Origin of the sequence: Kocuria gwangalliensis, assembly GCF_039544365.1 — a bacterium.
GTDB lineage: Bacteria > Actinomycetota > Actinomycetes > Actinomycetales > Micrococcaceae > Kocuria > Kocuria gwangalliensis.
Genome location: NZ_BAABLN010000032.1, coordinates 1 through 41,199 on the forward strand (window position 1 = coordinate 1; position 41,199 = coordinate 41,199).

At 69.4% G+C, this 41,199-nt stretch carries 40 protein-coding genes and 1 riboswitch; of the genes, 23 read left to right on the top strand and 17 right to left on the bottom strand.

Translation table 11 applies throughout. The features are described from left to right. The first annotated feature begins 85 nt into the window (after positions 1-85). The 4 genes from ABEA06_RS10120 (at position 86) to ABEA06_RS10135 (ending at position 3,287) form a co-directional block, all read left to right on the top strand. The gene (locus ABEA06_RS10120) at positions 86-418 is read left to right on the top strand and encodes a tyrosine-type recombinase/integrase (protein ID WP_345311423.1); all 333 of its coding nucleotides are present in this window, start codon (positions 86-88) and stop codon (positions 416-418) included. After that, complete coding sequence (locus ABEA06_RS10125; RefSeq protein WP_035962946.1) at positions 415-771, top strand: helix-turn-helix domain-containing protein; 357 nt, start codon at positions 415-417, stop codon at positions 769-771. The genes ABEA06_RS10120 and ABEA06_RS10125 overlap by 4 nt, the downstream gene beginning before the upstream one ends. Next, positions 764-1,393 carry a hypothetical protein gene (locus tag ABEA06_RS10130; RefSeq protein WP_098055586.1) on the top strand — a complete coding sequence of 210 codons (630 nt, stop codon included), beginning with the start codon at positions 764-766 and terminating at the stop codon, positions 1,391-1,393. The genes ABEA06_RS10125 and ABEA06_RS10130 overlap by 8 nt, the downstream gene beginning before the upstream one ends. A 535-nt stretch (positions 1,394-1,928) precedes the next feature. Continuing rightward, entirely contained in the window at positions 1,929-3,287 is a 1,359-nt protein-coding gene (locus tag ABEA06_RS10135; protein ID WP_144997621.1) for a hypothetical protein, read from the top strand. A 147-nt stretch (positions 3,288-3,434) separates the two neighbouring features. On the opposite strand, the gene ABEA06_RS10140 is transcribed toward ABEA06_RS10135, so the two are convergent. The 3 genes from ABEA06_RS10140 to ABEA06_RS10150 all read right to left on the bottom strand — a co-directional run bounded on the left by ABEA06_RS10140 (position 3,435) and on the right by ABEA06_RS10150 (position 7,132). Continuing rightward, positions 3,435-4,673, bottom strand: coding sequence for a heparan-alpha-glucosaminide N-acetyltransferase domain-containing protein (locus ABEA06_RS10140; RefSeq protein WP_239321857.1), 1,239 nt, complete (start codon positions 4,671-4,673; stop codon positions 3,435-3,437). A gap of 84 nt (positions 4,674-4,757) precedes the next feature. After that, positions 4,758-5,609: a F510_1955 family glycosylhydrolase gene (locus ABEA06_RS10145; RefSeq protein WP_345311424.1), complete on the bottom strand. Its 852-nt coding sequence runs from the start codon at positions 5,607-5,609 to the stop codon at positions 4,758-4,760. Continuing rightward, positions 5,606-7,132: a multicopper oxidase family protein gene (locus tag ABEA06_RS10150; RefSeq protein ID WP_345311425.1), complete on the bottom strand. Its 1,527-nt coding sequence runs from the start codon at positions 7,130-7,132 to the stop codon at positions 5,606-5,608. The genes ABEA06_RS10145 and ABEA06_RS10150 overlap by 4 nt, the downstream gene beginning before the upstream one ends. A 158-nt stretch (positions 7,133-7,290) precedes the next feature. On the opposite strand from ABEA06_RS10150, the gene ABEA06_RS10155 reads away from it, so the two are divergent. The 8 genes from ABEA06_RS10155 to ABEA06_RS10190 all read left to right on the top strand — a co-directional run bounded on the left by ABEA06_RS10155 (position 7,291) and on the right by ABEA06_RS10190 (position 14,525). After that, positions 7,291-8,001: a response regulator transcription factor gene (locus ABEA06_RS10155; protein WP_144829076.1), complete on the top strand. Its 711-nt coding sequence runs from the start codon at positions 7,291-7,293 to the stop codon at positions 7,999-8,001. Continuing rightward, positions 7,998-9,137 carry a sensor histidine kinase gene (locus ABEA06_RS10160; RefSeq protein ID WP_035962932.1) on the top strand — a complete coding sequence of 380 codons (1,140 nt, stop codon included), beginning with the start codon at positions 7,998-8,000 and terminating at the stop codon, positions 9,135-9,137. Before ABEA06_RS10155 ends, ABEA06_RS10160 begins: the two co-directional genes overlap by 4 nt. Before the next feature lie 85 nt (positions 9,138-9,222). Further along, positions 9,223-9,561 carry a heavy-metal-associated domain-containing protein gene (locus ABEA06_RS10165; protein ID WP_035962930.1) on the top strand — a complete coding sequence of 113 codons (339 nt, stop codon included), beginning with the start codon at positions 9,223-9,225 and terminating at the stop codon, positions 9,559-9,561. A 100-nt stretch (positions 9,562-9,661) separates the two neighbouring features. Continuing rightward, positions 9,662-10,327: a DUF305 domain-containing protein gene (locus tag ABEA06_RS10170; RefSeq protein WP_098055597.1), complete on the top strand. Its 666-nt coding sequence runs from the start codon at positions 9,662-9,664 to the stop codon at positions 10,325-10,327. A 79-nt stretch (positions 10,328-10,406) separates the two neighbouring features. Further along, positions 10,407-10,682, top strand: a complete 276-nt coding sequence (locus ABEA06_RS10175) for an SHOCT domain-containing protein (RefSeq protein ID WP_019310374.1) — start codon at positions 10,407-10,409, stop codon at positions 10,680-10,682. Beyond that, a complete protein-coding gene (locus tag ABEA06_RS10180; protein ID WP_270260431.1) occupies positions 10,679-12,166 on the top strand; it encodes a multicopper oxidase family protein in 1,488 nt (495 codons plus the stop codon). The genes ABEA06_RS10175 and ABEA06_RS10180 overlap by 4 nt, the downstream gene beginning before the upstream one ends. 87 nt (positions 12,167-12,253) lie before the next feature. Beyond that, positions 12,254-13,585, top strand: coding sequence for an APC family permease (locus tag ABEA06_RS10185; RefSeq protein WP_098056165.1), 1,332 nt, complete (start codon positions 12,254-12,256; stop codon positions 13,583-13,585). A 64-nt stretch (positions 13,586-13,649) separates the two neighbouring features. Continuing rightward, positions 13,650-14,525 (top strand): potassium channel family protein, encoded by an 876-nt coding sequence (locus tag ABEA06_RS10190; RefSeq protein WP_035962920.1) that lies wholly within the window; start codon positions 13,650-13,652, stop codon positions 14,523-14,525. 55 nt (positions 14,526-14,580) lie between these two features. On the opposite strand, the gene ABEA06_RS10195 is transcribed toward ABEA06_RS10190, so the two are convergent. From ABEA06_RS10195 to ABEA06_RS10245, 11 genes are all read right to left on the bottom strand, one after another. Next, positions 14,581-16,002: an NADH-quinone oxidoreductase subunit N gene (locus ABEA06_RS10195; protein WP_345311426.1), complete on the bottom strand. Its 1,422-nt coding sequence runs from the start codon at positions 16,000-16,002 to the stop codon at positions 14,581-14,583. Positions 16,003-16,017: 15 nt separating this feature from the next. Continuing rightward, on the bottom strand, positions 16,018-17,508 hold the full coding sequence (locus ABEA06_RS10200) for a complex I subunit 4 family protein (RefSeq protein WP_345311427.1): 1,491 nt from the start codon (positions 17,506-17,508) through the stop codon (positions 16,018-16,020). Between the two features lie 2 nt (positions 17,509-17,510). Continuing rightward, positions 17,511-19,421: a proton-conducting transporter transmembrane domain-containing protein gene (locus ABEA06_RS10205; RefSeq protein ID WP_345311428.1), complete on the bottom strand. Its 1,911-nt coding sequence runs from the start codon at positions 19,419-19,421 to the stop codon at positions 17,511-17,513. Next, on the bottom strand, positions 19,418-19,720 hold the full coding sequence (locus ABEA06_RS10210) for an NADH-quinone oxidoreductase subunit NuoK (RefSeq protein ID WP_019310381.1): 303 nt from the start codon (positions 19,718-19,720) through the stop codon (positions 19,418-19,420). Before ABEA06_RS10210 ends, ABEA06_RS10205 begins: the two co-directional genes overlap by 4 nt. Then, positions 19,717-20,280, bottom strand: coding sequence for an NADH-quinone oxidoreductase subunit J (locus ABEA06_RS10215; protein ID WP_098055712.1), 564 nt, complete (start codon positions 20,278-20,280; stop codon positions 19,717-19,719). The genes ABEA06_RS10210 and ABEA06_RS10215 overlap by 4 nt, the downstream gene beginning before the upstream one ends. Before the next feature lie 3 nt (positions 20,281-20,283). Beyond that, complete coding sequence (locus ABEA06_RS10220) at positions 20,284-21,219, bottom strand: complex I subunit 1 family protein (protein ID WP_029603322.1); 936 nt, start codon at positions 21,217-21,219, stop codon at positions 20,284-20,286. Then, a complete protein-coding gene (locus tag ABEA06_RS10225) occupies positions 21,212-22,378 on the bottom strand; it encodes a hypothetical protein (RefSeq protein ID WP_345311429.1) in 1,167 nt (388 codons plus the stop codon). The genes ABEA06_RS10220 and ABEA06_RS10225 overlap by 8 nt, the downstream gene beginning before the upstream one ends. Beyond that, a complete protein-coding gene (locus tag ABEA06_RS10230) occupies positions 22,369-22,713 on the bottom strand; it encodes an NADH-quinone oxidoreductase subunit A (protein ID WP_019310385.1) in 345 nt (114 codons plus the stop codon). Before ABEA06_RS10230 ends, ABEA06_RS10225 begins: the two co-directional genes overlap by 10 nt. A 105-nt stretch (positions 22,714-22,818) precedes the next feature. Next, entirely contained in the window at positions 22,819-23,511 is a 693-nt protein-coding gene (locus ABEA06_RS10235) for a DUF305 domain-containing protein (protein WP_345311430.1), read from the bottom strand. A 279-nt stretch (positions 23,512-23,790) separates the two neighbouring features. Then, the gene (locus ABEA06_RS10240) at positions 23,791-24,300 is read right to left on the bottom strand and encodes a DUF305 domain-containing protein (RefSeq protein WP_345311431.1); all 510 of its coding nucleotides are present in this window, start codon (positions 24,298-24,300) and stop codon (positions 23,791-23,793) included. A gap of 179 nt (positions 24,301-24,479) precedes the next feature. After that, positions 24,480-24,890, bottom strand: coding sequence for a four-helix bundle copper-binding protein (locus ABEA06_RS10245; protein WP_129702182.1), 411 nt, complete (start codon positions 24,888-24,890; stop codon positions 24,480-24,482). A gap of 597 nt (positions 24,891-25,487) precedes the next feature. Further along, a riboswitch (cyclic di-AMP (ydaO/yuaA leader) is annotated at positions 25,488-25,680 on the top strand. 5 nt (positions 25,681-25,685) lie between these two features. Between ABEA06_RS10245 and ABEA06_RS10250 the strand changes: the two genes are divergently transcribed. From ABEA06_RS10250 to ABEA06_RS10265, 4 genes are all read left to right on the top strand, one after another. Next, positions 25,686-26,348 carry a C40 family peptidase gene (locus tag ABEA06_RS10250; protein ID WP_129702180.1) on the top strand — a complete coding sequence of 221 codons (663 nt, stop codon included), beginning with the start codon at positions 25,686-25,688 and terminating at the stop codon, positions 26,346-26,348. A gap of 274 nt (positions 26,349-26,622) precedes the next feature. Further along, positions 26,623-27,507 carry a C40 family peptidase gene (locus ABEA06_RS10255; RefSeq protein ID WP_129702178.1) on the top strand — a complete coding sequence of 295 codons (885 nt, stop codon included), beginning with the start codon at positions 26,623-26,625 and terminating at the stop codon, positions 27,505-27,507. A 1,155-nt stretch (positions 27,508-28,662) separates the two neighbouring features. Further along, the gene (locus tag ABEA06_RS10260) at positions 28,663-29,385 is read left to right on the top strand and encodes a response regulator transcription factor (protein WP_129702176.1); all 723 of its coding nucleotides are present in this window, start codon (positions 28,663-28,665) and stop codon (positions 29,383-29,385) included. After that, positions 29,382-30,524: a sensor histidine kinase gene (locus tag ABEA06_RS10265; protein ID WP_345311432.1), complete on the top strand. Its 1,143-nt coding sequence runs from the start codon at positions 29,382-29,384 to the stop codon at positions 30,522-30,524. Before ABEA06_RS10260 ends, ABEA06_RS10265 begins: the two co-directional genes overlap by 4 nt. 77 nt (positions 30,525-30,601) lie before the next feature. Here the strand turns inward: ABEA06_RS10265 and ABEA06_RS10270 are convergent, their stop codons facing one another. Next, positions 30,602-31,813, bottom strand: a complete 1,212-nt coding sequence (locus tag ABEA06_RS10270) for a heparan-alpha-glucosaminide N-acetyltransferase domain-containing protein (protein ID WP_345311433.1) — start codon at positions 31,811-31,813, stop codon at positions 30,602-30,604. A gap of 744 nt (positions 31,814-32,557) precedes the next feature. Here ABEA06_RS10270 and ABEA06_RS10275 point away from each other — a divergent pair. The 7 genes from ABEA06_RS10275 (at position 32,558) to ABEA06_RS10305 (ending at position 38,519) form a co-directional block, all read left to right on the top strand. Next, positions 32,558-32,770, top strand: a complete 213-nt coding sequence (locus tag ABEA06_RS10275) for a heavy-metal-associated domain-containing protein (protein WP_345311434.1) — start codon at positions 32,558-32,560, stop codon at positions 32,768-32,770. 131 nt (positions 32,771-32,901) lie between these two features. Then, positions 32,902-33,735 (top strand): heavy-metal-associated domain-containing protein, encoded by an 834-nt coding sequence (locus ABEA06_RS10280; protein ID WP_345311435.1) that lies wholly within the window; start codon positions 32,902-32,904, stop codon positions 33,733-33,735. Between the two features lie 73 nt (positions 33,736-33,808). Then, positions 33,809-36,139, top strand: a complete 2,331-nt coding sequence (locus ABEA06_RS10285; protein WP_345311436.1) for a heavy metal translocating P-type ATPase — start codon at positions 33,809-33,811, stop codon at positions 36,137-36,139. Between the two features lie 31 nt (positions 36,140-36,170). Then, a complete protein-coding gene (locus ABEA06_RS10290) occupies positions 36,171-36,404 on the top strand; it encodes a YHS domain-containing protein (RefSeq protein ID WP_129702166.1) in 234 nt (77 codons plus the stop codon). A gap of 101 nt (positions 36,405-36,505) precedes the next feature. Further along, the gene (locus ABEA06_RS10295) at positions 36,506-36,835 is read left to right on the top strand and encodes a metal-sensitive transcriptional regulator (RefSeq protein ID WP_129702164.1); all 330 of its coding nucleotides are present in this window, start codon (positions 36,506-36,508) and stop codon (positions 36,833-36,835) included. A gap of 403 nt (positions 36,836-37,238) precedes the next feature. Continuing rightward, entirely contained in the window at positions 37,239-38,177 is a 939-nt protein-coding gene (gnd, locus tag ABEA06_RS10300; RefSeq protein WP_345311437.1) for a phosphogluconate dehydrogenase (NAD(+)-dependent, decarboxylating), read from the top strand. Positions 38,178-38,219: 42 nt separating this feature from the next. Next, a complete protein-coding gene (locus ABEA06_RS10305; RefSeq protein ID WP_338032830.1) occupies positions 38,220-38,519 on the top strand; it encodes a glycine betaine ABC transporter substrate-binding protein in 300 nt (99 codons plus the stop codon). A gap of 389 nt (positions 38,520-38,908) precedes the next feature. On the opposite strand, the gene ABEA06_RS10310 is transcribed toward ABEA06_RS10305, so the two are convergent. Together ABEA06_RS10310 and ABEA06_RS10315 are read right to left on the bottom strand one after the other, a co-directional pair. Then, entirely contained in the window at positions 38,909-39,652 is a 744-nt protein-coding gene (locus ABEA06_RS10310) for an SDR family oxidoreductase (protein WP_345311438.1), read from the bottom strand. A 133-nt stretch (positions 39,653-39,785) separates the two neighbouring features. Continuing rightward, positions 39,786-40,856 (bottom strand): IS110 family RNA-guided transposase, encoded by a 1,071-nt coding sequence (locus tag ABEA06_RS10315; RefSeq protein WP_101650415.1) that lies wholly within the window; start codon positions 40,854-40,856, stop codon positions 39,786-39,788. Positions 40,857-41,199: the final 343 nt, after the last annotated feature.

Here is a 41,199-nt window from a genome sequence, read left to right on the forward strand (position 1 = left end):
TCCGGTAACCCACGAATATCTGTGAGCGAGGCCCCGGCCCGCAACCCCCCAAGGCACCCGGGCGGTCACTACATACTGTCTAGTCGTGAAGAGCGCTTCCAGTGCGGCCTCGAATGCGCTGTGGCTGACCGAGCGCGGGACCCGGCTGCAGGCCCGTGACGTCGCTGACCGGTTCGGGTTCTACCGCGATGAGCTCGGCTTGGATCCGGCGTTGAGCCCGCACTGTCTGCGCCACAGCTACGTGACCCATCTGATCGAGGACGGGGTGGACCCCCGCTTCGTCCAGGAACAGGCCGGCCACGTCTACCAGTCCACCACCGGGCTCTACACGGCCGTGAGTGGGGACTTCAAGAACAAGATGCTCCATGACGCGATCCGGGCCGTGCTGCCCACGAACCCGGGAGGGCAGAGACAGTGAAGGTCATCGGCTATGAGTGGAAGCTGCGGCAGGTAATGGCGGCCGCGGGCATGTTCAGCACCACCAAGCTCATCCCGGAACTGGAAGCGAGGGGTATCCATCTGTCGGCCAGCCAGGTCTACCGGCTGGCCGCGGAGAAACCGGAACGGCTGAGTTTGCACGTGCTAGCGGCCCTGATGGACATCTTCGGCTGCACGGCCAATGACCTCATCACCCGTGTCGATCTCGGCGCGGCCACCGCTCGCACCGGCACCGGCACCGATGCGGGGTCGCCCGAGGCTTCGGCGGATGCGCTGCGTGCCTCCGGGGCTCGGCCCAAGCGGGCCCGGATCGTGCCTCCCAGCGATGAGTGAGCACCCGGGGCGGCCCATCGCCGAGCTGATCAGCACGGTGGAGGCCGGTGTGCCCGCCGATCGCCTCCGGGAGATCGTGGCTGCCATCGTCGTGCGGCCCCACTCCGGGGCCCGGCAGCTGGGTCAGCTGCACGTGGATCCGGGGTTGTTGACCTCGGCCGACAACGCGATGCCGACCCTGCTGCAGCGCATCATCGCCGCCCTGCTCGAGGCCGGTGCCACCTCGGTGCGCCTGCCGCGCTGCACCGGCTGTGGTCTCGAGCGGATGTTGCCCGAACGCCTCGACGGGCACCGGGTCTGCTCCAAGTGCAAGAAGCGGGCCGGTACCAGGGCCATCACCTGTCATTGCTGCCGACGAGAGCGTCAGCTCGCCTCCTTCGTCGGGGACGCCGACTACTGCGGGGCCTGCTGGCGGGACATGTACGGGCAAGCATCGGCGATCTTCGTCGCGGCCGCCCACGGCCTGATCCCCTCCCTGGATCCTGCGGTCCTGGGGGGTCTTCGCCCAGCTTCCCGCCTCGCCCGGGCGCCGGTTGCGCTTGGCCCTGGACATCGCCGACTACGGAGCGGATTGGTTCGCAGCCCCTGCCCGGGGGTCGGCCCTCTTCGGTGTCCTCTATGATCAGCTGGCCCGCCAGGCGCCCGAGTTGTCGCCGGCGTGCTGCGGGCACTGCGGGCAGCACCGGTCGCTGACCAACGTCTATGAAGGTTTACGCTGCTGCTCCCGGTGCTACACAGCACTGCGGTCCCAACCGTGCGACGGATGTGGGCGTACGGGCCCGATCGCACGGCGGATGCCCGACGAGGCCCGGCTGTGCCAGGGGTGCGCGAAGGCCCTCCCCGACGGCTGGGGCATCTGCAGCCAGTGCGGCACCCACCAGCACATCGTCTACCGCGGCCCCGCCGGACCCGTCTGCGCCCCGTGCCGGTTCGCAGCCCAGGTGGACACGTGCACCTGGTGTGGGCGCACTACACCGTGCCGGTTCCCCGGCACCCCGGGCGCGGTGTGCGAGAGGTGCCGCAAACCCAGGCAACCCTGCTCCCGGTGCGCCCAGGAGCGGATTGTCGCCACCCGGGACGAGTCCGGCGCCCCGATCTGCCACAGCTGTCACCACATTCTCGAGGACTGCAGCGTCTGCCACCGGCACCGGCGCGTCGTGGGACGAACCGAGGGGGCGCCCCTGTGCGAATACTGCTACCCGCGCCACCCGGTCAGCTTCCGCGACTGCACCCGCTGCGGCCGCCATGCCAAGCTGCGACAGACCGGGCTGTGCGACCGGTGCACCGCCGATGACCAGCTCGCCACCTTGTTCCCGCCCGAGTTGCTCGAGCGCCACGAGACCGCCCGCACGATGCTCACCGCCCTCCAGGCCGGGGACCCGGCCACGGTCCGCGCGGCCTTCCATCGCCACCGCGCCGTGGAACTGCTGCGCACGGTGTTGGCCACCCCCGATCTGCTCGACCACGAGGCCCTCGACGATCTCGGGCCCGAGTACACGACCCGGGCGGTGCGGGCGCTGCTGGTCGAGCACGGCCTGCTGCCCGCCCGCAACCTGCCGCTGGCCCGCTTCCAGGCGTGGATCATCACCACCGCCCAGCTGATCGAGGATCCGGGTGAGCGGCAGGCCTTTGTCCAGTTCGCCACCTGGAAGCACCTGCGCGATCTCAGAAGCCGCGCCGAGCCCCTGTCCGGTCCGCTGGTCACCAGCCGCCGGCACGAGCTGCGGGTCGTGCTTGACCTGCTCGCCTGGGCCCGAGACCGGGGCAAGACCCTGGCGAGCCTGGACCAGGCCGACCTGGACCACTGGGCCACCACCGGGGCCGAGAAATACCTCGTGGCCGGCTTCCTCACCTGGGCCCACACCAACGGCCGCAGCCAGCCTCTGGAGATCACCCGACCGCCCAGGACGTACCTGTTGGTGGGAGGTCTCAGCGATGACCAGCGCCGCCGAGTCCTCGACGGCGTCCTGAACCACGACACGATCACGGCGGGGACGAAGCTGGCCGCCGCCCTGGTGCTGGTCTTCGGCTTCCGCCCTGCCCAGATCACCCGGATCCGTCTGGACGACATCCGCTCCACCGGGGAGGCGCTGCAAGTCACGGTCGGGAAGGAACCGCTGCTCCTGCCCGAGCCGCTGGCCGATCTCGCTACCCAGACCGCAGCAGATCGCAGCGCGCGTCGGATGTTCACCCCTGCCCAAGACCACCATTTGCTGTATCCCGGCGCTCAGCCGGGGACACCCTTGTCAGCGGCCGCTCTGGTGCGCCGGCTGGCCGCAGTCGGTGTCCTGGTGAGCCCGGCGCGAACCGGGGCACTCACCTCACTGTCCCAACAGCTGCCACCACCCGTGCTCGCCGACCTCACCGGCATGCACCTGGCCACCGCCGTCCGCTGGCGCAGCACCGTCGCCGCCAGCAACGCTCACTACGCCGGCCTGCTGCTCGCCTCCGAAGAGAGCCCAACCGCAGTGCTGCGAACTGTGCTTTCCTCGGCATCCAGCACAGAGCCGCCCTGAGCGTCGCAAGACGGAGTAGTCCGCGGCCTGAGAAGCGCCTGCCCAACGAGGTCGGTCGGCCGCCCAGGTTTTGCCGCGCACCGCTGTTCACGGGTGAGCAGGCCAGGGTCGACGAGCTTCTTCATGTGGTGGCTGACCACCGTGTCCTCATTCTCGATCGGCGCCGGAGGAGGAAGGCAGGACGGTGGTGCTGGCTTTCTTGGCGGCCGTGCTGACGAGCCGTTCCAGAGGGCCTTGCCCGAAGGCACGTTTCCAGGCGAGGGCGAAGATCGCCGCCAGAACGAGGTAGAGCAGGAACCACAGCTGGGGCTGGTCGTAGTGCAGCTCGAAGGAGAGCAGCACCAGCTGGGTGGAGTAGAGGGTCAGGGTCATCGCCCCCATCGCCGACAGGGGCAGCAGCCACGGACCGACCTTGCGGGCTAGTAGCAGGAACGCCCCGAGCGCGGCCAGGCTCACCCCCAGGCTCCAGGCGATGGCCAGGGGCATGTTGGTGTGCGGGGTGGTGATGGCCAGCCACCACCAGGAGCCCGCGGGCAGCGCGTCGTCGGGGCCCCAGATCAGGATCCCGGCCAGAGTCTCCTCGTCCAAGGACGCGGCGTGGGTGAGCTGGTGATAGCCGCCGAAGATGTAGAGCACCAGCCAGGAGGCCAGCCGGGCCGTGACCGCCAGACCCACCCCGATCACCAACAGACGGGTTTGGATCTCGACGTGGTGCAGGTGCAGGCGTCCGATGCCCAGGCCCACCAGCAAGTAGGTCAGATAGGGCAGGGCCGGGTAGGTGCCGGTGAGCAGCAATTGGGCGAGGGTGGCGCCGGGGTCGGTGAGCACGTCGATGACGGTGGGATTGCCGGAGGAGAATTCCGGGACCTGGTCGCCCAGCTCCAGCATCAGGACCGGTGCCGCCACCGCGAACCCAGCTGCGCTGAGGAACAGCGTCCGGGCGGGCAGGTGCAGGAAGGGGATGGTCAGCACGAAGAAGATGCCGTAGTAGGTGAGGATGTTGAACGCCGGTGGGTCCTCGGGCATCAGGGAGTTGATTGCCACCCCGAGGGCGAAGATCAGCAGGGCCCGCACCGCCACGCCCACCCGCGCTCCCGTCATCCGTCGGCCTGTTCGGGGGTGTCGGCCACCGGTGGCGAAGGCCAGGCCCACCCCTGCCAGCAGGGCGAACAGGGCGGCGGAGTCTCCGGAGAACAGGGTCCAGCTCAGCGTCGCCTCGTGGGTCTGTTCGTTCTCGGCGGGCAGGAAATGGATGGCGGTCAGCCCGATCAGCGCCAGCCCGCGCGCCGCGTCGATGCCGGTCAGCCGTTTCCGCGGGACACGTCCGGCCTCCGCCGGCATCGCGGCATGGGTGGCGTCCTGGTGCGTAGAGTCGTCCTTACTCATGATGGCCCCCTACTCCCTTGTTGCCTGGCGCGCTGTCAGGCGTGAATGGTCGCCGACTGTGCCTGGGGGCACGAGCGGTGGTGTTCACAGCAGCTGCTCCGTCGTGGCTCCACCGTCCAGGCTCCGCAGCACCCGGGGGCCCTCCACCAGCAGCGCCTCGACCTCCCCGCCGTCGGTCAGACCTGCTCCCAGGGCTACGACCTCGCCGACCGGGTCCCGACTGGCTGTCCAGGTGTCCCCGGCGTCACGGCTGGTCAGCAGGCGCCCGTCGATACCGGCGCCCACCATCGTTTCGTCGTCGGCCCAGGCCACCCGGGACATCAACTGCGGGGTGTCCACCGTCGTCCACGTCGTGCCGTTGTCGGAGGAGCGCAGCAGGCCGTCCTCGGTGGTGGCCAGCACCGTGCCCGTACCCGGGGCGACCGCCAGAGAAGCGGGGGCGGAGGGGATGGCGGCGGTGTCCCAGTTGCGGCCGTCGGCGCTGATGCGCAGCTGCCCGTCGAAGCCGATGACCCCGTTCGGGCCGGCGGCCAGGGCATGGAAGTCCGATTCCCCGGCCCGCGAGAGCACTCTCCAGCTCTCACCGGCGTCGGTGGACTCGATCAGCCCGACCGGTTCAGGCAGGTCCACGCCCAGACCCGGGTGGCCGGAGGCGAGGTAGCGCCCCTCGCCGGTGGTGGTGAAGCCCATCAGGTCCACTACCGGGCCGACCTGGGTCAGGTCCTGGTCGTCCAGGCGGAACAGGCCTTCGTGGGTGGCCAGCAGGATCGTCCCGGCCGCATCGCGGGTGATGGCGTGGACGTGGGTGATGGCGGTGCCCGTGCTGGAGGCCGGGGCGGTGGAGTTCCCGGACTGTGGTGAGCAGGCGGTGACGGCCAGTCCGGTGCCGGCGACCAGGCCGAAGGTGAGCAGGGTGCGGCGGGAGAGGGTGGTCATGGGCGGTATCTCAGTTCGGTCGTCATGCCGGCCTCAGCGTGGTAGATGTTGTGGCAGTGGATCAGCCAGTTCCCGGGATTGTCCGCCTGCACATCGATGGCCATCGACTGCATCGGAGCGATCAGGACGGTGTCCTTGCGCAGGCCGTTGGGCAACGCGAAGGTGTGCCCGTGCAGATGCAGGGGATGGGCCATCATCGTGTGGTTGGCCACGTCGAGCCGCACCCGCTGTCCCTCTTGAATCTCCAGTGGGTCGTGCTGCCCGTAAGGGGCCCCGTTGAATCCCCACTCGTAAGGATTCATCTGTCCGGTCATGGCCAGCTCCAGGCGCACATCGGGGTCCCGGTCCTCCAGCCGGGCGTTGTCCGCCGGTTTCAGGTCGGCGCCGATGAGCACGGATTTGTCCAGTTCCGCCGGTCGCACTGACGACGGCGGTGGGCTGCCAGCCCCGGTGCGCACCAGGGCCATGGCCTGCCCCTCCTTGCCCAGCGGCACGGCCACGAACGGGAAGACCCCTTCGGCCAGGGTGACGGTCGCATCGTAGCGCTCCCCCATGCCCAGATAGAGGGCATCGGTGTCCTGCGGCTGCACCGGGAACCCATCGGTGTGTGTGACGGTCATGCGATGCCCGCCCAGGGCGACCGTGAAGATGGTGTCCGCGGCGGCGTTGATGATCCGCAACCGCACTTTCTGGCCCGGCTTCGCCGTGAGCACCTCCGGGTCCGCCGGCACCCGCCCGTTGACCAGGTAGTGCGGGTAGGCCACGTCCCCGGCGTCATCGCCGTACGGGGAGTCCCCGGCGCTTATCGCCCCGTGGTCCATCCCAGCCATGCCCTCCGAGGAGCCGGAGGACATGTCCATGCCCTCCATCCCGCCCATGTTGCCGTGGTCCATCCCGGGCATCCCGCCGTTGTCCCGGGAGGAGGTCAGGGCGGCCAGGACCTCATCGGGGGTACGGCCGGTGCCGTCGACCCAGTCGTCGAGGACGAGGATCCACTCGTGGTCGTAGGCGCCGGGTTCTTGCGGGTCGTCGATGATCAGCGGGGCGTACAGACCGCGGTCCAGCTGCACCCCGACGTGCGGGTGGTAGAAGTAGGTCCCCGGGTCCGGGGCGGTGAAGTCGTAGGTGTAGGTCGCCTCGGCGGCGATCGGATCCTGGGTCACCCCGGGCACCCCATCGGCGCCATTGGCCAGGGCGATGCCGTGCCAGTGCACGGTGGTGTCCGCCGGCAGGCGATTCTCGACCCGGATGCGCAGCCGGTCCCCGGCCGTGGCGCGGATGAGCGGACCGGGGAGACTGTCGCCGTAGGCCCACGTCGCCACCGTCGATCCGCCCAGATCGAGCGTGACCGGCCGGGCGGTGAGCGCCGTGTCCACGAGGCGCTGACCGGCTCCGGCGGAGGCCGTCCCGGCCCCCACCCCTGCTGGGAGGGACGGGGCAGGTGAGGAACAGGCCGCCAGGGCGCCGGAGCCGAGCAGGCCGAATCCGGCGACGAGCAGACTTCTACGGGAAAGGGTGTCCATGATTCCTTGTCGGGTCACTAGAAAATGCAGGGGTTGAGAACCATTCTGGCAGGCCACCGGCAGGCGGGAGCCCAGATTCCTTGAAGGTTTGGCGAAGATTGCGGACCATCCGGCCCCCGAGTGGCTTCTACGTCGGGACGGCGGGACACACTGGGATCATGGTGATCTCCGCAGACAGGGATGCGTCCTCAGCCGGGCGGGTGCTGGTGGTCGACGACGAAAAGCCTCTGGCGCAGATGGTCGCCACCTACCTGTCCCGCGCCGGCTACGCCGTCGCCCAGGCGCACACCGGCCCCGCCGCCCTCGAGACCGCCCGCACGGAGCACCCGGACGTCGTGGTCCTGGATCTGGGGCTGCCGGGGCTGGACGGGGTCGAGGTGTGCCGGCGGCTGCGGGCCTTCTCGGAGTGCTACGTGCTGATGCTCACCGCCCGCGGGGACGAGGAGGACAAGCTGGCCGGGCTGGCCGCCGGGGCCGATGACTACATCACCAAGCCCTTCAGCGTGCGCGAGCTCGTCGCCCGGGTGGCCGCGGTGCTGCGCCGGCCCCGCCCCACCGTGGCCCCGGCCGAACCGGCGCGGGTGTTCGGGGACCTCGTCATCGACCTGACCGCCCACGAGGTGCGGGTGGGCGGCGATCCGGTGGCGCTCACCCGCACCGAGTTCGACCTGCTGGCGGCCCTGTCGGCCCGCCCACACCAGGCGTTCTCCCGTCGTCAGCTCATCGACATCGTGTGGGACCCGGCTTGGGTGGGCGACGAGCGGATCGTGGACGTGCACATCGGCCACCTGCGCCGCAAGCTGGGCGAGGAACCGACCGCCCATATCGACACGGTGCGCGGGGTCGGCTACCGGATGGGGGCCCGATGACCCGACGCCCCCGGGGGCTGGTCTCCCGGTTCCTGCTCGCCCAGCTGCTGGTGGTGGCCGCCAGCCTGCTCGCCGCGGTCGTGGTGGCCTCCCTGGCCGGCCCGGCGATCTTCCACGAGCACCTGATCATGGCCGGGCACCCGGAGAACTCCCCGGAATTGCTGCACGTGGAGCAGGCCTACCGCGACACCAACCTCATCACCCTGGGCGTGGCCCTGGGCACCGCCCTGGTCTGCGCCCTGGTGGTCAGCGCCTGGTGCTCCCGTCGTATCCGGGGGCCGTTGGAACGATTGACCGAGGCGGCCCAGGGCATGGCCCACGGCCGCTACGACACCCGGGTCCCGGCGATGGGCGCCGGGGCGGAGGTCGAGGCCCTTGCCTCCTCGTTCAACACCATGGCCGCCCGTCTGCGGAGCACCGAGGACACCCGCCGGCGAATGCTCTCAGACCTGGCCCATGAGATGCGCACCCCCATCGCGGTGCTCACCGTCTACTGCGAGGCCCTCCAGGACGGGGTCACCCACTGGGATGAGACCACCAGTGAGCTCATGAGCGAGCAACTGGCCCGACTGACCCGGCTGGTGGACGACATCAACGACGTCTCCCGCGCCGAGGAGGGCCGGATCGACCTGGACCGCACCGAGCAGCCCGTCGGTGAGCTCCTCCGGAGTGCCGTGGAGGCCCACCGGGAGGGCTACGCCGCCAAGGGCGTAGCCCTGGAGCTCGACGTCGACGAGTCGGCCGGGACCGTGGACGTGGACCGGCAACGGATGGGCCAGGTACTGGGCAACCTGCTCACCAACGCCCTGCGCCACACCCCGCTGGGCGGAAAGGTGATCCTGAGGGCGGCCCGGCAGGGTCCCGGGCAGATCGCCATCCACGTGGCCGACACCGGTGATGGCATCAGCGCCGAACACCTGTCCCACGTCTTCGAACGCTTCTACCGCGGGGACACCGCCCGCGACCGCGACCACGGCGGCTCCGGGATCGGCCTGACCATCTCCAAAGCACTGGTCGAAGCCCACGGCGGCACCCTGACCGCCGCCTCCCCCGGCCCCGGACACGGCGCGGTGTTCACCATCCAGTTGCCGCCCCCCCAACTGGCCGATCTGCCTCCCGCTCGGGAGGCTCACTGACATCCTTGCACTATACCCCCCCCAGGGTATATACCTGAGAGGCGAGGGGCGTTCCCCGTTCCCTCACGATCCGAAGGAGCCCACCATGACCAGCTCGCCCCGCCGCCCCCTGCCGATGGCCGCCACCGGTTGCGCCTGCTGCGCTCCCTCCTCTGTCCCTGAGGAAGCGGGGACTGCCGTCGAGGCGCAGTCGCCGTCCTCGGACGGCACCGCCACGACCTACCAGGTGGAGGGCATGACCTGCGGCCACTGCGCCGGCCGGGTCACCGAGGCCCTCACGGCGTTGGAGGGGGTCCTTGACGTGCAGATCGACCTCGTAGCCGGCGAGGCTTCGGCCGTTACCGTGACCAGCACCACCCCTGTCGCAGAGGAATCCGTGCGCGCCGCAGTGGCGCGTGCCGGATATGCGGTCACCTCTTCCTGAGCGTGCCGGGACCGGATCCCCCACGGCCCGACCCGGCTCCCGGTCTCCAGGCCCTGCCTGGGGCCACCACCACCCAACCACCCCACGTAAGGACATCCCCATGAACCGAGCCTCTTCCCTCACCGCCGTGGCCCTCGCCTCTGCCCTGGCCCTGGCCGGCTGCGGCACCGGAGGCGAACAGAACACTGACGCGGCCTCCGAGACCACCAGCTCCACAGCTGCCGCCACCGGGGCCGGTAGCCCCTCGAGCACCCCGTCGGGCGCTACCTCAGGGGAGCCGATCGCTGAAGAGCACAACGACGACGACGTGATGTTCGCCCAGATGATGATCCCCCACCACCAGCAGGCCGTGGACATGAGCGAGACACTGCTGGCCAAGGACGACATCCCCGCCGATGTCCAGGACTTCGCCCAGAAGGTCATCGATGCCCAGGGCCCGGAGATCGAGCGCATGAACCAGATGCTGCAGACCTGGGAAGCGCCGATGTCCGGCGAGGACTCCACGTCCATGGACCACGGGGCCGGCGGGATGATGAGCGAGGAGGACATGGGCATGCTCACCGACGCGCAGGGGACGGACGCGGCCCGGCTGTACCTGGAGCAGATGACCGTCCACCACGAAGGCGCGGTCGAGATGGCCCAGGAGCAGATCGAGCAGGGACAGAACCCCCAGGCCGTCGAGCTCGCCCGCCAGGTGGTCGAGGACCAGGAGGCGGAGATCACCGAGATGGAGCAGATGCTCCAGGAGCTGCCGGACGGTTCCTGACTGCCCAGGTGACCGGCGTCGCCGCCCACGGGCGGCGCTCTGCAGGAAGCAGCGAACCGATCGATGAAGGAGGACCGTGATGATGTGGGGCGACGGCATGGGAGGGGGCATGGGATGGGCCTGGCTCTTCTGGATCCTGCTGATCGTGGGGGTGGTCGTGCTGGTGGTCGTGCTCGTGAAGGCGTTCACCGGCGGCACGGGCGGCGGGACCAGGCAGGGCGGATACGCCGCGCCCCCGACGGGGGCGGGCCCGCGCCGGTCCCGCGAGATCCTCGAGGAGCGCTACGCGCGCGGGGAGATCAGCACCGAGGAATACCGGGAGCGGCTGCGGACCCTGGACGAGGGCGGCAGGTGAGCCCGCTGACCCGCCGACAGATGCTGGCCCTGGGCGCGGCCGGGGCCGGTGCCGCGGCCGTGGGCGGGGCCGGGCTGTGGTGGACCAGCGGCGGCGGCGGCGAGGCCCTCGGCGGCGGCCGGGAGCTGGTGCAGCCTGAGGTGCTGTCCAGCCGGGACGGGGCCCTGGACCTGGCCCTGGAGGCCGCCCCCGCCCGGGTGCGGATCGGGGCGCGCACCGCGCACGTGCAGGCGTTCAACGGCTCCCTGCCGGGGCCCACCCTGCGGGTCCGCCCCGGCGACACGCTCCGGGTGGCGATGACCAACGGCCTGGAGGCCCCCACGAACCTGCACGTGCACGGGCTGCACGTCTCCCCGGAGGACAACGGGGACAACCCCTTCGTCAGCATCGCCCCCGGGGACTCCTTCGACTACGACTTCTCCCTTCCGGACGACCACCCGCCCGGCACCTACTGGTACCACCCGCACCGGCACGGGCACGTGGCCGACCAGCTCGCGGCGGGTCTCTACGGGGCCATCGTCGTCGAGGACCCCGACCCCGTGCCCGTGGCCCGGGAACGGGTGCTGGTGGTCTCGGACCTCACCCTCGACGACTCCGGGAACCTGGCCGAGGTCTCTCCGCCGCAGCGGATGATGGGCCGGGAGGGCGAGACCGTGCTGGTCAACGGCCAGGTCCGGCCCCGGGCCGGCGCCGCACCCGGGGAGCGGGAGCTGTGGCGGGTCGTCAACGCCTGCCCGGCCCGGTACCTGCGCCTGACCCTCGACGGCCAGACGCTGCGGCTGCTCGGCCGCGACGTCGGCCGCCTCCCCGAGCCGGTCGAGCTCACCGAGGTGACCCTGGCCCCGGGCAACCGGGTGGAGCTGCTCGTGGACACCCGCGAGGGCGCCTCCACCCTGACCGCCGCCCCCGTGGACCGCGGCAGCATGGACGGCATGATGGGCGGGGCGATGCCGGGGGACGGCCCCGGCACCGACGAGCCGATCGAGCTGCTCACCCTCGAGGTCACCGGGGACCGGGCCGCGGACGCCGGCCCCGTCCCCCCGGGTCCGGTGCTGCGGGACCTGCGCGAGGAGCCGGTCGCGGCCCGGCGCACCCTGGACTTCGCCATGGGCATGGGCATGGGCGGGATGATGGGCGGCATGCGCGGCCCCGGGCAGATGATGTCCTTCACGATCGACGGGCGGCCGTTCGACGCCGAGCGCACCGACCAGCGGGTCCGGGTGGGCACCGTGGAGGAGTGGACCCTCACCAACTCCAGCCCCATGGACCACCCGATGCACCTGCACGTGTGGCCCATGCAGGTCGTGACCGAGGCGGGCCGCGAGGTCGCCGCACCGCGGTGGCTGGACGTGGTCAACGTCCCGGCCTTCGGAGAGGTGACGGTCCGGGTGGCCTTCGACGACTTCGCCGGCCGCACCGTCTACCACTGCCACATCCTCGACCACGAGGACCTCGGCATGATGGGCACCCTCGAGGCCCGCTGAGCACCGTGGGCCGGCCCACCGACCCTGTCCGAACCACCCCACCGCCGGGGGCACTCACCGCCCGGCAGGAAGGACGTGCACCTCCTCATGGACCACGACACGCAGACGCAGCAGAAGCTCTCCCTGACCGGTTCCGTCGCCCTCGGGACGGGGGTGATGATCGGCGCAGGCATCTTCGCCCTCGTGGGGCAGGTCGCCGAACTGGCCGGCGGCTGGGTGCCCTGGGCGTTCCTCGCCGGAGCCGTGGTCGTGGCGTTCAGCTCCTACTCCTACATCCGCTACTCGGCCACCAACCCGTCCTCCGGCGGGATCGCGATGCTGCTCAAGGCCGCCTACGGCCCCGGGGTTCTCGCCGGGTCCTTCTCCCTGTTCATGTACGTGTCGATGATCCTGGCCGAGTCCCTGCTGGGCCGTACCTTCGCCTCCTACCTGCTGCGCCCCTTCGGCCTGCAGGGCTCCGAGGTGTGGGTGGCGGTGCTGGCGGTGGTGGCGATCGTGGCCGCCGCCCTGGTCAACCTGGTGGGCAACCGGTGGGTGGAGCGCTCCGCCACGGTGACCGCGGCGCTCAAGATCGTCGGGATCGCCGTGCTGGCGATCGCCGGCATCCTCGCCGCCGGGGTGTCCTCCCTGGGCCGGCTGTTCAGCGCCGCCGACCGCACCCCGCCGGAGGCGGGATGGCTGGGCTTCCTGGCCGGAACCACCCTGTGCATCCTGGCGTACAAGGGCTTCACCACGATCACCAACCAGGGCGCCGACCTGCAGCAGCCGGAGCGCAACATCGGCCGCTCCATCATGATCTCCCTCGCCCTGTGCACCGTGCTCTACCTGCTGATCACCGTCGCGGTGACCGGCAGCCTGACCGTGCCGCAGATCGTCGAGGCCCGGGACTACGCCCTGGCCGAGGCGGCCGAGCCGATGTTCGGCGCCTGGGGCGTGACGCTGACCGTGGCGATCGCCGTCGTCGCGACCCTGTCGGGGCTGATCGCGAGCCTGTTCTCGGTCTCGAAGCTCTACGACATGCTCCGCGACATGGGCCAGGCCCCCGGGCTGCCGGGTCAGGAGGGCCACCAGTCCCTCTACATCACGGCGGGACTGGCCATCGTCATGGCGGCCTTCTTCGACCTGGGCCAGATCGCCTCCCTCGGCGCCATCCTCTACCTGGCGATGGACATCGCCATCCACCTCGGCATCCTCCGCCACCTCAAGGACGACGTCGGGGCCAAACCGTGGATCCCCTGGGTCGCGATCGCCCTCGACGTCACGGTGCTCGTGCCGTTCGTGCTGCTGAAATCCCAGTCGGACCCGTTCACCCTGGTAATCACCGCCGTGGTGGCCCTGGTCATCGTCGTGGCGCAGTGGTTCACCGTGCGACACCGCTCCGACGAGGACGCGCGGCAGGGCGAGCACGAACAGCACTGAGGACCGGTGAGCCGCCCCGTAACCCGGGGACCGGAAGAACAAGAACCAACGACGGAGGTCGATCATGGACGTACTGCTGACAGCTCTGGGGATCGTGGTCATCGTGGCCGGGCTGATGGACATGTTCCACACCCTGTTGCACCCCAGCGGCCAGGGACGTCTGAGCCGACTGGTGCTCTCCACGGTGTGGAAGGTCTCGAAGGCCACCGGTCACCGGGCCGGCTCCGCCGTGGGGCCGGCGGCGATGGTGGCCGTGGTGCTCCTCTGGGTGGTGCTGCAAGCAGCGGGGTGGGCGCTGATCTACTACCCGCACGTCCCGGGCGGGTTCATGTATTCCTCCGGCATCGACGCGGCCGCCTACCCGGACGCGGTCGAGGCCGTCTACGTCTCCGTGGTGACGCTGTCGACGCTGGGCTACGGGGACGTGGTGGCCACCGACTCGTGGATCCGGGTCGCTGCCCCGTTCGAGGCCTTGACCGGGTTCGCGCTGTTGACCGCGGCGCTGACGTGGTTCACGCAGATCTATCCTCCCCTGATGCGGCGCCGGGCGCTGGCCCTGGAACTCAAGGGGCTGGCCGACGCCGACTATGCCGAGACGATCGAGGAGGTCGAGCCGGTCATCGCCTCCCGGGTCCTGGATTCCCTGCAGGCGGATCTCACGAAGATCTCCGTGGACTTCACCCAGCACACCGAGGGTTTCTATTTTCAGGAGAGCGACCCCGATCTGTCCTTGGCACGGCAGTTGCCGTATGCGCTGCGGCTCCGTGATGCGGCCATGGCCCGGTCCGAGCCGGCGGTGCGGTCCAGCGCCCAGCGGCTGTCCTCGGCCCTGGACCAGCTCGGGTCCGAGATCAAGGACGACTTCGTGGGCACCGGGGAGCACCCCGGTGAGGTCTTCGCCGCCTATGCGGCCGAGCACGGCCAGAGCACCCGGGCCTGAGTTCGCCCCTCTCGGCGTTGCGCACGGGCGGTCCGGGGCGCGAAGGTCGCCGCACCTACATTCCCAGGGGGCCCTCGAGGGCCGCCCACAGGGCGCCGGCCAGGACACCCAGCACCAGGCTCGCGACCGCGGCGACCCCGGCGGTGACGGCCGGCCAGGCGGCCGCCCCGCCGCGGCCGGGGAACCCCGCGGCGTGCTGCTCCGGGCGGGCGAAGACGGGGGCGAACCAGCGCAGGTAGTAGAAGAGGCTGAGCACGCTGCTGAGCATCACCACCAGGGCCAGCCAGCCGTGCCCGCCGTCCCAGGCGGCGGTGGCGGTGGTGAGCTTGCCGACGAACACGGCCAGCGGCGGGGTCCCCACCAGCCCCAGCAGCGCCACGAGCAGCGCCAGCCCCAGGCCGGGGCGGGAGCGCGCCAGGCCCCGGTAGTCGGCCAGCTCCCGGTGCTCGGGCAGCGCGGCGGTGACGGCGAAGGCGGCGACGTTGGTGACGGCGTAGGCGGCGAGGTAGAACAGCAGCGAGGGCAGGGCCAGGTCGCTGCGCCCGGCCGCGGCCACGGGCACGAGCAGGAACCCGACCTGGGCCACCGTGGACCAGCCCAGCAGCCGGCGGGGGTCGGTCTGCCAGTACGCCGCGAGGTTGCCCAGGACCATCGAGGCGGTGGCCAGCAGTGCGGCGACGAGCAACCAGGAGCCGTCCCCGGCGGAGACCGTGGCCACGAGCCGGTACACGGCCACCAGCGCCCCCACCTTCGGGACGGTGGTGAGGAACGTGGCGGCGGTGGCCCCGGTGCCCTGGGCGGCGTCGGGCACCCAGAAGTGGAAGGGCACCCCACCGGCCTTGAAGAGCAGCCCGGCGAGCACGCCCAGCACGCCCGCGCCCACGGCCGCGGCCGGGGCCGCGGGCAGCGTCTCCTGGAGCAGGGCGTAGTCGGTGCCCCCGGCCAGGGCGTAGAGCACGGTGACCCCGAGCATGAGCAGGATCCCGGACAGCGCCCCCATGAGGTAGGTCTTCATGGCGGCCTCGGCCCCGGCGCGGCCGCCGGTGAGGCCGACGATCCCGTACAGGGGGATGCTGGCCAGCAGGAACCCCACGATCAGCACGAGCAGGTCGGTGGACCCGGCCAGGACCATCACTCCGGTGGTGGCCAGCAGCAGCAGCGCGTACGTGTCCGACTCCCGCGGGGACCCGGCGATCTCCCCGGAGGCCACCCCCAGGACCAGCAGGGTGGTCAGGGCGGTGATCACCCGGGCGGTACCGGTGGCGGTGTCCACGGTGAAGGTGCCGCTGAAGGCGCTCTGCGCGGGCCCGGCCATGGCGAGGGCCGCGGCGGTCGCGGCACCCAGCAGGGCCAGGGCTGCGGCGGCGCGGGCGATCCACTGCCGGTCGCGGGGCAGGAAGGATCCGCCCAGCAGCACCACCAACCCACCGATGAAGACGACGATTTCCGGCAGTAGCAGCATGGGCCGCATCTGCATCGAGGCCTCCACCGGCTACCGTCCCACCAGGCTCACGAGGGCACTCGAGGCCGGCTCGACCACCTCGAGCAGCACCCGGGGCAGCACACCGATGAGCAAGGACAGGGCCAACAGGGGACCCACCGACCACAGCTCCCGCCCCTGGAGATCTGCGAACCCGGGGGTGTGCCCGGCCGCTGGGCCGGTGAAGACCCGCTGCAGGGCCCGCAGGAACAGCGCGGCGGTGACCAGGATGCCCGGCAGGGCGATCGCGGTGACGGGGGCGACCGCGATGCTGCCGGCGAAGATCTGGAATTCGGCGATGAACCCGGAGAACCCGGGCAGGCCCAAGGAGGCGAAGGCCCCGACCGCGAACAGTGCCGCGTAGCGCGGTGCCGGGGCGGCCAGCCCGCCGTAGGAGCCCATGTCGTAGGTCCCGGCCCGGGCCTGCATCACCCCGGCGAGCAGGAACAGGGCGGCGGTGATCAGCCCGTGGCTGACCATCTGCACCACCGCCCCGGTGACCGCCACGGACCGGGCCTGGGCGGCGCCCTCGGCGAGGACGCCGACCGCGCCCAGGGCCAGGACGATGTAGCCCATGTGGTTGACGGAGGTGTAGGCGATCATCCGTTTGAGGTCCGTCTGGGCCAGGGCCACGAACGCCCCGTAGAGCACCGAGACGACGCCGACGGCCACGATCACCCAGGCCCACGCCCGCCACGCTTCGGGCAGGATCGGCATGGCGATGCGCACGAACCCGTAGGTGCCCATCTTCAGCAGCACCCCCGCCAGCACGGCCGAGCCGGTGGCCGGGGCGTCCGTGTGGGCCGGGGGGAGCCACGTGTGGAACGGCACGGTGGGGGTCTTCACGGCCAGGCCCACCAGGATCGCCGCGAGCACCAACCCCCCGGTGAGCGGATCGCCCGCCAGAGGTGCGGCCGCGACGAGCTCGGGGATGTCGAAGGTGTGCGGTGCCGCCGCCACGTAGAGGCCGATGAAGCCCAGCAGCAGGGCCAGGGAGCCCAGGAACGTGTAGAGGAAGAACTTCAGCGCCGACCGGACCGCGTTGCCGTGGCCCCACCCGGCGATCACGAAGTACATGCCCACGATGGACAGGTCGAAGAAGACGAAGAACAGGATGAGGTCGGCCGCCACGAACACCCCGAGGCTCACGCCCTGCAGGAACAGGAACAGTGCGGCCTGCACGCGCGGGCGGTCCGCGTCCCGCAGGGCGTGGACGGCGCAGGCCAGGAACACGACGGCCGTCATGGCCAGCAGCGGCAGGGAGAGCCCGTCCACGCCCACGTGGTAGCTGCTGTTCACCCCGGGGATCCACGGCACCTGCTCCTCGAACGCCAGCCCGTTGGGTCCCGGGTCCTCGTAGCCCGCCCACAGCACGCCCACGAGCAGCAGCTCCACGACGCTCACCGCCACCCACGCCCACCGCGCGGCCGCGGCCCCGATCGAGGGGACCACGGCCAGGACGGCGGCGGCGGCCAGGGGCAGGAAGACGATCAGGCTCAGCATGTTCATCCCATCACGGCGTAGACGGACCAGGCCACGACGCCGACGGCGAGCACCGCGACGGCCTGGAGGAAGTACTGGTGGACTGCCCCGGTCTGCGGGGCCCGGGCCAGCTGCCCGAGCCGGCGGACCCGGCCGGCGAGGCCCTCGACGGCGCCGTCCACGACGTCGTCGTCGAGCCGGGCCGCACCCCGGCCGGTCGCGTCGGCGGCGTGCGCGGTGGCCTCGACCCCGGTGTCGAGGGCCCGGTCGTCGAACCGGGCCGCGGCCCGTGCCAGCACCGGGACGGCCCCGGCGGCGGCGGTCACGGCCCGGTCCAGGACGAGGTCGTCGAACCGGGCCAGGGCGTGCGCCAGGCCCAGTGAGGGGCGGACGACGACGGCGTGCGCGGCGGCCTCCAACCCTAGCCACCGCACGGCCCATCCCGGCTCGGGGACGCGCAGGCGCAGCATGAGCAGCAGGACCACGAGGGCGATCGCGGCCGAGACGAGCAGCTCGGCGGCCGCCACCTCACCGTGCCCGCCCACCGCCTGGGCGAGGGTCGTGCTGACCGGGGGCAGGGCCAGCACCCCGAGGGCGGCCGCGCCGACGGCGAGCACGACCAGCGGGACCTGCTCCAGCACCCCCACTCCCCCGGTGCCGCCCTCCTGGGCCTCAGCGCGGACACCCCGATACCAGATCGTCCACAGGACCTTGCCCGCGTAGGCCGCCGACAGGGCCGCCGCCACGAGCCCGGCGGCGTAGAGCCACGCCGAGGCCTCGAGGGCGGCGGCCAGCACCGCGTCCTTGGTGGCCCACAGGGACAGTGGGGCGATCCCGGCCAGGGCCAGCGCCCCCACGGTCGCGCTCACGCCCACGACCCGCCACCGGCGGCCGGCCCCGCGCAGTGCCGCGAGCTCCTCGGTGCCCAGGGCCGTCAGCCACGCCCCGGCGGCCAGGAACAGCAGCGCCTTGGTGGAGGCGTGGGCCACCAGGTGGGCCGCGCCGCCGCTGACCGCGCCCACCCCGGCGGCCAGCACGACGAAGCCCAGCTGCGCCACCGTGGACGCCGCCAGCAGCTGCTTGAGCTCCCGCTGGGCCAGCGCCACGAACCCCATCAGCACCGCGGTCACCGCCCCGATCCACGCCGCGGCCGGGCCCGCCCACCCGGTGGAGGCCAGCAGCGGCTCCACCCGGAGCAGGAGGTAGCCGCCCATGGCGACCATGGCCGCGGAGTGCAGCAGCGCGCTCACCGGGCTGGGGCCCTTCATCGCCCCGGAGAGCCAGAAGGAGAACGGCAGCTGCGCGGCCTTGCCTAGGGCCGCCACGAGGATCCCGGCCGCGATCACGTGCCGCCACGGGCTCTCGGCGGCCGGCAGGGCGGACAGGGCCATCCCGGCGCCGCCGGCCAGGGCGGCGCCGGCGGCGACGTAGAGTCCCAAGTCCGCGGTGCGGGTCGTGATGAAGGCGGTGAGTCCGGCCGAGACGCGGTCGGCGTCCCGCCACCAGAACCCGATCAGGGCGTAGGACGTGGCGCCCATCAGCTCCCAGGCGAACAGCAGCGCCGGCAGGCTCGCGGCCGTGACCGTGGTCAGGGCCGCGGCGGCGAAGAGCAGCATCAGCCCGTGGAAGCGCGGCCGTGCCGCCCGGATGCTGCCGGCCGCGAAGACCAGCACCAGGAGCGTCACTCCCGCGACCATCGGGAGGGTCAGTGCCGCGAGGGCGTCGGCCTCCAGCGCGAAGTCGGCACCGGCCACGAACGGATACGCCAGGGCGGGCCGCGCCAGGGCGGCGACCGCCGCGAGCACCGTGGTCACCGCGGCGGTCGCCACCGCGACCGGGGCCGCGGCACGCTCCGCCCGGGTGAGGGCGAGCACCGCCCCCACGGTGGCCGGGAGCACCACCACGGCCAGCAGGACGGCCTGGGCCGCGGTCATCGGGAGAGCTCCTCGGCCATGTCCGTCATGTCGGTCTGGCGCCTGCGGTGCAGCAGCGTGGCCACGGCGAAGCCCATGGCCATCTCCACGGTCATGGCCGCCAGGATCACCAGCAGCAGCACCTGCCCGGAGGGGTCCGGGGCGAGGAACCACCAGAAGCCCGCGGCGGCCAGGAGGACCCCGTTGATCATCAGTTCCAGGCCCATCATCACCATCACCACCACCTGCTGGGACAGGGCGCCGTAGAGCCCGACGGCGAACAGTGCGGCGGCCACGACCAGCACGGCTTCCAGGGTCATCGGCCCACACCCCCCGGCTGGGGGTCGTCGGCCGGGCGGCGGCGCAGGTCGTCACCGAGCCGGTCGTAGCGGGTGCGGTGGGCGGCCAGGACCACCCCGGCCACGATGGTGGCCACCATGACAGGGCCCACCACGGCCATGACCAGCATCTTCTCGCCCATGATCTCCAGGCCCAGCGCGTGCGTGACGTCCTCGGGCGGGACACCGCGCCGCTGCGGCCACGGCACGAGCAGCGCACCGGCGGCCAGCAGCACGAAGACCCCGGCCGAGGCGACGATCGCGGTCTTCTTCCCGTGGGTCATGTCCATGGGCATCAGCGCCGGGTTCATGCCCATGAACATCACCATGTAGACCGCCATCACCGCCATCTCCATCACCATCATGAGGATCGTGATGATCCCGAGGTAGCTCTGCCCGAGCAGCAGAATCTGCACCCCCACCGCGATGAACGACAGCGCCAGGGCATAGGTGGCCCGGGCCATGGAGTCCACCACGAACACAGCTGCCCCCGCGGTCACGGCCACCACGGCGAGCACCCAGAATACGATTCCGACCAGCACGGCTCAGCCCTTCCAGACGACGACGAGGGACACGACCAGGTCCTGGAGCACGGCGGCCGGGAGCAGGACCATCCACCCGATCTCCATGAACCGGTCCGGGCGCAGCAGCGGAAGCTTCCGCCGCAACCACACGAGCACCGCGAGCACGGCCACGGTCTTCACCAGGACCCACGCCCAGCCGGGCAGGACCGGCCCGGCCCCGCCCCCGAGGAACAGCGGCACCGAGAAGGCGGCTCCGGCGGTCAGGAACAGGTAGCGCCCGGCCTGGAGGACGAGGCGGTCGACCCCCGAGAGCTCGGCCAGCACGCCGCCGCCGATGTCGGCGGCCAGCGCCGGGGCGAACGGGCCCCACACGGAGAAGCCGGTCACGCCGATGAGGAACACGAGGAACGCCACCGGCATCCAGACCACGAACCACACGCCGTCCTGGGCCGCCGCGACATCGCCCACGGCCAGGCTGCCGGCGGCGATCGCCGGGGCCACCAGCGCGAACATCAACGGCAGCTCGTAGGCCAGCCCGTGCGCCAGGAAGCGGTAGCCGCCCACCAGGCCGTGGGCGGAGTTCGCACCCCAGCCGGCCAACCAGACCAGCGCCCAGACCATGACGTCCACGGTGTTGAACCACACGACACCGACGTCCAGGTCCGCCAGCGTCCACTCCCCCAGCGGGATCACCGCGATCATCAGGAACGCCCCGACCAGCATGCCCGCGCCACCGATCCGCCACAGCAGGGTGTCCGCGGCCACGGTGCTCCGGCGCCGCTGCCGCAGCAGCCTCGCCGCACGGCCCAGCGGCGCGCCCCATCCGCCGCCGGTGCCCTGCGCCCGGGCCGAGAGCGCCGCATCCAGCGCCACGGCGAAGAAGGCCAAGCCGCACAGGAGGATCCCCGCCAGCACGGCCCATCCTCCGGGGACGGTCGTCACCACGCTCTCAGCCATGCCCCACCGCCTGGACGGCAGGATGCGGATCGAGATCCAGGCTCGCCACGGCCAACCGCACGGAGCCCAGCTCCAGCCCGGTCACCAGGTCCGGCACCACCGCCCAGGGCACCCCACCGTCCTCCGCCGGGGTGGGCTCCGTGCCACCGGCCTCGGCCCGGATCCGTTCCACGCGGGACAGCAGCCGGTCGTGGGCGTCCCCGCGGCAGTGTCCCGGCAGCCCGTGGCGCTCGAGGCCGGCCCGGTCCAGCAGCAGGACGCCCCGCAGCGACGACCGGAGCAGCCAGGACCGCCGGACCGTCCGATCCAGCCGCTCGACGGCGTCCCGGGCGGCGTCCTCGTCACCGCACAGCAGGGCGTCCCGGGCGCGGCGGGCGCAGGCCGCCGCGTCCTCGACCCCCGCGAGAGCCAGCAACGCCATGACCTGGTCGCACCGCACCACCGCCGCCGGCGCGGGACCGGCACTTGGTCCGGCTGCTCCGGCGCCGTCGTCCTCGTCGTCGTTCCTGCCGTCCACCATGGAGGCTTCGGCGTTGACCACGACATCCCCCTGCAACGAGCAGCGCAGCACGAGCCCGGCCGGCCAGAACGGCAGCACGGGACCCAGCGGCAGATGGAGGACGTCCATCTCCAGTCCGTCACGGTCCTCCCCGCCCTCGGCCAGCGGGATCCCCTCCGGAGCCATGTCCATCCCACCGTGCCCGCCGTGCCCGCCGTGGTCCATCTCGCCGTGGTCCATCTCGCCGTGGTCCATCTCGCCGTGGTCCATGCCCCCGTGACCCCCATGATCCGCGTCCTCGGGGATCTCGGGTTCCTGCGCCCGCTCCTGGGCGTCCGTCCGGTGGTGCGGGGTGTCGAGAAGGAGGGCTGCGGCGGCGTCGAGGGCGGAACCTACAGTTCCGGGCGAGGTGATGTCGGCGCGGACGCGGGGACCGGGCATCTGCTCCCAGAGCCGGTCCACCAGCTCGGAGAGTTCGGGGCCGGGTGCACCGCACACTGCGAGCACGTCCGCATCCGCTGGTGTCCACGCCGGTCGCCACCCACGGCGGAGCAGCTGGTGCTCGACCTCCATCCGGGTCGCCCAGTGCCCCGGGACCTCGACGACGAGGACCCGGGTGGCCCGGACCGCGAGCCGGGCGAGAGCACCGCTCAGGCCCATCGGAAGGCTCCTTCGCGCCAGGCCCAGGCCACGGCGACGAGCAGGGCCCCGAGGAACAGGAACATCTCCACCACCGCGGAGATCCCCTTCTCGATCACGACCACCGCCCACGGATACATGAAGAGCATCTCGACGTCGAAGGCCAGGAACACGATTGAGGCGAGGTACCAGCGGGCGTGGAATCGGGACAGCGCGTGCTCCTGGGGCATCCACCCGGATTGGGCGGGCAGAACCGTCAACGGCTCGGCGGTGATGACGGCAGCGCGGTGGAGTGCATAGAGGAGAACGACGACCGACAGCGCCACCAGGGCCATGGCCACGATCCCGGAGTACACGATGGTCTCCCCTTTCGCGCGGTCGGAACATCGAAGTCTGTCGTTGATCGGTTGGGGCCACCCTAACAGGTGGCCCCCACCGATCGCGCTGTTTCAGTTCGGTGATCAGCCGCGGCCGGCGAGCCAAGTGCGGAAGTCCGCGACCTGGGCCTGTTGGGTGGTGATCCCCGCGGTGGCCGCCACTCGCAGCTGCGGGTGCACGGCACGGGACTGCGGCTCCAGGAACTCGATGATCCCGCTCTGGTGGTGCGGAATCATCTTTTGCACGAAGGCGACGTCGAAGTCCTCACCGGCCTCCACGGCCGAGAGTTCCTCGATCATCATCTGGGTCTCCTCCTCCAGGATCTTCATCTCCTCCTGGGCTTCTGCCGGGGCCTGAGCCATGGCCTCTTCCGGGGTCAGCCCGTACCACTCCTCCAGCCACCGGGTGAACTGGTCGATCTGGTGCTCCTGGTTGGCGATGATGTTCTCCGCGTGCGTGCGGATGTCCGGGCTGACCCCCCGCTCAAGCTCCAGCTGGGACATCTCGATGGCGGCGCGGTGGTGCGGGCTGATCTCGGCCAGGAACGTGATTTCCAGCTCTTCGCCCTCCAGGGTGGCCAGGGTCTCGCCGAACTCGTAGGCCGTCGGCGACGTCGGGTCCGGCTGCAGCATTTCCGCTTGGGAGTGGGAGGAGACGGGGGTGGCCTCTCCGTGAGCGAAGACCGGGGCGGTTGCTCCGCCCAGCAAGGTGGCAGCGAGGGTGAGGCTGGATGCGGCTGCGGCGATACGGCGGCCGCGGGTGAGGGTGGGAAGCATGATCAGGTCTCTCTTTCGGTGCGAACAGGCCCGGAGGATGAACCCGGTTCAACCACTAGATAGGCGGCCTCGGGCGGACCGTGGTTCGCCACGGTGGGAGGCACGAACCCGTCTGCAGTGCCGGAGACGGGGGGAGAGGAAACCAGGCGGAGCACTCGGGCCGGGCGTCCGGCCGAGTTTCCTCTTGCACCGGTGGGTGCCGCTCAGCGGCCTCCACCGGTCAATGGTGCACATCAAGTGCCGAGGGCCCGCAGCCCGGGTCGGCCCCCGTTCAGCGGGTCATTCGTAGCGTGTGAGGATGTCTTGCATCTGGGCGATCTCCTCCTGCTGGGTCTCCACGATGGTGGCGCACAGGTCTTGGATCTCGGGGTCGGTGATGTTCGATTCCTGGCAGACCAGGATGGCCCGGGAGTGGTGCGGGATCATCGACTTCAAGAATCCCTCGTTGCCCACTCCGACCTCGGCGCGCCCGAAGAGCAGCGCCGCGACGAACAAGGCGATGAAGCCGATGAGCAGGGCGATGTTGAGCTTGGTGTTCTGGAACATCGACCACATGCCCACGACCATGAGTGTGGCCATCGCGGTGACCATGATGAACGCCATGTAGAGGTTGCTGGGATTGAAGTAGAAGTGGTCCCAGGTGCGGATCATCGACATCGTCAACACCCACATCAGCCCGAGGTTGACCAGCAGGATGGCCGCGAAGATCCAGTACATCCGATTCGAGGTGCCGTGGTGGCCGGCCTTGTCTTCGTGGCGCTGGTTGCGAGCACTCGCGTTCGTTGTCATTGTCCTCGTTCCTCTGGTGACTTCCTCGTGCATCAGGTGCATCACCCGGGCGGCAGGTGCGTCATGGCGGTGCCCTGACCCCTAGAGGTCCGGGATCCACCCGTAGCGCCGATCCCAGCCGGCCACGGGCCTTCTCACCGCCCCCGCCGCCCGGATGATGGGTCAGCGGGAGGTTCTGCTCAGCCCAGGGAGGCGACCAGCTCGGCGCAAGCCGCCTCACAACGCCGGCAGGCCTCGGCACAGATCCGGCAGTGCTCGTGCATGTCCGCGTGCTGCTCGCACTCATCGGCGCACGCCTTGCAGGCCATCTGGCAGGCCTTGATCGCATCCAAGGTGATGTTCGCGTCGTAGCCGGTGTGACGTGAGAGCACTCGCCCGGTGGCCTCGCACAGGTCCGCGCAGTCCAGGTTGGTGCGGATGCACTTGGTCAGCTCCGCGACCATGTCCTCGGACAGGCAGGCATCAGCGCAGGCGGTGCAGGTCTGGGCGCACTCGAAACACGCCTCGATACAGGCGGCCAGCTTCTCCTTGTCCACCCCACCGAGGTCCTTCGGGTAAGTCTCCAGCATCGCGCTCACGTGATGGGTCATGGCTTGCTCCTTCGTCGGTTCAACAGGAGACGAACCGGCCGGAGCCAGCCCGCCATGCCATCGACAGTAGACTGCCTTTTCCATGTGACGCGACCCAAAATCTTGAAGATTTGATGAAGATGAACACCTCAGCGGTGCGCAACTGCATCCCATCGACTGGTTTTTTGCATCGATGCAGCGGGCCGAATATAGAGATTCCGTGAAGAAATCCCGTCGTGCATCTCGAAATGGCGCCCCGAGACCTTTCCAAACTGTGAGCCACCTCGAAAGTTCCCCCACGAAGCCTTGGTGTTTGCCCATGGAACACTGGAGACTACGCGTAGTCCCAAGTCTCTTGCCGTCGTCGACTGTGTCCAGCGAAATGCGCGCCACGATGCCATTTTGCCCAGTCAGACCGGCCCTAATCCGCCAATAGCTGCGTGACGAGTTCAGCTGGGCGACGAACCTATCTCTTCCGGAACGCGCCTTCCCGGGCCCAGGAGCCCGGCTTCTCAGCCCCGACCGAGGGAAGAAACCGGGTTGTGATCTAAACGTGACACTTTCGTTATGGATGGGCTACTGTCCACTGCGTGCCGCTGATCGATCTGGTCGGCACCCTCGTGCACATCGCCGAATTCTGCCGGTGCCCGGGGTCCCTGAAGAGAAATCGCTTGGCAGAAGCGGGGGAACCATTTTCGGTCCCGGTGACCCGGGACCTAGGGGTTAAGTCGCCCAGGACGTCTGCGTCCGGAGCGGCCGGGTGTCTCCCACCCGCATCCGACAGCTCACCTCGTAGGCAAAGGGAGGAACACACCCATGACTATTTTCAAGCGCAGCACTGCCCGCCACCGCGCCGAGACCACCTCGCACCTGGTGCGTACCACCACGATCGCCGCTGCCGCCGGCGCGGCTGTGATCGGCTCCATCGCCCCGGCCCAGGCCTACGCCGAGATCCCCGCGGGCACCGCCACCGCCTACTCGGCCCCCGCGTCCGCGCTGACGACCTACTCCTCGACGGCCACCCAGGCCGTCGTTGCCCCGCAGACCGTCTCCACCGCCTCCACCCAGGCCCCGTCCGCTCCTGAGCAGAGCGCTTCGACCGCGACGGTGTCCACCCAGTCGGCGGACATCACCGAGATCACCGGCGCCTCCGGGATCGTGGGCACCGCGATGCAGGGCGCCGGCACCGGCTACGTCTGGGGCGGGACCGCCTTCGGCGCCTGGGACTGCTCCGGGTTCACGAAGTGGGCCTACGCCCAGAACGGCATCGAGATCCCCCGCACCAGCTTCCAGCAGATCGCCGCGGCCACCCCCACGGCTACCCCGCAGCCTGGGGACCTCGTCTCCCAGAACGGCGGGGCCCACATCGGCATCTACATCGGCGGCGGCAAGATGATCTCCGCCCTGAACCCCACCCAGGGCACCTTCGTCCACTCCGTCAACGCCATGCCGGTGGACGGCTACTACACCTACCGCTGAGCCGGCCCGCCCTCCGCAACGACCGGAATCGTCGCGGAGGGCCCCGGTCCTCGCCCCGGTTGCACAAGAGAATCCCCGCCTCTCAAGTGAGTTTTTCGTCCACTGCGGGCACCACACCTCTCCTCCACTCACCCGCCGTGCGCGGTGCTCCCGATCCGGGGCCCGCTCTGCCGGACACCGTGACACCCTGCACCCCTGACCGGGGTAATCCGTGCTGTCACCACACCGTTCCGACAGATCCCCCCGGCCCGCCAGAAAGCCCGCTGAACTCCTCATGACTCGTGACCTGACCTCCTCGAATGGCCTCGGCTCGCTCCTCACCGGCAAGGCCCGCACCGTGGCCGCCGTCGCGGCCTTCTCCGGCCTGGCCCTGGCCACCACCGTCTCCGTGCAGGCAACCCCGACCTCGGATGCCTCCACCGACGCCCCGCTGTCGGCCGTCGCTGCCGCCACCCCCACCGCAGCGCCCACCGTGTCCCTCGAGCCGGTCGCCCACGTAACCACAGCCGAAAAGAAGACCAACCAGAAGAAGACCGAGAAGAAGGCGGAGCAGAAAGTCGATGCCCCGGTCGTCGCGGCACCCGCCGTGGCCGCTCCGGCACCGAAGGCCGTGGCCGCCCCGGCCCTCGCACCCGCCCCGGAGCCAGTCGTCCAGGAGCCAGTCGTCCAGGCGGCCCCGAAGCCTGTCACCGCACCCGCCCCGGTGGCGTCCCCCGCCCCGAAGCCGACTGTGCAGGCGGCCCCCAGGCCCGCCGCCGCTCCCGCCCCAAAGCCGGCCGTGCAGGCTGCTCCGGCCGCCGAGCGCACGGTCACCCCGCAGAGCTCATCCTCCGGCAAGGGCGCGGCCATCGCCTCCGCGGCCATGGGACAGCTCGGCGTCGGACAGGACTGCACCGCAGCGGTGAGCAACGCCCTGCGGGCCGCCGGGATCAACTTCCGCGGCTGGCCGGCTGAATACTTCACGCTCGGCACTCAGGTCTCCGCCGGCCAGGCCCAGCCCGGCGACCTCGTCTACTACGCCGACGGCGGCATGGGCACAGCCCACATCGGCGTCTACATCGGCGGCGGCAAGGCCGTCCACGGCGGCTGGAACGGCGGCAGCACCGTCGTCGACAGCGTCAACGTGGGCACCGGCCCCGTCTACATCCGCGTGCGCTGAGCGCACGCCAGCACAGTTTCCGGGTGCGCGGTTCCTGGTCGGCCAGACAGGTTCCGCGCACCCGGTTTCCGCATCTGGAGGCACCTTTGAGCATCGAGCAGCTGGCCACCGTCGTGTCGACACCCCGGGAGCACCCCAGCAGGGTGGCCTGCGCTCCACCGCGTCGCTGTCGACGATGACCCCGTCCGCTGTGACGCCGGGGGCTCCAGTGTTCTCCTGATGACAGGACCGGCACAGCCCCCAGACCACCCTCCAGCGGCCAACACCCTCAGCTCCGGCAACCCGGAGAAGTCGGCCCGTCGAAGGCGAGAAGTACAGAGAACCGGAACGAGAGGCACCGGGAACTGTTGGCGTGGCGGCGTTGAGAGTCCACCACCGCCTCCGGTCGCCGTTTTCCGGGGCAGAGTGCATGAATTGACCCATATCCTCCCGGCTCTCCCGCAGACTGGTCTCCAGGACAGGGCCACGGCACCGACCAGCACCGGTTTGCGGTCTGAGGCCGCTGGACTGGCCGTGGCGCTGCTTGATGGTCAGGCTCTCGCCCCTTCCCAGCTCCGGCCGGTGGGACCACTGGCCAGATGGCCCCGTCCCGACCGATGTGTGGCGGAAGGAGCGACATGTGCACGTGGACGGTGGCAGCGACACTGAGAACCTCCGTCCGGGTGGAAGGTCCCTTGGCGCAGTCCCTGAGGCAGGCCCTCACGGTCTACGACGGTAGCCTGCGAAGCTACGGGCCAGGAGGCGTTTCCCTCACTATGCACGTGGAGGCCAGCACCAACGCCACGGCCTATGTTGCGGCCCTGTCCGCTCTGGCGATCGACGTAATGCCGTGGGTGGCCGGAGCGGATCTGGCGGATCTACGGGTGTCCGCCTCCGCGCACCATTGGCAGGGCCCCAAGACCCTCCTTCCCGGCCAACCTACCCCCACCTCCCGGCATCACTCTGCCCCTGCTCCCCCACCATGCCCGCAAAAAGGAGGCCTAGGTTCTTCCGGCCCGCGGGGTGAGAAACCCGAGGCGCCGCATCCATGACGTCACCCGCACCATGGCCGGGCGAGACATCTCGTGCCCCGGCACGACGGCCATGTTGCATCAGCCCCACCACCCCATGCCCCGAACCTCAGGCACGGTCCCACCCACTGATCAAGGAGCCCACATGCCCACGCCCCCGACCGGCCGGATCCTGGTGGTCGACGACGAGACCGACCTGGCGCAGCTCGTCGCGGGATATCTGCGCAAGGCCGGGCTGGAGGTCGCCGTGCGCCACGACGGCACCGAGGCCGTGGCCGCGGTGCGCGATTTCACCCCGGACGTGCTGGTGCTGGACCTCGGGTTGCCCGGGATCGACGGAATCGAGGTGTGCCGTCAGGTGCGGACCTTCTCGGACTGCCACGTGCTGATGCTCACCGCCCGCGACGACGAAGTCGACAAGATCGTGGGCCTGTCCGTGGGCGCCGACGACTACGTGACCAAGCCCTTCAGCCCGCGCGAACTCGTGGCCCGGGTCCAAGCCATGCTGCGCCGGGCCCGCCCAGGAGATGCCGAACCCACTGCAGGCTCCCAGCACAGCCAGCAGGCGCTGGTGATCGGGGAGCTGGTGGTGGAGGAGGACTCCCGCCAGGTGCACCTGGCCGGGGAACCGGTGGCGTTGACGCGGATCGAGTTCGACCTGCTCCTGTGCCTGGCTGCCCGCCCACAGCTGGTGCTCTCCCGCCGGCAGCTGGTGGAGATGGTCTGGGACACGCACTGGACCGGGGACGAGCACCTGGTGGACGTGCACATCGGGCGGATCCGCAAGAAGCTCGGCGACGAAGCCACCAACCCGCGGTTCATCCACACCATCCGCGGGATCGGCTACCGGATGGGCACCGGGCGATGAGCGCCACCGTTTCCGAGCGCACCCACCGCTGGTCCTGGAGCCCGCTGACGGTGCGATTGATGCTGGCCCAGACCGCGGTGCTGGCCATCGGGCTGATCATCGTGGTGATCACCGCGGTCCTGGTCGGACCGAGGATGTTCCACCACGAGCTCGTCGAGACCGGACACGCCGATGAGGCCCTCGGGCTGGTGCACCTGGAGGACGCCTTCCGCTCGGTGAGTCTCACCGCCCTGACCATCGGAGGGCTCCCGGCGCTCTACCTCGCCGGGATGCTCACCTTCTACCTCTACCGCACCATCGGGCGGTCCCTGGCCTCCTTCAGCGCCGCCGCCGGCGAGGTGGCCGCGGGCAACTACGACGTGCGTGTCACCTCCACCGGACTGGGCCCGGAGTTCGACTCCCTGGCCTCCTCCTTCAACGACATGGCCGCCAAGCTCGACGCCGTGGACACCACCCGGCGTCAGATGCTGGCCGATCTGGCCCACGAGATGCGCACCCCCCTGGCCAGTCTCAAAGGACACCTGGAGGGCATCGAAGACGGAGTGGTCCAGTGGGATGAACGGACCACCAGCATCCTCTACGCCCAGATCACCCGGCTGGAGCGACTGGCCCGCGACATCCGCCAGCTCACCGCCGCTGAGGAAGGTATGACCCACCTGCAACTGACCCCCCAAGACCCCAGCCGGCTGGCAGCCCAGGCGGTCGCGGCCGTCCAACAAGACGCCGCCGCCCAGGACATCTCGGTGACCTCCATCAGCACCGGCATGGAGGTCACACCGGTGCTGGTTGATCGGGAGCGGATGGGACAAGTGCTGGGCAACCTGCTGGAGAACGCCCTGCGCCACACCCCGCCCGGAGGCGCCGTCACCGTGCACACCGACTACGCTCCGGAGGCGGTCACTGTCACCGTCACCGATACCGGGGGAGGCATCAGTGAGGAGCATCTCCCGCACGTGTTCGAGCGCTTCTACCGCGCCAACACCGGCCGGGAAGCTCACCGCGGAGGCTCTGGCTTGGGGCTGGCCATCAGCAAGTCGCTGGTTGAGGCCCAGGGTGGGTCCCTGGAGGCCACCAGTGAGGGCCCCGGGCGCGGGACCAGCTTCCGGATCCGCTTGCCCCACCACACGCCCACGGACTGACCGCAGCGGCATCGCCAGGCCGGTCTGCCTGCGACGGCGGCGGGCGTGGCCCGTCATGTCGTTGCTGCCTGCGCTTCCTATCCGTGGCCGTTCTTGGCCGGCCCGCCCAGCACCAGCCGGCGGGTGCCTTTCACACTGGTGCTGACCACCTTCTCCAGCGGCCCTTGTCCCAGGCCCCGATGCCAGGCCACCGCGAACAGCGCCGCGACCGCCAGGTGGACCATGAACCACAGGTAGGGCAGCTCGTAGTGGATCTCGAAGGACAGCGCCACCAGATGGGCGGTGTAGAGGGTCAAGGTCATCACGCCCATCGCCGACAGCGGCAGCAACCATTTCCCGATCTTCGGGCCGATGAGCAGGAAGACTCCCAACACCGCCAGGCCCACCCCCAGACTGGCCGCGATCGCCAGCGGGGTGTTGGTGTGCGGGGTGGCGATCGCCAGCCACCACGCGGTGTCCGTCGGCAAGGAATCCGGCCCCCAAACCAGCACATCATCCAGCTCGTGCTCGCCCATCGAGGAGGCATCCAACAACTGCTGGTAGCCGCCGAAGGCGTAGAGCAGGACATAGGAGGTGACCCGGGCGAAGATCGCCAGCCCCACTCCCACCACGACCAGTCGAGCTTGAACCTCCGTCTTGCGCAGGTTCAACCGCCCCAGCCCCAGCCCCACCAGCAGATAGGTCATGTACGGCAGGGCCGGGTAGGTCCCGGTGAGCAGCAGCTGGGATGCCGTGGCACCGGGCTGTGTCAGCAGATCCGTGAACGTGGGGTTGTAGGAGACAAATTCGGGCAACACATCTTGGAGGCCCTGCATCAGCAGCGGGGACACCACCCCGAAGATCGCCGCAGAGATGAACAGGAACTTCGGACCTGCGTGCAGGAACGGAATCGCCAGCAGGAAGAACACCCCGTAGTAGATCAAGATGTTGTAGGCCGGCGGGTCCTCCGACATCAGTGTGCCGATCCACAGTCCCACGATCGCGATCAGCATCGCGCGCACCACCAGGCCGATCCGGTCAGCGGTCATTGTCCTGCCCTCGTGCGGGTGCCGCCCCCCGGAGGTCAGTGCCAACCCCACCCCAGCCAGTAGGGCGAACAGGGCCGCCGAGTCCCCCGAGAACAGCCGCCACGACCAGCTCGCCTCTCCGGTCTCCTCGTTCCAGGCCGGCAGCAGGTGAATGGCCATCAGCCCGATCAGCGCCAGCCCTCGAGCCGCATCGATCCCCACCAACCGGCGCGTGGGCCGGACCACCGCGTCTGCGAGACCCGCCGGCGGATGCTCTCCCATTCTCGGTCCACTACTCATCATTCCCCCTGTTGACAACAACGTCCCGGTGCATCCGGGACCGTCCTGCCCTCAGGGTGGTCCTCCCACTTGGAGTGCCCGTCGCGGAATTCTCAAGAATCCATAAAGACTTCAGGATCCATGGAGCGCAGAGGTGCTCACTCCTACGGTCACCACACGAAAGGAGAAAAGGGAATCACAGCACAGAACCCGCGGGGCCCCTTGGGGGCCTCGCGGGTTTCCGCGCCCCGGACCGGGTCCACGCTTCACCTGAATAATGACGGGTGCCCCGGCCCTGGGGAGCAACACCGGGGCACCCGTATGCCCGTACACGGGCCGATGAGAACGGGGGGTTCTCAGGTGCTAACTATGCCTTCGTTGACTCGAAAAATCAGTCCTCAAAGCACCTCAAAGAGCAAGCTTCAGGAAATCTTCATGTTGTCTTGAGAAAAGCTCAACAAGCGACTTCGATATCAATAAAGGGAGTCAGAGCTGAGCAAAGGGAACGCCGCCGTCTCGTGTGCCCGTGGCACTGGCAAGCACCCCAGGTCGGGCCCACGTGGTCTCCACCGGCAGGCCAGCGCATGGATCGAGCACCACGGAACCCGCCGCGACCATACCGCCTCGCCCCTGACCTGCCACCACTTTCCCTCCCACGGCAACACTTGACAGATGTACCCCTGGGGGGTACACCTGTACATACACATATACCCCCCCCAGGGGTAACTAGTCGGGAAGGACGGGACCATGACGACCACTCAGTTCCAGGTGACCGGGATGACTTGCGGGCACTGCGCGATGTCGGCGCGTGAGGAGGTCCAGGAGGTCGCGGGCGTGACCGGGGTGGAGGTCAGCCACCAGAGCGGCCAGCTGACCGTCACCAGCGATCTGCCGGTGGACGAGGCAGCGGTCGTCGCCGCGGTCGAGGAGGCCGGCTACCAGCCAGCGCGGTCGGCGTGAACGCCGCCGCACGGCTAGGGGCCTACGCAGCGGGGCTGGCGGTGGTGTTCACCGGGGCCTTCGCGGCGGCCGGGGCCGTAGTGCCAGAGACGACAGTGTCGGCCTGGACACAGCAGGCGGAAGGAACCCAGATGGCCCAGCACACCGACAGCGGCCAGGACCCGGTCGAGACCACCTCCGGCAGCCACGCGGAACACACTCCCCAGGGCGTGAGCAGGGAGCAGAGCGGCTACCTCCTCCAGGAGGTCTCCGCGCCGGGGACCACCGGGGACGCCGGGGAGCTGTCATTGACGATCACCGGGCCCGACGGGGCCCCGGTCACTGAATTCGAGACCTCCCACGGGAGACAGATGCACCTGATTGTGGTGCGCTCCGATGGCACCGGGTTCCGTCACGTGCACCCGGTGATGGATGAGGCCGGGCGCTGGTCGCTGCCGTGGCAGTGGGAGGCGGCCGGCACCTACCGGGTCTACGCCGACGTCGTGCCGGTCGGTGCGGAGCAGAATTTGACGCTGACGCGCACCGTGGATGTGGCCGGAGCCTTCACCCCGGCCGCCCCGGAGGCGACCGCCACCGATGAGGTCGATGGGTTTCAGGTCTCGGTGGAAGGCGACCTGTCGGCCGGGTCCACCTCGGATTTGACCATCAGCGTCACCCGGGACGGACAGCCGATCACCACCTTGGAGCCCTACCTGGGTGCCTACGGGCACCTGGTCGCGTTGCGCGCCGGGGACCTGGCCTACCTGCACGTCCACCCCGAAGGTGCTGAGCCGGTCGCCGGCGAGGTCTCCGGGCCCGACGTCGAGTTCGCCACCACGGCCCCAACCCCGGGCCGGTACTACCTCTACTTCGACTTCCAGGTCGACGGGCAGGTCCACACCGCCCAGTTCGCCCTCGACACCACCGGGGCAGCTGACACCAGGCCCTCGGCTGGCGCTACAGCTGAGGGCCACGGCGAGCACTGACCCGTTCCCGGCCCACCACTGAGAGCGTCGCGACCGGATCGGTGGCGCCCCTATCGAGAGAAAGAAGCACCGCATGTCTGCATCCTCGGCCCAGCCGCAGTCACTGGGCACCGACGTCGAGCTCGAGATCGGTGGGATGACCTGCGCCTCGTGCGCCAACCGGATCGAGCGCAAGCTCAACAAGCTCGAGGGCGTGAGCGCCAGCGTCAACTACGCCACGGAGAAGGCCCGCGTCAGTGCCCCGGCCGGCTACGACCCGCAGGCGCTGATCGCCGAGGTGGAGAAGACCGGTTACACCGCAGCGCTACCAGCACCTCGGCAGGCCGACCCCGGTGTGGCAGTGGCCGAGGAGGCAACGGCGGAGGACGTCGAGCTGCGTACCCTGCGGCAGCGTCTGATCGGGGCGGCGGTTCTCGCGGTGCCGGTGATTGCGATGGCGATGATTCCCGCCCTGCAGTTCGACTACTGGGGCTTCGCCTCCCTCGTGCTCGCCGCGCCCGTGGTGGTGTGGGCCGGCTGGCCCTTCCATCGGGCCGCGTGGCTGAACCTGCGCCACGGCACGGCGACGATGGACACCCTGATCTCGATGGGCACGACTGCGGCCCTGTTGTGGTCGATCGTGGCACTGTTCTTCGGCACTGCCGGTCAGCCCGGGATGGTGCACCCCTTCGAGCTGACCATCTCCCCCTCCCACGGGCTGGGGAACATCTATCTCGAGGTCGCCGCGGGTGTGATCACCTTCATCCTGCTCGGGCGTTACTTCGAGAAGCGCTCTAAGCGCCGGGCTGGGGCGGCCCTGCGCGCCCTGCTGGAGCTTGGGGCCAAGGACGTCGCTGTCCTGCGCGAGGGACGCGAACAGCGCATCCCCATCGAGGATTTGGCCGTGGGGGATGAGTTCATCGTGCGCCCCGGGGAGAAGATCGCCACCGATGGGGTCATCGTCTCCGGCACGAGTGCTATCGACGCCTCCATGCTCACCGGTGAGTCGGTACCGGTGGAGGTCACCGCAGGGGACGCAGTCACCGGTGCCACCGTCAACGCCGGCGGCCGGCTCGTCGTGGCCGCCACACGGGTCGGTGCGGATACGCAGTTGGCGCAGATGGCCCAACTGGTCGAGGACGCCCAATCCGGCAAGGCCGAGATCCAGCGTCTGGCCGACCGGGTCTCGGCCGTCTTCGTACCCATCGCGATCGCGATCGCCGTGGCCACGCTCGGTGCGTGGATCGGCGCCGGGTTCCCCCTTGCGGCCGGCTTCACCGCCGCGGTGGCGGTGCTGATCATCGCCTGCCCCTGCGCCCTGGGCCTGGCCACCCCGACCGCGCTGCTGGTCGGCACCGGCCGGGGCGCCCAGATGGGCGTGCTGATCAAAGGACCCGAGGTGCTGGAATCCACCCGGCGGATCGACACGATCGTGCTGGACAAGACCGGCACCGTCACCACCGGCAAGATGACCCTCGCCGAGGCGATCCCCGCCCCCGGCGTGGACCGGGCCGAGCTGCTGCGCCTGGCCGGGGCCTTGGAGAACGCCTCCGAGCACCCCATCGCCCAGGCCATCGCCACCGGTGCCACCGCTGAGGTGGGAGACCTGCCCACACCGGAGACTTTCGAGAACATTGAAGGCCTCGGGGTCCAGGGCATCGTCGAGGGCCACGCCGTACTGGTCGGCCGGGAGGCCCTGCTCGCCGAATGGGCCCAGCACCTCGACGACGAACTGCGCCAGGCCAAGCAGGCCGCCGAGGCCCAAGGCAAGACCGCGGTGGCGGTCGGCTGGGACGGGCAAGCACGCGGCATCCTCGTAGTCGCCGATGAGGTCAAGCCCACCAGCGCCCAAGCCATCGCCCAGTTCAAGGAGCTCGGCCTGACACCGGTGCTGCTCACCGGGGACAACCAGGCCGTGGCCGCCCAGGTCGCCGCAGAGGTCGGCATCGACCAGGTCATCGCCGAGGTGCTCCCGAAGGACAAGGTCGACGTCATCGCGAAGCTCCAGGAGCAGGGCAAGACCGTGGCGATGGTCGGTGACGGCGTCAACGACGCTCCCGCCCTGGCCCAGGCCAATCTCGGCCTGGCCATGGGCACCGGCACCGACGTGGCCATCGAGGCCGCCGACATCACGCTGGTGCGCGGGGATCTGCGGGCCGCCGCGGACGCGATCCGGCTCTCCCGACGCACGCTGAGAACGATCAAGACGAACCTGTTCTGGGCCTTCGCCTACAACACCGCGGCCATCCCCCTGGCCGCCTTCGGACTGCTCAACCCCATGCTCGCCGGGGCTGCCATGGCCTTCTCGTCCGTCTTCGTGGTCACCAACAGCCTGCGCCTGCGCTCCTTCACCAGCCAGGCAATCAATCAACAGCCGTCATCGGCGGCCCCGCGCCTCCGCACGCGGCAACCGGTCGAGGCCTGAACCCACCCACCGATCGAAAGGAACAACCGTTATGTGCCACCACGACGAGCACACTCATCACCATGGGCTCGCGAACGGCCACCAAACTGGGGTCTCCGGCGACGAGACGGCCGAGTGCCCGGTGATGCCCGGCAACCAGGTCGTCAAGGCCGACGCCGAGGCCGCAGGGCTCGTCCGCGACTACCAGGGCCAGCGATACTGGCTCTGCTGCCCCGGTTGCGGCCCCGCCTTCGACGCCGACCCCGCCAGGTACGCGGCCGCCTGACCCCACTCAGTACTCCTTGGGCCGGCGGCTCCGGACCAGCTCCACAGCCGGCCCGGAGCCGCCGGCCCCTACGACACCCACAGAAAGATAAAGACACCACCATGGACACCACCCCTGTCCCCGAGGCCACCGACACCGAGTGCCACACCACCCACGGCTACATCAGCGACAAGGACCGCTACCTCGCCCGCCTCAAGCGCATCGAGGGCCAAGCCCGAGGCATCCACCGGATGGTCGACGAAGAACAGTACTGCATCGACATCCTCACCCAGATCTCGGCCCTAACCTCCGCACTACGCAACGTCGGACTCGGATTGCTCGACGACCACATGAAGCACTGCGTCTTGGACGCCGCTCAACTCGGCGAGGACGCTGCCGAGGCCAAACTCAAAGAAGCCTCCGACGCCATCGGCCGCCTCGTACGCTCCTGACACAGAGCCGACCCCGCCCACTTCTTCCCGGGATACGATCAAAACTGCGACCGGCAAAGATGCGATCGCCTTGGCATAGATCCATTCCAATAGTTGCGACAAGAGTCGGCAGCCCGGCAAACGGATTCACGACGGCGTAGGCCTCTCCAGAAATCCTGCTGCCATGTTCTAGCGTTCGCCACGGTACGAGACCCTGATCAGAGCATCCCGGCCATGTTGCCGACCAGAACGTTTCCTCCAGTACCAGGTGCACCCCAGGGTCGGACCGTGAGACCGTGTGGAGCACCCAGGGGCGGGCAGGCCCGTGACGGCTGCGCCTGGCGGAGAAGGACTGCCCCTGCGCGGCGAAGCCCTCCGGACCGATGCCCGTCCGGACGACGCACAACCGACGATGGAGCACACCATGCAGATGGGACTCGTAGGACTGGGCAAGATGGGCGGCAACATGCGCGAGCGGCTGCGCCAGGCCGGGCACACCGTGGTCGGCTTCGACACCGATCCCGGGCTCTCCGACGCCGCAAGCCTCACCGCCATGGTGGAGCAAATCGACAGCACGCCCCGCGTCGTGTGGATCATGGTGCCGGACACGGTGGTGGACACCGTGATCGACGAGCTCGCCGGAGTGCTCGGCAAGGGGGACGTGATCATCGACGGCGGCAACTCCCGGTGGATTCACGACGGCCCCCGCGCGGAGCGACTGGCGAACCAGGGCATCGAGTACCTGGACTGCGGAGTCTCCGGCGGTGTGTGGGGGATCACCCAGGGCTACGCTCTCATGGTGGGCGGGGACGAAAGCACCGTGGCCAAGGTGCAGCCGATCTTCGACTCCCTCAAGCCCGCGGGCGAATTCGGCTTCGTCCACGCCGGCGAGCACGGTGCGGGCCACTTCGCGAAGATGGTCCACAACGGCATCGAGTACGCGATTATGCAGGCCTATGCCGAGGGCTGGGAACTGCTCGAGGCGGCCGGTCACGTCCGCTCCGTGCGGGAGACGTTCAACTCCTGGCGCGAAGGATCAGTAATCAAGTCGTGGCTGCTCGACTTGGCAGTGAACGCCCTGAACGAGGACGAGCACCTGGACCGGCTCAAGGGCTACGCCGAGGACTCCGGGGAAGGCCGGTGGACGGTCGAGGCCGCCCTGGACCTCGCCGTGCCGGTGCCCAACATCTCCAACGCCCTGTTCGCCCGCTTCGCCTCCCGGCAGGATGAGGCCCCGGCGATGAAGATGATCGCGGCGATGCGCAACCAGTTCGGCGGGCACACGGTCCGGGACGTGGACGCCGCCCCCGAGCACGTCGAGTCCGCTCCCGGGGAGGAGCCGGCGCACCCCTCGGAGCAGTGAGCCCGGCCGTTCCCTACGGGCCGGCTGGAACTGCACCCCACGGTGCCACCACGACCCCAGCCTTGCTGGATCGACTGCGCCGCGGCGGAGAACAAGGACGCCATGGTGGTCACCTCCGGGACCGCGGAGCAGTACGGGCTCACGAGCATCGCGGACCTGGCGGAGGTGTGCGGGGAGCTGGTGATCGCGGGTCCGCCCGAGTTCGCCGAGCGCGCCTACGGCCTCGACGGCCTGGAGGAGAAGTACGGCTGCGTGCCCGAATCCTTCGAGCCGATCAACGACGGCGGCTGTCAGTGTCCGAAGTCGACTGCACGTATACCCGAAGTCCTCTGCACACGCTAAGCCCGGTGGTGTGGCTTTCGCCTTCACGGGACCGGGGTTCTGTCGATGCTCCGTTGGAGGTCTCCGCATCTGGGGATGCGGCCAGGCCGCGCTGGCTGACGCTCCGTAAGCCGATCCTTCATCGGGAAGAACCCAGAGGCGTTCGGTCCAGTCCCGGCAGCCGCTTCCCATCGGTCGGCGAAGGGGTTCGTTGATCAGGTCCAATGCGAGGGCTGCAACGATGAGGGGTGCTGGTCGACGGGTGCGAAGGTCGAAGGTCCCGTCCTTCCCGGCGTGCGGATCATGCACGGGGCCGGACGGCCCCGACGATGAGATCGTTTACTCGCGAGACGAGCCCGCCGATCAGGTGATCATGGAAACGCCGACCCGCCCACAGATCGACCTCCGGCTCACCAGTCCTGCCGGGTGGGGGAGATGATCAAGTCGTTGACGGTGACGTTCTCAGCCTGGTTCAGCGAGTAGACGACGGCAGAGGCGACATCGCTTGGATCGATCGCTACCTTGTTCATCTCCTCTGCAGCCTTGCGCCCTTCGGGGTCGTTGACCTTGTCCACCCATTCGGTGTTGATCACACCGGGGCTGATCGTGCTCACTCGGATGCCATGATTCACGCCGAGGTTCTTGCGCATCGACTCGGTCATCGCCTGGATGAAGAATTTCGTCGAGCTGTAAACCCCTGCGGAGGGATCGGCGCGGTGGCCGACGATGGAGTCCATGTTCAAGATCTGGCCGGAGCCCTGTTCGAGCATCGTCGGAAGGACGCCGGCAATCATGTAGAGGTAGCCCTTGACGTTCGTGTCGATCATCTTGTCCCAATCATCGACGGCGAGATCGGACCATTGAGAGAACAACATCAGCCCGGCGTTGTTGACCAGAATGTCGATCGCTCCATACGTGTCGAGCGTGAACTGGGCCAACTCGGCGGTATTCTTTCGAACAGTGACATCGGTGGCGTAGCTGGTCGCTTCGCCGCCAGCGCTACGGATCTCAGCGACCAAAGAGTCGAGTCGATCGACATTGCGGCCGACGGCAACGACTTTCGCGCCTTCTGCGGCGAGGGCCTTAGATGTAACTGCTCCGATGCCAGCCGAGGCACCGGTGACGATGATGGTCTTGGCGTCGAGGTGATTCATTCTTGATCCTTTCGTCTGCGCATAGTGCCCTGGCACACGTTCACGAAAGCCCTTTTGCTGGTCAATAGGCGTTGAACGTGCTGGACATAAACCAACTGCGCTCGAGGCTGACTGACAGATGCTCCTATAGTTGTCAACTCATGATTTCGCCGGTTCGCGGGTCGGTCTTGACGAGGTGGTAGACCTCGCGGATCACGTAGCGTTTCAGACAGCGGATGATGTCGCGTTTGCTCTTGCCCTCGGCGGTGCGACGGGCGACGTAGGCGATCGTGGGCTCGTGGAATCTCATCCTGACAATCACGGTCCGGTAGATCGCCGCGTTGAGTTGCCGATGTCCGCCATGGTTGATGCGATGCTTCCCACTGGTCATTCCTGAACCGGTCGGAACAGGGCTGATTCCGGCGAGCTTCGCGAACGCGGCCTCGCTTCGGATTCGTTCGGGATTGTCACCGGCGACGATGAGGATCTCCGCGGCGGTATCGACGCCAATCCCGAATTCGTCAAGCAGGTGCGGCGCGCGTTGGAGCACGAGCTGCTCGATCTGTGCTTCGAGTTCCTTGGTTTCTTCGCTTAGTGCGATCCAGCGCTTCGCGATCGATCTGAGCGCGTAACGGTTCGCATCTTCTGGCGTCTCCAAACCCCGCGGACGGAGCGCGGCGCAGTGCCTCGCGACCATCTTCTGCGTTTTCTTCGCCGTCTCCCGGCGAAGGTCCTCAGAAGAGTGGACGAGCATCGCTTTGAGGGTAACCATCGCGCCGGTGCGGTCCTTCACCGCGGTATCGTGCGCGACTTTCAGCTGTCGAATCATCTCAACGACGCCGTCCGCGGTTTTGGGGATCGCGGTCGCGAACCCGGCGAGCACTGCCCTGGCAGCGTTCTCTGCGTCGAGGGTGTCGGACTTCCCGTTCAGTCTCCGCAGCCGCCGATCAGGACGGGAGACCTCGATGACCTTGTGCCCGTGACGGCGGACGAAAGACGTGAGCGCGGCCCCGTAGGAGCCGGTGCCCTCGATGCCGAACGCGATGATCTTCCCGAATCCCGCAGCCCACTCAAGGAGTTGTTTGAACCCGGCGGTGTCGGTCGCGATCGTGAGAGTCGCGAGGATCCCGCCGACAGAGTCCATGACTGCTGCGACGTGGATGTGTTTGTGGGTGTCGATGCCGATTACGATGTGCCCTGATCTGAACTGCTCAACATCGTCCATGATGCTGTCTCCTTCGCCCGTTATCGTGGGTTTCACGCTGTCGTCGGCGGGTGGACAGGACTGTCACGGGGACGCTGTCGAAAGTATGCTCCAGGCTCCTATTAGGTCACGCCCGACCGGCGGCAGCGCTTGATACAGCCCCGGCCGGACGGTCGACAGATCAACGCAAAGGCACCATGCGGGCCAATCATAAGCAAGGGTCAAACCGCGCCGGCCGGGACTACCCGATTCTCGCGGAACCCGGCAGAAACAGACTGACAGTCATACGAGTCACCACGTGACCCGACCGACGCGACAGCATCCTCTACCGCGAGTCGCTCCGCGTAACGCACGGCACGATACT

What these genes read in the sequence shown, in the direction of transcription:
- ABEA06_RS10250 (WP_129702180.1), top strand. Translation starts at nt 25,686, where the DNA reads ATGACTATTTTCAAGCGCAGCACTGCCCGCCACCGCGCCGAGACCACC.
- ABEA06_RS10150 (WP_345311425.1), bottom strand. Translation starts at nt 7,132, where the DNA reads ATGGACACCCTTTCCCGTAGAAGTCTGCTCGTCGCCGGATTCGGCCTG.
- ABEA06_RS10290 (WP_129702166.1), top strand. Translation starts at nt 36,171, where the DNA reads ATGTGCCACCACGACGAGCACACTCATCACCATGGGCTCGCGAACGGC.
- ABEA06_RS10265 (WP_345311432.1), top strand. Translation starts at nt 29,382, where the DNA reads ATGAGCGCCACCGTTTCCGAGCGCACCCACCGCTGGTCCTGGAGCCCG.
- ABEA06_RS10165 (WP_035962930.1), top strand. Translation starts at nt 9,223, where the DNA reads ATGACCAGCTCGCCCCGCCGCCCCCTGCCGATGGCCGCCACCGGTTGC.
- ABEA06_RS10275 (WP_345311434.1), top strand. Translation starts at nt 32,558, where the DNA reads ATGACGACCACTCAGTTCCAGGTGACCGGGATGACTTGCGGGCACTGC.
- ABEA06_RS10295 (WP_129702164.1), top strand. Translation starts at nt 36,506, where the DNA reads ATGGACACCACCCCTGTCCCCGAGGCCACCGACACCGAGTGCCACACC.
- ABEA06_RS10285 (WP_345311436.1), top strand. Translation starts at nt 33,809, where the DNA reads ATGTCTGCATCCTCGGCCCAGCCGCAGTCACTGGGCACCGACGTCGAG.
- ABEA06_RS10130 (WP_098055586.1), top strand. Translation starts at nt 764, where the DNA reads ATGAGTGAGCACCCGGGGCGGCCCATCGCCGAGCTGATCAGCACGGTG.
- ABEA06_RS10170 (WP_098055597.1), top strand. Translation starts at nt 9,662, where the DNA reads ATGAACCGAGCCTCTTCCCTCACCGCCGTGGCCCTCGCCTCTGCCCTG.
- ABEA06_RS10240 (WP_345311431.1), bottom strand. Translation starts at nt 24,300, where the DNA reads ATGACAACGAACGCGAGTGCTCGCAACCAGCGCCACGAAGACAAGGCC.
- ABEA06_RS10310 (WP_345311438.1), bottom strand. Translation starts at nt 39,652, where the DNA reads ATGAATCACCTCGACGCCAAGACCATCATCGTCACCGGTGCCTCGGCT.
- ABEA06_RS10220 (WP_029603322.1), bottom strand. Translation starts at nt 21,219, where the DNA reads ATGGCTGAGAGCGTGGTGACGACCGTCCCCGGAGGATGGGCCGTGCTG.
- ABEA06_RS10200 (WP_345311427.1), bottom strand. Translation starts at nt 17,508, where the DNA reads ATGCTGAGCCTGATCGTCTTCCTGCCCCTGGCCGCCGCCGCCGTCCTG.
- ABEA06_RS10260 (WP_129702176.1), top strand. Translation starts at nt 28,663, where the DNA reads ATGCCCACGCCCCCGACCGGCCGGATCCTGGTGGTCGACGACGAGACC.
- ABEA06_RS10160 (WP_035962932.1), top strand. Translation starts at nt 7,998, where the DNA reads ATGACCCGACGCCCCCGGGGGCTGGTCTCCCGGTTCCTGCTCGCCCAG.
- ABEA06_RS10155 (WP_144829076.1), top strand. Translation starts at nt 7,291, where the DNA reads ATGGTGATCTCCGCAGACAGGGATGCGTCCTCAGCCGGGCGGGTGCTG.
- ABEA06_RS10280 (WP_345311435.1), top strand. Translation starts at nt 32,902, where the DNA reads ATGGCCCAGCACACCGACAGCGGCCAGGACCCGGTCGAGACCACCTCC.
- ABEA06_RS10175 (WP_019310374.1), top strand. Translation starts at nt 10,407, where the DNA reads ATGATGTGGGGCGACGGCATGGGAGGGGGCATGGGATGGGCCTGGCTC.
- ABEA06_RS10205 (WP_345311428.1), bottom strand. Translation starts at nt 19,421, where the DNA reads ATGACCGCGGCCCAGGCCGTCCTGCTGGCCGTGGTGGTGCTCCCGGCC.
- ABEA06_RS10245 (WP_129702182.1), bottom strand. Translation starts at nt 24,890, where the DNA reads ATGACCCATCACGTGAGCGCGATGCTGGAGACTTACCCGAAGGACCTC.
- ABEA06_RS10270 (WP_345311433.1), bottom strand. Translation starts at nt 31,813, where the DNA reads ATGGGAGAGCATCCGCCGGCGGGTCTCGCAGACGCGGTGGTCCGGCCC.
- ABEA06_RS10235 (WP_345311430.1), bottom strand. Translation starts at nt 23,511, where the DNA reads ATGCTTCCCACCCTCACCCGCGGCCGCCGTATCGCCGCAGCCGCATCC.
- ABEA06_RS10210 (WP_019310381.1), bottom strand. Translation starts at nt 19,720, where the DNA reads ATGACCCTGGAAGCCGTGCTGGTCGTGGCCGCCGCACTGTTCGCCGTC.
- ABEA06_RS10185 (WP_098056165.1), top strand. Translation starts at nt 12,254, where the DNA reads ATGGACCACGACACGCAGACGCAGCAGAAGCTCTCCCTGACCGGTTCC.
- ABEA06_RS10145 (WP_345311424.1), bottom strand. Translation starts at nt 5,609, where the DNA reads ATGACCACCCTCTCCCGCCGCACCCTGCTCACCTTCGGCCTGGTCGCC.
- ABEA06_RS10195 (WP_345311426.1), bottom strand. Translation starts at nt 16,002, where the DNA reads ATGCAGATGCGGCCCATGCTGCTACTGCCGGAAATCGTCGTCTTCATC.
- ABEA06_RS10315 (WP_101650415.1), bottom strand. Translation starts at nt 40,856, where the DNA reads ATGGACGATGTTGAGCAGTTCAGATCAGGGCACATCGTAATCGGCATC.
- ABEA06_RS10255 (WP_129702178.1), top strand. Translation starts at nt 26,623, where the DNA reads ATGACTCGTGACCTGACCTCCTCGAATGGCCTCGGCTCGCTCCTCACC.
- ABEA06_RS10190 (WP_035962920.1), top strand. Translation starts at nt 13,650, where the DNA reads ATGGACGTACTGCTGACAGCTCTGGGGATCGTGGTCATCGTGGCCGGG.
- gnd (WP_345311437.1), top strand. Translation starts at nt 37,239, where the DNA reads ATGCAGATGGGACTCGTAGGACTGGGCAAGATGGGCGGCAACATGCGC.
- ABEA06_RS10225 (WP_345311429.1), bottom strand. Translation starts at nt 22,378, where the DNA reads ATGGGCCTGAGCGGTGCTCTCGCCCGGCTCGCGGTCCGGGCCACCCGG.
- ABEA06_RS10140 (WP_239321857.1), bottom strand. Translation starts at nt 4,673, where the DNA reads ATGAGTAAGGACGACTCTACGCACCAGGACGCCACCCATGCCGCGATG.